Below are 57,671 nucleotides of genomic sequence, written 5' to 3' on the forward strand. Positions count from 1 at the left end.
CGTGACGTGCTGCTGATGGTCGCCGAGAGCGGCGGCGAGGCCGAGGCTGAACGCGACCTCGTCGCGCGCTTCCTCGCCCAGCGAGTCGACGGACTGCTGATCGCCCGTATGTACCATCAGCGCGTGGATCGGCCGGAGGTGCCTGACGACGTGCCCGTCGTGCTCGTGGATGCCGCGCCGGAACCCGGCTGGGAGGTCGATGCCGTCGTGCCCGACGAGGCGCAGATCGCCGCCCTCGCGTGCGACAGGCTCACAGATGAGGGCCACCGCGACATCGCATACGTCGGGACGACCGACGAGTCCCGCGCAGCCCGGGGCCGCCTGATCGGCGTGCGATCCGCCCTGGGCGACGCGGGTATCGCGCTGGCCGACGGTCGCCTCGACTTCTGCGCCTCCGATGCGGCGGGCGGTCGCGAAGCGGGCGGACGACTCCTCGATCAGCCCGTGCCGCCCACGGCGGTGATCTGCTTCAACGACCAGATCGCCATGGGTGTGATGCAGGCCGCCGCCCGTCGAGGCATCCCCGTTCCGCAGGGTCTCTCGGTCGTGGGGATCGACGACCTGCATCCCGTCGCCGACGCGCTCGACCCCGGACTCACCACGGTCGCCCTGCCCCACGACGAGATGGGGCGGTGGGGGATGACGCGCCTGCTGGACCGGATCGACGGCACCGCGCCCGCGCACGGGGAGGGGCTGCACCTGCTGCGCGGCTGGCTCGTCGAACGTGAGTCGGTGGCCGCGCCCGCGCTGCGCTGACCCGCCGCTATCCGCGCGACGCGTCCCGTTCGACGGGAGCGACGCGCAACGGCGTGAGGCTGGCACCCGTGACGGCAACCGCCTCTCGCGCACCCTCGAGCTGCAGGCCCCGCGCGCCGGCCGTCCCGAACGTCGCCATCGTGAGCGCGGCGCGCCCGTCGCCCGCGAAGACCTCGATCGAGGCGGCGTCCACCACGATGTCGAGCGTGATGCGCCCATCCACCGGTTCCACGGCCGCCGTGCGCACCTCGCGGTAGGCGTCCGGCATCGTGCCCGCGACGGCGTCGGCATCGCGTGCGACGAACACGGACCGCGCCTCGAAGTCGTAGCCGACCGTCGCGAAGCTGCCGTCGCCCGTGAGGACCTTCACCCGGAGTTCGCCGGCTGGGCTCGCAGCATCCAATCGCAGTCGATACGCGCCCGATGCCGGAACCGTGACGTCCACCGTCTCGCCGTCGGCGAGCCGCGCATCGTCGAGGCTCTCGGGGTCACCCGCAACCGCGTCGAGCTCGGGCGCGGGCGACGAATGCAGCGTCGCACGCCCGTCGTCGTCGCGCAGCGTGATCGTCCGCACGAGCGAATCCGATCCGCCGTGCCAGTCCTCGGTCGGGAACTTGCCCGCGTACGCCCAGTTGTTCATCCAGCCGATGCCGTAGCGCGAGGCGAGGCGCTCGGTCTCGTCGAGACGCGGGTCGTCCCACGTGACGGCCGCGTAGTAGTCGGGGCCGTGATCCATCCACTGGTGGCCGGTGCCGTCGGCGGTGAAGCGCTCGCCGTCCCACTCGCCCACCCAGTACGCGGTTCCGGTCGTCTTGCCCTCGGCGGCGCCGTTCGCGCCCGCGACGAGCACCCAGCGCACCTGGTCGGGGTCGCCGTCGACCGCCATGGGGAACAGGTCGGGGCACTCCAGCACGCCGAGGCCGGTGGTCGCGAAGTCCGAGGTGTAGGTCCAGTCGCGCAGGTTCGGCGACGTGTAGAACCCGATCCGGTCGTGCTCGGCCAGGGCCATCACCCAGTGCCCGGCCGCGTCGTCCCAGAAGACCCGGGGGTCGCGCCAGTCGGCGACGCCCGGGTTGTCCATGACGGGGTTGCCCTCGAACGACTCGAAGCGGTAGCCGCCGTCGCGCGAGACGAACAGGGACTGACGCTGCACGCCGTCCACCTGCTGCGTGACGAGCGCGATCACGGCGCCCTCGCCGAACCCGGCGGTGTTCTTCTCGTCGACCACCGCGGTGCCGGTCCAGATGTCGCCGAGCCCGTTCGTGTACTTGTCGATCGCGACGCCCTCGTCGCTCCAGTTCACGAGATCGGTCGAGGTCGCGTGGTACCACGCGGTGCCGTTCCCGTCGGGGTAGTCGGCGTTGTAGAGGTAGTAGTAGTGCCACACGCCGTCGAGGAGGAACGGCTTCTGCGGGTCGTTCATCCAGTTCTCGGCGGGCGTGAGATGCACGGCCGGCCGGTGCGGAGACCAGTCCGCCGGCCGCTCGTACCCGTGCGCCGTCGGGGACGGTGAGGGCGCAGCATCCGTCTCCGTCCGCTGCGACAGGGCGACCGCGAAAGCCACCACGAGCAGGACAGCGGCCGCCGCCGCGACCACCGCGACAAGCAGACGGCGCCGGGGCGCCGCGGATCGGGTGTTCTGCGTGTGCATTCGGTCTCCTTCTCGACTCGGAACACGGGGGAACGGATGCCTCGGCACGGGGCCGTGCCGAGGCATCCGCTCGACTGTCGATCAGGTCACGGCAGCGGCGTGACCTTGCCGCCCGGGTTGACGTTGATGTTCGCCGGGATGTCGGCGTAGCCGCCGAGCCCGCCGTCACCGTACGAGTAGTCGACCGCCGACGAGGCGCCCTCGATGTCGATCTTCACGGTCGGAGCGAGCGTGCCGCCGCGGCGGAAGTCACCCTCGGTGCCGATCGTGTCGATGAACGACTGCACCAGTCCGCCGGGCATCACGTAGTGCGAGTACGCCTGGAAGTGCCCGATCGGCTGGTTGTAGTCCGGGGCGAACGGCTGCCCACCCGCGAAGTTCAGGTTCGTCGGGTTGCCCAGTGCGAGGCCCGAGCCGGAGTTCATCGGCTGGTAGTCGCTGCGGATGCCGTCGCCGACGAACCCGTAGACGCCCTCGGGGCCATCGATGCCGTTCGCGAACGTGCCGCGGTGACTGATGGTGAAGAGGTAGTACTTGCCGTCCTTCATGTAGATCTGCGGACGCTCGGTCTGGTCGGTGACGCAGTTCGCCGACAGGATGGGCGGCAGGAACTCCCACTCGGTGAGCTCCTTGTTCTTCGCCTTCGCGAGACCGACGTTGCCGATCTGGTAGGTGGCGCCCGAGGCGTTCACCTGCTCGACCGTCTCTGCGAAGGGGTCGCCCTCGCGGTAGCCGAGGTCCTCTTCGTCGCACTTCGCCGACTCGCGGGGCATGGCGCTGTTGCCCTCGAAGACCATGAAGGTCTCACCGGGGTGGGCCGGGTCCTCGAACGTGAACGGGTCGCGGAAGTTGAAGAACTCGTTCTGCTCACCCGTCTGGTAGTAGGTGCCGTCGGCCTGCAGCAGGTCGATGACCTTGTCGAATCCGGTCAGCTTCACGCCGTTCTTGTTGGCGTGCACCTTGCCGACGCTCAGCGCGATGCGCGGGTCGTAGGGCTTGCGGTTGCTGCCGTCCTCGTTGCGGTAGAACGCGACATCCGTGAAGAACAGCTTGATCTCGCCGCCCTTCGAGATGCGCGCCGAACCCGACCACTGGGTCTGGTGGCTGTACGACTGGTCGGGGAAGATCTGGCCGGTCACGCCCTCGTCGAAGACGAGGCCGCCGTACGTCCAGCCGCCGTTCTCCGGACGCTCGTCGGCGGGGACGCCGGCGGGGCGATAGAAGTAGCCGATCTTCGCGAACACGTGGCGCTCGTCGAAGACGAGGTTGCGGTCGGCCACGAGCGAGAAGATGATCTCCTGGCCGTTGACGCTGTACTGGTTGGCGTCCTCATCGGTCAGGGGCCACGAGTCCCAGACCCACACCTGCTCGTTGCTCATGTCCGGGAAGTCCTGCGGGACCGCGGGCATGGTGAGCTCGGCGGGCATCGAGTTCTGCTTCGAGCCTGCGGTGGGGTCCGACAGGCGCTTGAGCTGCCGGGCGTCGGCGCGGGTCCACTTCGCGGTGAAGTCGTCTTCGGGCGCGAACGCCTCCTGGGTGTGGACGGTCGGCTGGGGGCCGTCCTGGAGATCGGGGGTTGCCGCGGGGGCGGCGACGGCGGCGGCGGGGAGGCCGACGAGAGCGGAGGCGGACACGGCGACCGCCGCAAGCCCCCCTGTCAGGAGACGCCTGACGCGCTTCGGGGGAGTGTTCATGAGTGTTGCTCCTTCGGTGGGGAATGCGATGCAAATCGATTTGCATTGCGTACCCATAGTCGCATGCGATACGAGATCGCGCATGTCGGCCTTTCGGGGGACACGGCGGGAGGAAACAGCACTTGACGTAGTGCAGCGAGGGGGTTCATAATCAGTTCGGCTCGATAAATCGATTTACCACAAGGGAGTGTCTCTGATGACGAGGGCGCGGATCTCAGACGTTGCGGCGGCAGCCGGCGTCTCGGTGACCACGGTCTCGCTCGTCATGAACGACGTCGAATCGCGCATCTCGGACGAGACGCGCCAGCGCGTCCGCGAGGCGGCCCGCGCGGTCGGCTACGCTCCGAGCTCCGTGGCCCGAGGGCTCCGCACCCAGCAGACGCGCACGGTCGGCCTCATCTCCGACCAGATCGCCACCACCCCGTTCGCCGGGCGCATGCTCGCCGGCGCGCAGGATGCGGCTCGCGACAACGGGCACCTCGTCTACCTCCTCGACACCGGCGGAGATGTCGAGATCGAGCGCGCGGCGATCGACGCCCTCACCGCGCAGCAGGTCGACGCCATGATCTACGCGTGCATGTGGCATCGGATCGTCGACGTCCCGCAGGGCGTCCTGGCGAAGACGGTGCTGCTGGACTGCCGCCCGGTGAGCGGGGGCTATCGGAGCGTCGTCCCCGACGACCGAGCCGGGGGGCTCGCCGCCGTGCGCGAGCTGGTCGCCGCCGGTCACCGTCGCATCGCCTACCTCGACACCGACGACCCGCTTCCGATCGCCTCGCGCCTGCGCCACGAGGGGTACCTCGAGGCGCTCGCCGAGGCAGGCATCACCGCCGACCCGGCACTGCACGTCACCGCCGAGACCTCCGCCCATGGTGGCCGGGCGGCGGCCGAGCTCCTGCTCGATCTCCCCGAAGAGCAGCGGCCCACCGGTGTCTTCTGCTTCAACGACCGCATGGCGGCCGGCGTGTACATCGCCGCGCACCGCCGCGGCCTCGACATCCCGCGTGATCTCTCGGTCGTCGGCTACGACGACCAGCAGCTGATCGCCGCGGAACAGGATCCCCCACTCACCACCGTCGCCCTGCCCCATTACGCCATGGGTCGCTGGGCGATGGAGGTCGCGCTCGGCGTCCGCGCGGAAGGGGATGAGGACGCCACGCACCTGATGGAGTGTCCCGTCATCCGACGAGACTCCGTTGGCCCGCCGCCGGCGCAAGTCGCCAAACCGAACCGGCGACGGGCTTCACACACCGAGCGGCCGCCGCAGGCGGCCCCCGATCGGTGACCACGCGGGCGTGAGTCACCAAGAAAAGGAAACCACAACAATGCGCACAAGGACCCCGATCCTCGTGTCCGCGGGCCTGGTCACGGCGATCGCCCTGACCGGCTGCGGGCAAGCCGGCCAAGGTGACACCACCACCGCGGACGGCCGCACCCAGTTGACGATGTGGACCCACTCGGCGGGCAACCCCGCCGAGCTCGAGGTCTACGAGCAGATCATCGCCGACTTCAACGAATCGCAGGACGACTACGAGGTCGTTCACGAGTCGTTCCCGCAGGGCGCCTACAACGACGCGATCGTCGCGGCCGCAGCATCCGGTGATCTGCCCTGCCTTCTCGACCTCGACGGCCCGATCATGCCCAACTGGGCCTGGGCCGGCTACCTGCAGCCGCTCGGCATCTCGACCGACATCACCGACTCCCTCCTTCCCACCGCGGTCGGCGTGTGGGACGACGAGATCTACTCGGCCGGATACTGGGATGCTGCGCTCAGCATCTTCGCGCGCAAATCGGTGCTCGAGGCGAACGGCGTCCGCATCCCGACCGTCGAGCAGCCGTGGACGCAGGAGGAGTTCGCCGAGGTTCTGGCCACGCTGAAGTCCGCCGGGTACGAGACGCCGATCGACATCGGCGCCGAGGACACGGGCGAGTGGTGGCCCTACGCCTACTCGCCGTTCCTGCAGAGCTTCGGCGGCGATCTGATCGACCGTTCCACGATGCTCACCGCCGACGGCTCGCTCAACGGCCCCGACGCGGTCGCGTGGGGTGAGTGGTTCCAGGGTCTGTTCGCCGACGGCTACGCGAACAACAGCGGCACGATCGGCAACCAGGAGTTCATCGACGACGAGGTGGCCCTCAGCTACACCGGCGTCTGGAACGCCGTGACCGCGCTCGACGAGGTGGGCGACGACCTGCTGATCCTGCCCCCGCCGGACCTGGGCAACGGCCCGAAGATCGGCGGCGGCTCGTGGCAGTGGGCGATCTCCTCGTCGTGCAACGACGCGGACGGTGCACGCGCGTACCTCGAGTTCAGCTTCCAGGACAAGTACCTCACCGAGTTCGCCGACAAGCAGGTCGTGATCCCCGCCACGGAGGCCGCGGCCGAGGCGTCGAAGTACTTCGGCGAGGATGGCGCGCTGCGTCCGTTCGTCGAGTTCTCGCAGGAGTTCGCGGTGCTGCGCCCCGAGACGCCCGCGTACGCGGTCATCTCGACGACGTTCGAGACGGCGGCGAAGGACATCATGAACGGCGCCGACGTGCAGCAGACGCTCGATCAGGCGGTGTCGGAGATCGACGCCAACATCGAGTCGAACGACGGCTACGGCTTCCAGTGATCCACCGCGCCGGCGGGGGCCACGGGTCCCCGCCGGCGCACTCTCCGAGAGACCTCTCATGACTGTCACTCCACCGACGGTCGCCGCCGAAGAACCTCGGCGCGCCTACCGTCGCTTCCGCTCCATCAAAGGCCGCGAGACCTGGGCAGGCCTGGGGATGATCGCCCCCGCGGGCATCCTCCTCGTGCTGTTCCTCATCATCCCGGTGATCCTGGCGTTCGCGCTGTCGTTCACGAACGCGCGGCTCATCTCGCCGAACCCGCCGCGCTACGTCGGCTTCGACAACTTCATCCGCGCCTTCACCGCCGACCCCGTCTTCCTGCAGTCGGTCGGCAACACCGCGGTCTTCGCTCTCGTGGTCGTGCCGGTGCAGGCGGGCATCGGACTGCTGCTGGCCGTGCTGGTCAACCGCCGCATGCGCGGCATCACCGCCTTCCGCGTGATCTTCTTCATCCCCGTCGTGACCTCGATCGTCGTCGTGTCGATCCTCTGGAAGTTCATGTACCAGAAGGACGGCCTGATCAACTCGATGATCGACGCGCTCACCTTCGGGGCATGGCAGGGCGTCGACTGGCTCAACGACCCGAACACGGCGCTCGGCGCGATCATCGTGCTGTCGATCTGGCAGGCCGTCGGCTTCCACATGATCATCTGGCTCGCGGGCCTGCAGACGATCCCCGAGGAGCTCTACGAGGCCGCGAAGATGGACGGCGCGAGCCCGTGGCGCCAGTTCACCAGCGTGACCTGGCCGGGCCTTCGGCCCACCATGGTCTTCGTCCTCGTCACCATCACCATCGCCGCGCTCGGCCTGTTCGTGCAGATCAGCGTCATGACCCAGGGCGGACCGGTGAACTCGACCTCGACCATCGTCTTCCACGCCGTGCGCAAGGGATATGCGCAGCAGGAGATCGGCTACGCCGCGGCGATCTCGCTGATCTTCTTCGTCGCGGTCCTCGCCATCGCGCTCATCCAGCGCCGGCTCACGCGAGAGAAGGACTGACGTGACCGCCACCAGAACCCTCACCACGGCACCCGCCGAATCGCGCCGCAACGCGCGGACGCTTCCCCCGGAGAGGAGCGCGAAGGCTCAGCGCCGCTGGGGCCGAGTCTTCCTCTACCTCGCCCTGTCGCTGTTCGGCATCATCTTCCTGTTCCCGCTGGTCTTCATGTTCGTGTCGAGCCTCAAGCCCGACAGCCAGATCCTGCAGGACATCGACTCCGTGGCGGCATTCCTCCCGGTCGGCGACATCAGCCTCGACAACTACTTCGGGGTGTTCGACCGGGTTCCGGTCGCGCAGTTCATGTTCAACTCCGTGCTCGTGACGGTGCTCACCGTCGGGCTCGGGCTGATCGTGAACTCGATGGCCGGATTCGCGCTCTCCCGCCTCGCCTGGAAGGGCCGCATCATCGCCCTCGCGATCATCATCGCGACCCTGATCGTGCCCTTCGAGACGATCGCGGTGCCGATGGTGTACTGGGTCGCGCAGCTGCCCACGCTGGTGATGGAGGGCGGCGTGCTGAAGTACGACTTCGGCTGGCTCAACACGTACCAGGTGCAGATCGTGCCGTTCATCGCGAACGCGTTCTCGATCTTCCTCTTCACGCAGTACTTCTCCACGATCCCCAAGTCGCTCGACGAGGCCGCCCGCATCGACGGCGCGAGCTGGTTCACGATCTACCGGCGCATCCTCGTGCCGCTCTCGGGCCCCGCCTTCGCGACGGTGGCGATCCTCACCTTCCTGCCGGCGTGGAACCAGTACCTCTGGCCGCTCATGGTCGTGCAGAAGGAGGAGCTGCGACCGGTCATGGTCGGTGTGCAGTACTTCTTCCAGCTGAACACCGCGTGGGGCGAGGTGATGGCCTACACCTCTCTCATCACGATCCCGGTGCTCATCGTCTTCCTGATCTTCCAGCGGGCGTTCGTCAGCAGCATCGCCGCGAGCGGGGTGAAGGGATGACGGAACGGATGCTGCGCCTCGTCGTCGTGGGAGAGTCCCTCGTCGACATCGTCCACCGTGCGGACGGCGTCGTCGAGGAAGCGCCCGGCGGCAGCCCCGCCAACACCGCGCTCACGCTCGGCAGGCTGGGGCGGCGCCCGACGCTGATCACCCGCCTGGCGCAGGACGACCGGGGTGCCCGTGTGCGGCGGTGGCTCGAGGAGTCCGATGTCGAGGTGGTGGCCGTCCCGGCCGCGCGCACGTCGACGGCCGCCGCCCACCTCGATGCGAGCGGTGCCGCCACGTACGACTTCGACCTCGAGTGGGACCTCGGGGCGGGCGCCACGCACCTCGAGGCACTCGCGGGGAAGGCCGACGTCGTGCACGTCGGCTCCGTCGCCGCGGTGCTCGAACCCGGCGCCGGGCAGGTGGCGGCACTGGTGCGGGCGGTGCGGGAACGGGCGATCGTGACCTACGACCCCAACATCCGGCCGTCGCTCGTCGACGACCCGGACCGCGTCCGGCAGCATGTCGCCGCGCTGGTGGAGCTCGCCGACGTCGTGAAGGCGAGCGACGAGGACCTCCGGTGGCTCCACCCCGGACGCGATCTCGTGGAGGTCGCCCGGGAATGGGTCGCTCGTGGCCCGCGACTCGTCGTGGTCACCCTCGGGGCGGACGGTGCGATCGGCGTGACCGCCGACGGCGTGGTCGCCGTGCCCGGCGTCCTGACCGAGGTGGTCGACACCGTCGGTGCCGGTGACACGTTCATGGGCGTGCTCATCGACAGCATCGTCGGCAGCGACGAACTGCGGGCCTCGCTCGCGACAGCGGGGCGCAGCATCCGTCCCTCCGTCGTGGAATCCCTCCTGCAGGCATCCGCCCGCGCGGCGGCGATCACGGTGTCGCGGCCAGGCGCCGATCCTCCCCGTCGTGCCGAACTCGCCGTCCGCGCCGGCAACGCCGCTTAGGCCGCCGCCCCCCACACTCGCACTCCCCGCCCGTCGGGCGGAAGGGCACACCATCGCGCGATCCACCGCGCACGACTCTCGAAGGAACTCTCGTGTTCGACCTCCCCGATTCCTGGGTATGGGACTACTGGTTCGCCGACGACGGCGAGCGCTATCACCTCTTCTTCCTCTACGCCTCGCGCGCCCTGCACGACCCCGAGGCCCGTCACTACCGCGCCTCCGTCGGCCACGCGGTCTCGACCGACCTCGTCGAGTGGACGCGGGTCGCCGATGCGCTGGTGCGCAGCGACGCCCCTGCCTTCGATGAGCTCGCGACGTGGACCGGATCGATCGTGAGGCACCCTGACGGCACGTGGTTCATGTTCTACACGGGCGCGACTCTCGCCCCCGGCGGGCAGAACGTGCAGCGGATCGGCTACGCCACGTCGCCCGACCTGTTCACCTGGACGAAGGCGGGCGCACCGGTGCTCGAAGCGACGGGGCCCTGGTACGAGAAGATCTCCAGCGGCGCGTGGCACGACGAGGCCTTCCGCGACCCGTGGGTGTTCGCCGACCCGGACGGGAACGGCTGGCACATGCTCATCACGGCCCGCGCGCCGGAAGGACCTGTCGATGGACGGGGCGTCATCGGGCACGCCTGGTCGGCGGACCTGCGCACATGGGAGCTGCGCGAGCCGCTCAGCGCGCCCAGCATCGACGGGTTCGGGCAGCTCGAGGTGCTGCAGGCCGAGGTCGTCGACGGGCGGCCGGTGGTGATCTTCTCGTGCCTGAAGGAGCACAGCACCGCGTCCCGTCGCGCCGCGGCCGGCGGCACGTGGGCGGTGCCGGCGGAGAGCCTCCTCGGACCGTTCGACATCGACGGCGCATACCCGCTGACCGATGAGCGCCTGTACGTCGGGCGCCTGCTGCAGCGCCGGTCGGACGGCGAGTGGCTGCTCTTCGCCTTCCGCAACCTCGGCGAGGGCGGGCGGTTCCTGGGCGGCATCACCGACCCGATGCCGGTGCAGTGGGATGGCGGACGCCTCGTCCGCCGCGAGGAGGTAGGCGCCTCCGTCTGACACGAGCGGCCGGGGTTTCGCGGACGAGCCCCGGCCCTCCCGCTTCGGGGTGCCACGTCCGCGCGAGAGAAGGATGACGATGATGTCAGTTTCGAAGGGGCGCTCCCTGCGTCTGACGGTGGGTGCGCTTGCCGTGATCGCCGTGGGGATCGGCGGAGGTGTGGTGGCAGGCGCCGGCGATGACGCCGCCGCGGCCGCCGAATCCGCCGACGACTACCGGGCTCAGTACCACTTCACCGTGCCCGACCACTGGAAGAACGACCCTCAGCGGCCGGTCTTCGTGGACGGCAAGTTCCACTACTACTACCTCTACAACGGCGACTACAACGCGGATCCGGCCGCGAACTTCGGCACGGAGTGGCGGCTCGCGACGTCGTACGACGGCGTCGTGTTCGCCGACCAGGGCGTCGCCGCGCCCAAGAAGACGAACGCGAACTACGACCTCTGGTCGGGATCGACCGTCGTCGACGCGGCGGACACGGCCGGGTTCGGCGCCGGCGCCGTGGTGATGCTCGTCACCCAGATGGACCACCCCACGCCCGCGCAGCAGGCGAACGCCTCCGGACCTCAGGCGCAGTTCCTCTGGTACTCGACGGACGGCGGTCGCAACTTCCGTCCGTACGGAGACGAGCCGGTGATCCCCAACGGCGGGCGCGCAGACTTCCGCGATCCGAAGGTCGTGTGGGATGCCGAGCGCGGCCGCTGGGTCGCGCTGATCGCCGAGCGCGACCGGGTGAGCTTCTACACGTCGCCGGACCTGAAGACCTGGTCCCGCACGTGGGAGTACGTGAACCCCGGCATCGGCACGATCGAGTGCCCGGACCTCTTCCGGATCCGTGCGGACGACGGCACCGAGAAGTGGGTGTTCGGCGTCAGCGCGAACGGGTACGCGACCGGCGAGCCCGCGACGTTCGCGTACTGGACGGGAGCATTCGACGGCACGTCGTTCACGTTCGATCAGAGCGCCCCGCAGTGGCTCGACCACGGGTTCGACTGGTACGGCGCGGTGACGTGGGAGGATCCTGCCGCGCCGCTGGACCGCCGGTACGCCGTGGGCTGGATGAACAACTGGGACTACGCGCACTCGACGCCGACATGGACGGCGGACGGCTTCAACGGCACCGACTCCATCACCCGCGAGATCCGTCTCAAGAAGTACGGCTCGACGTTCAGCCTGGTCTCGCAGCCGGTGGCGGCGCTCGCCGACATCACGACCGAGCGCATCGAGCTCGGCGATGTGAGCGTCGACGGGTTCCTGCCGCTCGCCTACCAGGGCGACGCGTACCAGGTCGAGGCGGACGTGACGTGGGAGACCGCGACCAACATCGGCCTGCAGCTGAGGCGCTCGGCCGACGGGTCGCGTCACGCCGACGTCGGCGTGACCAGCACCTACGCCTACCTGAATCGCGGCCAGACCGGCTACCCGGCCGGAACCTGGAAGACCGAGAGCCGCACGCCCTTCGACGGCGGCGCCGACACGGTGCATCTGCGCATCCTGGTCGACCGCACCACGATCGAGGTCTTCGTCGACGACGGCAGGTACGTCCACTCGAGCCAGGTCTTCGCGCCGCCCGCCGACGACGGCATCGCGCTCTACTCCTCGGGCGGCCCGGCGGTGTTCCACGATCTGACGATCACCGAGTTCGGCAGCGTCGTGCAGCGACCGGCCCGGGTGATCGCCGACTTCGAAGGCGACACGTGGGGGCCGGGATGGACCGCGACCGGCAGTTTCATCGGCCTGGGACCGAGCGCGGCCGACCTGCGCGGACAGGTCGGAGCGCGGGTCGCCGACACCTTCGCGGGCGGGGGCGACCCGGCCACGGGCACGATCACCTCGCCGGCGTTCACGATCGACAGGAACTTCCTGCACTTCCTCATCGGCGGCGGCGACCACCCGCTCGGCGTGGAGCCTGCCACCTCGGTGCAGCTGCTCGTCGACGGGCAGCCCGTCCGCACGGCGACCGGTGAGGACTCTGCGGATCTGCGCCACGTCGAATGGGATCTGCGCGATCTCGCCGGACGGACGGCGCAGTTCCAGATCCTGGACGACGCGACCGGACAGTGGGGACACCTCATGGTCGATCAGGTCGTTCTGTCGGACTGACGCGGGTGCAGAACCTGAGCCTGTGTGTTGCAGACCGGACTTGAGATATGAGACTTCCAGTCTCTAGTCTGGAATGCGTGCAGGAGTCGGGGGGCTCTTGCACAACGATCTTGCCGGCGGCCTCATGTCGTCGCGTTCGATCTAGTCGGTGCCGGGTTGTGGGGACCCGGCACCGCGACTTTCTGCGGAGGCGAAGAGGCCTACCGGACAGCGCTCCGAGGACGATAATCGAGGTGTGGAGCAACCCGAATCCCGATCGCGGCGCCCCGCGGGAGAAACGCGCGCACTGATGCTCGCTGTCGCCGTCGACCGCGTCAAAGAAGAGGGCCTGCTGCTCGACTACGCCAACATCGAGCTCGAGGATCTGATCCGCACTGCGGGAGTGCCGCGGTCGACCGTCTTCCGCATCTGGCCCGACCGCGTGGCCTTCGTCGCGGACCTCGTGCGGGCCCTGTTCGAGGCGGACCCGGGCTTCGACACCGGGTTCGACGGCGAAACGCTCCGCCGCCTCGAGGAGGCGGTCACCGGCGATCCGGAGGCGATGAGCACTCCCGAGGGTCGGCAGGTGGCACTCCGCGAAGCGCTGCGCGTCACCGTGTCGCACAACATGACCGCGGTGGAGCACACCGTGGCGTTCCGGGCATACCGGGCGATGTCGGCGGCGCTCTCCAGCGGCGACGCCGTCCCCGGCGGTGAGGAGGTCCGTGCGCTGCTGTCGGAGATCGAGGACCGGTACCTGACCCGCATGGCCGAGACGTACCGGGCGCTCAACGGCGCCTTCGGGCTCCGCATGCGCGAGGGCGTCGACGAGCGCGATCTGGCCGTGGCCATCATGGCGATGGTCGACGGCATGAGCGACCACCGCCGCATCAACCCGGCGATGGTCGACGCGCCTCGCGTCGCCGCCCTCGGTCCTGAGGGACCTCGCGAGTGGCATCTCGCCGGCATCGCGGTCTACGGCATCTACACCGCGTACACCGAGGCGATCGAGGCGTAGCGCTCGCCGTCCTGCAGCCGGTCGTCAGGCGCTCGGCGCGCTCCAGCTGAGCGACTCGATGTAGCGCAGCAGCACGCCTTCGCGCAGGGCCCACGGCGAGACCTCGAGCTCGTCCACGTCCATCGCGCGCATCGCCTCGTGCAGCACGACGGCGCCGGCGACGATCTGGAACGTGCGGTCCGGCGTGATGCCGGGAAGCTCCTGGCGCGCCGACGCGGGAATGCGCGCCAGGCGCGGGATCCACGAGCCGAGGGCGGCGCGGGGGAGCAGCATCCGTTCGATTCCCGACCAACCCGGAACCGGATAGCCGACCAGCTTCGCGAGCGACCGGATCGCCTTCGACGAGCCCACCACATGGTCGGGCCTGGCGAGCGAGCCGAACGACGCGGCGACCGGGGCGAGGGTGGCCCGCGCGTGGTCGCGCAGCTTCTCGACGGCCGCTTCACCCGGCGGGTCGTCGGGGAGGAACTGCACCGTCATGCGCCCGGCACCGAGGGGGACGGATGCTGCCTGCTCGGGCAGTTCGTCGGCTCCGGCCGCGATCTCGAGCGAGCCGCCGCCGATGTCGAACAGCAGGATCTGCCCGGCCGCCCAGCCGAACCACCGGCGCACCGCGAGGAACGTGTACCGCGCCTCGGTCTCGCCGCCCAGCACCTGCAGCGGCTGGCCGAGGGCCTCCTCGATGAGCGCGATCACCTCGGGGCCGTTCTTCGCCTCGCGCACCGCGCTCGTCGCCGTCGCCAGCAGTTCGTCGACCGACTCGGCCGCGGCGACGTTTCGCGCCTCGGTCACCGCGCCGACGAGCGCCGTGACGCCCTCCTCGGTGATCGAGCCGTCGGGCGCGAGGTAGCGCATGAGCCGCAGCACCGTGCGCTGACTCGTCGTGGCGAGAGGCCGGCCGCCGGGGCGGACGTCGGCGACCAGCAGGTGGACGGTGTTCGAGCCGATGTCGAGAACTCCGAGGCGCACGCAAGAAGCGTAGCGGCGCCGACGGGCTACGATGGGCGCGATGTCCGCCGACGAAGCGATCGCCTACGAAACGGGCGCTGCCACCCCCGCACTCTCGCTGTACCGCGAGATCGACCGCGCCGACTGGGCCCGCCTCGCGTCGGGCATGACACAGCCGCTCACCGAGACCGAGATCGTGCAGATCCGCGGGCTCGGCGACCGCCTCGACATGGCCGAGGTCGAGCAGGTGTACGTGCCGCTGTCGCGCCTGCTGTCGCTGTACGCGGAGTCGACGAAGCGCCTCGGCGGTGAGGAGTCCGCGTTCCTCGGCGAGGCGGACTCGACCACGCCGTTCATCGTCGGCGTGGCGGGCTCGGTGGCCGTGGGCAAGTCCACGATCGCGCGCCTCTTGCGCGAGCTCACCTCTCGCTGGCCGGGAACGCCCCGCGTCGAGCTCATCACGACCGACGGGTTCCTCTACCCGAACGCCGAGCTCGAGCGCCGCGGCCTCATGGACCGCAAGGGCTTCCCCGAGTCGTACGACCGCCGCGCGCTCGTGTCGTTCCTCACCGAGGTGAAGAGCGGGGCGCCCGAGGTGAAGGCGCCGTTCTACTCGCACATGCGGTACGACATCGTGCCTGACGCGGTCATCACCGTGCGCCGCCCCGACATCGTCATCGTCGAGGGTCTCAATGTGCTGCAGCCGCCGCCCACCCCGAACGACGTCGCGGTCAGCGACCTGTTCGACTTCTCGATCTACGTCGACGCGGATGCTGCGCACATCGCGCAGTGGTACGTGGACCGCTTCCTCGCCCTGCGCCGCGCTGCGTTCAGCAACCCGAACTCGTTCTTCAACGTGTTCGCGCAGCTGTCGGACGAGGAGGCCGTGGAGCGCGCCCTCGGCTTCTGGAACGCGATCAACCTTCCGAACCTCGAGGAGAACGTGCTCCCCACTCGCCACCGCGCGAACCTCGTGCTGCAGAAGGCGGCCGACCACACCGTGGAGACGGTGCTCCTCCGCAAGCTCTGACCACCGCGTCGCGCGCTCGCCGGTCCGTGCCGGCGCGCCCGCCCGCCGGGCTGGTTTTGGCGACTCGCCGAATTCCCGCGCGTTCCGCAACACTTCCTGGCGACTCGCCAGACCCTGGCCCTCGGCGGCTCCTGGCGAGTCGCCAAGAACGCGGCGCGGTGGTGCCTTTCTTGGCGAGTCGCCGAAACGCCCGGTCGATGGCCGGGGCGCAGCATCCGTTTCACTCGGGAACGGCGCGAGCGGATTCGTAAGGGTTCCTTGCGAAACCCGCCGCCTACCATTGTCGGCATGTGTGGAATCGTCGGATACGTGGGCCCGCGCCAGAGCCAGGCCGTCCTGATCTCGGGTCTCTCGCGCCTGGAGTACCGGGGGTACGACTCCGCCGGCATCGCCGTCATCGACGGCGACGGGGGCCTCGGGATGCGCAAGCGCGCCGGCAAGCTCAAGGTGCTGCGCGACGACCTCGCCGCGCACCCGCTCGCCGACGGCACCACCGGCATCGGCCACACCCGCTGGGCGACGCACGGCGGGCCGACCGACGGCAACGCCCACCCGCACCTCGCCGACGACGACAAGCTCGCCGTCATCCACAACGGCATCATCGAGAACTTCTCCGAGCTCAAGGACGAGCTCCTCGCGGACGGGTTCACCTTCCGCAGCGAGACCGACACCGAGGTCGCCGCCGTGCTCCTCGGCCGCGAGTACCGCCGCACCGGCGACCTCGAAGAGGCCTTCCGCGCCGTCGTCTCGCGCCTCGAGGGCGCCTTCACCCTGCTCGCGATGCACGAGGACCAGCCCGGACTCGTCGTCGGCGCCCGCCGCAACTCGCCGCTCGTGATCGGCCTGGGCGAGGGGGAGAACTTCCTCGGCTCGGATGTCGCCGCCTTCGTCGAGCACACCCGCAACGCCCTCGCGATCGGCCAGGACCAGATCGTCGCGATCACCCCCGAGGCCGTGACGGTCACCGACTTCGACGGCAACCCGGTCGAGGTCGAGCCGTTCGAGGTGACGTGGGACGCGTCCGCCGCCGAGAAGGGCGGCTGGTCGTCGTTCATGGCCAAGGAGATCTCGGAGGAGCCCGAGGCCGTCGCCAACACGCTGCGCGGCCGCGTGCGCGACGGCGAGGTCGTGATCCCCGAGCTCGACGGACTCGACGAGCTCTTCGCCGGTGTCTCGCGCATCATCGTCATCGCCTGCGGCACCGCGGCGTACGCGGGCCAGGTCGGCAAGTACGCGATCGAGCAGTGGACCCGCATCCCCGTCGACGTGGAGCTCGCGCATGAGTTCCGCTACCGCGACCCGGTGATCGGCCCCGACACCCTCGTCGTCTCGATCAGCCAGTCGGGCGAGACCATGGACACCCTCATGGCCGTCAAGTACGCGCGCGAGCACGGCGCGAAGACGCTGTCGGTGTGCAACACGCAGGGCGCCACGATCCCGCGCGAGTCCGACGCGATCGTCTACACGCACGCGGGTCCCGAGGTCGCGGTCGCCTCGACCAAGGCCTTCGTCGCGCAGATCACGGCGCTGTACCTGATGGCCCTGCACATCGGCCGCGTCCGCGGCGCGATCACCGCGGCGGACGCCGCCGACCACGTGCGCGAGCTCGAGGCCATCCCGGGGAAGATCGCGCAGATCCTCGAGCGCGAGCAGCCCCGCATCGAGCAGTTCGCCCACTGGATGGCCGACACCCGCTCGGTGCTGTTCCTCGGTCGCCACGTCGGCTTCCCGATCGCGCTCGAGGGCGCGCTCAAGCTCAAGGAGCTCGCATACATCCACGCCGAGGGCTTCGCCGCCGGTGAGCTCAAGCACGGCCCGATCGCGCTCATCGAGCCGGGCCAGCCGGTGTTCGTCATCGTCCCGTCGCCGCGCAAGTCGTCGGAGATGCACAAGAAGGTCATCTCCTCGATCGAGGAGATCCGCGCCCGCGGCGCCCGCGTCATCGCGATCGCCGAGGAGGGCGACGCCGCGGTGCTGCCCAAGGCCGACGAGGTGCTCCGCATCCCGCTGGCCGGCCCGTTCTTCGAACCGCTCCTGGCCGTCGTGCCGCTGCACATCTTCGCGATGGGCCTCGCCACGGCCAAGGGCCTCGACGTCGACCAGCCCCGCAACCTCGCGAAGTCGGTGACGGTCGAGTAGCAGCATCCGTTCCGCCTGCCGTGCGTCGTGAGGCAAGCGGGGGTTGCGCTGCCGCGCGATAGGGTGGCGGATGCTGCGGCTGCAGCACGCAGGAGGACCACATGATCGTCGGTATCGGCGTCGACATCGTCGACATCCCTCGGTTCGAGCGGACGATCGAGCGCACCCCGCAGCTGCTCCCGCGACTCTTCTCGGAGGCGGAGCAGCAGCTCAAGCCGCACTCGCAGGCCGCGCGGTACGCCGCGAAGGAGGCGCTCATCAAGGCGCTCGGCGGTTCGGACGGCGTGCACTGGACCGAGATCGAGATCGCGTCCGAGCCGTCGGGGCGCCCGGTGTTCTCGCTGCGCGGCTCGACGGCCGAGGTGGTCGCCGGGCGGGGCATCACGGCGCTGCACCTGTCGCTCTCGCACGACGCCGGCCTCGCGACGGCGTACGTGATCGCCGAGGCCGTGCCGGAGGCGCCGAACCAGGGGATTCCTCGCGAGACCGAGGGAGACGTCCCCGGTCTCGGCGCGGATCCCCGGCCTCGCGAGTCCGATGGCACCCGAGGAGCGGACGCGTGAGCCGCGTGCCTTCCGGAGCCCTGCGCGAGGCGACGGTCGACGTCGGCGCGATCGAGGACAACGTGCGGCACCTCCGCCGGCTCACCGGCTCGGAGATCATCGCGGTCGTCAAGGCCGACGGGTACGGGCATGGCGCGGTGCGCTCGGCGCTCGCCGCGCTCGCCGGCGGTGCGTCGCGGCTCGGCGTCTCCGACATCACCGAGGCGCTGGCCCTCCGCCGCGCGGGCATCGACGCCCCGATCGTCGCGTGGCTGCACGCCCCCGGCGCGGATTTCGCCGAGGCCGCCGCACTCGGCATCGAGCTCGGCATCTCGAGCCTCGAGCAGCTGCAGAAGGCCGCGACCGCAGCATCCGCCGATCGTCCCGTCGGTGTGCACCTGAAACTCGAGACCGGGCTCTCACGCAACGGCATCGCACCCGAGGAGTACCGCGTGGTGTTCGCCGAGGCCGCTCGCCTCGAGCGCATCGGCCGGGTGCGCGTGATCGCCCTCTTCAGCCACCTCTCGAACGCGTCGACCGAAGACGACCGCGCCGCCCTGCGCGCGTTCGAGGAGGGCGTGGCCGCCGCCGCCTCGCTCGGCCTCGCGCCGCCGCTCAGGCACATCGCCGCGACGCACGCCGCGATCGACCTGCCCGAGGCGCGCCTCGGCTGCGTGCGCATCGGCATCGGGATCTACGGGCTCTCGCCGTTCGACGACCGCACCTCGGCCGACCTGGGCCTGCGCCCCGCGATGACGCTGCGCGGCACCGTCGCCGCGGTGCGCCGTGTGCCGGCCGGCAAGGGTGTGTCGTACGGCTACGACTACCGCGCTCCCGCCGAGACCACGCTGGCCCTCGTGCCCCTCGGCTACGCGGACGGGGTGCCGCGGCAGGCATCGGGCGCGGGGCCGGTCGTCATCGGCGGGCGCCGCTTCACCGTCGCGGGCCGCATCGCGATGGACCAGTTCGTCGTCGACGTGGGCGATGCGCCCGTGGCCGTGGGCGACACGGCCGTGCTGTTCGGAGACCCGACCCTCGGCGTGCCGTCGGCGACGGAATGGGCGGATGCCGCGGGCACCATCAACTACGAGATCGTCACGCGCATCGGACCCCGCGTTCCCCGCCGGCAGGTATCGGAGTGAGCGGGAACGCCGACGACACCCCGGTTGTTGCATCGGGCGTGAACACGACAGCTCAGGGCTTGGACGGCTTGGTCGGCACGCGCGAGATCACCTCGCCCGAGTCGATGGAGGCACTCGGCGAAGAGATGGGACGGATGCTGCGCCCCGGCGACATGGTGGTGCTCACCGGTCCGCTCGGCGCGGGCAAGACGACCCTCACCCGCGGCATCGGCCGGGGGCTCGACGTGCGCGGCCCGATCCAGAGCCCGACGTTCGTGCTCGCCCGCACCCACCCGTCGCTGTCGGGTGGCGCGCCGCTCGTGCACGTGGACGCGTACCGCCTCGGCTCGGCGGCCGAGCTCGACGACCTCGACATCGACTTCGACGGCTCCGTCGTGATCGTGGAGTGGGGTCGGGGCCTCGTCGACGGGCTGCGCGAGCAGTGGTGGGAGGTCGAGCTCGAGCGCGAGTGGCACGGCCACGGCGTCGACGACGCGTGCGGCACCACCGCCCATGAGGCCGAGCTCGACGCCGACACCCCCCGCCTGGTGAAGATCACGCGTCACCCGTAGCCGCGCCCGTGGCCCCGCTCCCCGGGCGACCGAGGGACGCGGGGCGCCGACTACCCTGGAAGGGTGATCCTCGGCATCGACACGTCGCTCGGCTCCGCGGTGGCGGTGGTCGAGCCGGACGGCGTCATCCGCTCGCAGGTCGAGAGCGCAGACCCCCGCGGCCACGCCGAGGTGATCGGCACGCTGATCGAGCGGGCGCTGGCGGAAGCATCCGTCTCCCCGTCCGAGATCACGCATGTCGCCGCGGGAATGGGACCGGGCCCGTTCACCGGGCTGCGCGTCGGCATCGCCGCGGCGCGCACCTTCGCCCTCGGGCGCGGCGTACCCGTCGTGCCGGTGCCGAGCCACGACGCCGTCGCCCTCGAGCTGCTGCTGCACGACGCGCTCACCGGCGGATACGAGGACGCGACCGACGAGACGTTCGCCGTCGTGACCGACGCGCGCCGCCGCGAGTTCGCGTACACGCTCTACCGCGGGCTCGACGACGACGGGCTTCCCGTCCGCGTCGCGGAGCCCGCGCTCGCGCCCCGCGACGACCTCGACGGTGTGCTCGCGAGCGCCGCGGCCGTGCGTCGGGATGCCGACCGGATTCCCGCGGCCATGCTCGCGCTCGCCGCGGCCCGGGCGCTCGGAGCCGAGCGCTCGATCGGGCCCGCCGACGCGCTCTACCTGCGCTCGCCCGACGTGACCCTCCCGCACGCGCCGAAGCGGGTGGGCTCGTGACCCTTCGCGCCGCGACCGCCGACGACCTCGCCGCGATCATGACGCTCGAGCGGACGTCGTTCCCGACCGACGCGTGGTCCGAGGCGATGATGCGCGAGGAGCTCGCCTCACCCCACGGCTGGTACGTCGTCGATGACGAGGCCGGGCGCCTCGTCGGGTACGCGGGGCTCCGTGCGGTCGCCGGGGCGAAGGATGCCGACATCCAGACGATCACGATCGCCGAGGTGTCGCGCGGCCGCGGCCGTGGTCGCGCGATGCTGCGAGCGCTGCTCGAGGAGGCCGCGCGGCGCGGCGTCAGCGACGTGTTCCTCGAGGTGCGCGCCGACAACCCCGTCGCCCAGGCACTGTACGTGTCGGAGGGCTTCGCCGAGATCGGCCGCAAGCCCCGGTACTACCAGCCCGACGACGTCGACGCCGTCGTGATGAAGCTCGACCTGCGCGGGTGGGCCCGGCGCGACGCGGACGGAGGGGTGTGCACGTGAACCGCGCGGAACCGCTGGTGCTCGGCATCGAGACGAGCTGCGACGAGACCGGGATCGGGATCGTGCGCGGCCGCACGCTGCTGTCGAACACCATCGCGAGCTCGATGGACGAGCACGCCCGCTACGGCGGCGTCGTGCCCGAGGTCGCGGCCCGCGCGCACCTCGAGGCGCTGCAGCCGTCGATCGAGGCCGCGCTCGCCGAGTCGGGAGTCTCGCTCGCCGACCTCGACGCGGTCGCCGTGACGTCGGGGCCGGGTCTGGCCGGAGCGCTCATGGTCGGCGTCGGCGCCGCGAAGGCACTGTCGGTGTCGCTGGAGAAGCCGCTGTACGCGGTGAACCACCTCGTCGGGCACATCGCCGCCGACATCCTCGATGCCGATGCGCCTCCGCTCGAGTACCCGACGGTCGCGCTCCTCGTCTCCGGCGGGCACACGTCGCTGCTGTTGGTCCGCGACCTCACGACCGACGTCGAACTCCTGGGCGAGACCATGGACGATGCCGCCGGCGAGGCCTTCGACAAGGTCGCGCGCCTGCTCGGGCTGCCGTATCCGGGTGGACCCGAGATCGATCGGGCCGCAGCATCCGGAGACCCTGCGGCCATCCCGTTCCCGCGCGGGCTGTCGCGCGCGTCGGATATGGCGAAGCACCGCTACGACTTCTCGTTCTCGGGGCTCAAGACCGCGGTCGCCCGCTGGGTCGAGCAGCGCGAGGCGGCGGGCGAGCCGGTGCCGGTGGCCGATGTCGCCGCGAGCTTCCGTGAGGCTGTCGTCGACGTGCTCGTCACCAAGGCGCTCGCCGCGTGCCGCGACTACGGCGTCCCCCGCCTGCTGCTCGGCGGCGGCGTCATCGCGAACCGGCGGCTGCGCGACGTCGCGATCGAGCGCGCCGCGGCCGAGGGAGTCACGGTGCGCATCCCGCCGCTGTCGCTGTGCACCGACAACGGCGCGATGATCGCGGCGCTCACGTCGGAACTCATCATGTCGGGCCGCGCGCCCTCGACCCTCGAGTTCGGGGCGGATTCGACGCTGCCGGTCACCGAGATCCAGGTCGCGGAGTCGGCATGACGGATGAACGGATGCCGCCACCCGGCGAGGACGCGACGCCCGGGGCCGCCCCGGCCGATCTCGACCCGGCGCCTGCGGATGCAGAACGCGTTTCGACTGCGGGCGCTGGAGCGCCCTCCGCGGGGCGAGCGGAGACTTCGGGTGGAAGACCCGAGAACGAGCAGCAACCGGAGGACGCAGCATCCGTTCCCGCCGATGTCCCCGACCGCGCGAAGGCCCCCGCGGAGCCGATCGTGTCGTCGGTGTCGCCCGACGTCGACCTCGCGCAGGACGCGTCACCCCTGCCGGGGGCGCATCGCGGCGGGTTCCACCGCCTGCCCACCGCACCCGTCGCCGTCACCGTCGAGACCGCGCCGGCGGAGCCGCGCGGCGATTTCACGCCCGACGACACGACGTGGACGGCAACGGACTCGGCGTTCCACCGCGGGCTCGCGGGCTGGGCGCTCGCCTTCGCGATCGTCGGGCTCCTCGTGTCGATGTTCGTCGGCTGGGGTTTTCCGATCGGCCTGGTCGCGGTCGTGTCGGCGATCATCGCGCTGCGCCGCCCGCTCGAAAGCCGCGCCGTCGCCGTATGGGCGATCGTGCTCGGCACGCTGTCGATCCTCTACAGCGCCGGCTGGCTCCTCTACGCCGCGGCGCAGGCCCACATCATCGGCTGATACCGCGTCAGACGCGGTCGGCGAGGATCGCGGTGCGGCGCGTGCCGATGCGCGTGAGGAGGAGCGTCGCCGAGGCCGAGCCGCGGAGCTTCAGGCGCGTGCGCAGGGCGGCGGGGTCGACGTCCACGCCGCGCTTCTTGATCTCGAGGCGGCCGATGTCGCGCTCGCGCAGCGCCTTGGCGAGGGCCTTCTCATCGGCGGGCAGCACCTCGCGCACGCGGAACGTCGAGACGAACGGCGAGGTAAGGGCGGCGTCCGACGTGAGGTAGGCGATGTGCTCGTCCAGCATTCCGGCCTCGAGCGTGCGCGCCACGTCGCCGATGAGGCGCGCGCGGATGACGGCGCCGTCGGGCTCGTGCAGGAAGGCGCCGAGGTCACGGGTGGGCTGGTCCGCAGCATCCGTCTCCGCCGTCAACTCGTGCGCCTGTTCGCCCCGGATCACGAGAGCGGCGCGGCGCACACCCGGGCGGGCAAGGGCTCCTGACCACAGCACGAGCTCGACGGTCGACCCGTCGGCGCTCACCCACTGCGCCTCGACGTCGTCGGGGATGAGGCCGCGGTCGAGCCCGGGGCCGAGCTTCACGCCGACGGGCAGACGCTCGGCGAGGTCGAACACCCAGTCGAGCGACGGCGACCAGTCCTCGGGGCGGGTGCGCGCGGTCTCGGAGTGCCCGGCGGTGCGGCGGGCGGGGTCGAGCCACACGGCGTCGGAGCCGCTGAGGTCGGTCTCCTCCGCGGTGCCGAGGCGCACCTCGGCGTCGGATCCGAACGGCGCCAGGTTGTAGGCGGCGATTCCGGCGGTCACCGCGTCGGCGTCGACGGCCGTGACACGAAGGCCGAGGCCCGCGAGCCCGAGGGCGTCGCCGCCGATGCCGCAGCCCAGGTCGGCGACCCGCGTGAAGCCGGCGTCGCGGAACCGGGCGGCATGACGGGCCGCGATGCCGAGACGCGTCGCCTGTTCGAGACCCGCGCGGGTGAACAGCATCCGTTCCGCCAGTTCGCCGAACTTCGCCCGCGCGCGCGTGCGCAGCCGCGCCTGGCCGACGACCGCCGAGACGAGGTCGGGGGAGTGTCCGTCGCGGCGCAGCCGGGTCACGGTGCGCGCGACGTCGTCAGAGGACTCCACCGGCGGCATCGCGTCGAGCAGACGCAGGCCCTCGGGCGTCAGGAGCGCTTCGAGTTCGGAGAGTTCCACCCGCCGAGCCTACGGCCCCCCGGTTCGGGGCGCCCCCGGACCCGCTTCGGAAACCCCTACCCCGAACCCCCTATCCCCCCGGGGAGGTTGCGGGATCACCCCGGATGTGAGCGCGCGGCCTGGAGAACAAACTCTTACACGTACGCCACCAGGCTCCGCGAACAAAGGAATGATCATGGCTGACGAGAATGTCAATGTCCTCGGTGTTCAGACCAACATCGAAGACGTCCTTTCCAACAACGAGGTCGGGAACACCGACGTCGAGGTCGAGGACAACGTCGTCGGCAACGACGGCAACGTCGTCGGCAACGACACCGACGTCGAGGTCGAGGACAACAACGTCAACAGCGCCGTCGACAACGACGACAACAACGTGAACAGCGCCGTCGGCAACGACATCGCTTCCGACAACGAGATCGGCAACACGGACGTCGACGTCGAGGACTCGGGCAACGGCAACTTCTCCGACAACGTGGGCGGCGACGCCACCGACATCGACGACTCGGGCAACGGCAACTTCAGCGGCAACACCGACAACTCGGACAACTCCGACAACTCGGACAACTCCGACAACTCGACCAACAACGCCGCGGTCGGCGTGGGCAACCAGTCGGACAACTCCGACAACTCGGTCGAGAACGAGCTCGAGGTCGACATCGAGGACTCGTTCAACGACAACTCGGACAACTCGACGGACGACAACTCGGAGACCGAGGACTCGTACAACGACAACTCGGAGACCGAGGACTCGTACAACGACTACACCGACTCGTTCAACGAGACCACGCTCAACGACGACTCGGTCACGGTCGGCGTCCGCCAGTACAACACCGGTGTCGGCGGCGACCTCAACCTCGCCCTGGGTGGTGCCGGCGGCGCTGCTGCTGCGGCCGCGGCCGCGTCGGGCGCGCTGAACCTCGACATCGACAACCGCGCACAGGTCGTCGATCAGTCGGTCCAGCAGTCGTTCGGCTTCGTGAACGGCGACGTCGACCAGGAGTTCGAGCAGGAGGCTGTGGCCAACTCGGGTGACTGGGGTGCCGCCGCCGGTGACGACGCCGACGTCGACAACTCGCAGACGACGATCAGCGTCGGCGACGTGTCGATCGGCAACACGTGGATCGACACCCACATCCAGGACTCGTTCCAGGACAACTCGACGAACGAGTGGAACGAGTTCGAGGTCGAGATCGACGACTCGTTCAACGACCAGTCGACCGACGTCGACGTCGACATCGAGGACTCGTTCACGAGCGAGGTCGACACGTCGTTCGAGAACGAGATCGAGTGGGAGAACAGCGGCAACTTCTTCAGCCCTGGCGGCGACGTCGCGGGCGACGACATCGTCGACTTCTGATCCATTCGCACAGCACTTGCCCGGCCGCCCTCCGAAGGGTGGCCGGGCAAGACCACGTTGCGGACATGTATTTTCCAGTACCGCCCGCGCTTCCTGACCTTCGACTAGCGTGGTGTGGGGGAGTGCGTACAAGGGGGAGCATTCGTGGCTGAAAGCACGGCCGTCCAGAAGTCGGGCACGGGGGACGCCGATACGACGGCACCGCCGCCGGTCGCACCGGCAGCCAGCAAAGCGCTCGTCTCCATCGTCGACAATGTCGGCCAGCTCGCCACGACGACGGGGCGCGGTGATCTGGCAAAACGCCTCGAGAACACGCACGCGCGCCTGCAAGACCCGAACGTCCGGGTCATCGTGGTCGGCGAGTTCAAGCAGGGCAAGAGCAAGCTCATCAATGCTCTCGTCAACGCGCCGGTCTGCCCGGTCGACGACGATGTGGCCACGAGCGTGCCGACGTCGGTCGGCTACGCGCCGGAACCTGACGCCTGGGTGACTGTTCAGGGCGACGACGACACGCCTCCCGTGCGCCAGCGCATCGCGCTCGAGGACCTGGCCCAGTACGTATCGGAGAGCGGGAATCCGGGCAACGAGCGAAAGATCATCACTGCCGAGGTGGTTCTCCCGCGCGAGCTGCTCAAGGGCGGCCTGCGACTGGTGGACTCGCCGGGCGTCGGCGGTCTGGACTCGACGAACGCTCTTGCGACCCTTGCCGCGCTGTCATCGGCCCACGCGGTTCTTCTCGTGTCGGACGCGTCACAGGAGTACACCGAGCCAGAGGTGCAGTTCCTCAAGCACGCGATGCGCGTGTCTCCGAACGTCGCGGCTGTGCTCGCCAAGACAGACCTGTACCCGCAATGGCGCGACATCGAGCGCATCGACCGCTCGCACCTCGGCGACATCGGGGATGTGCCGATCTTCGCCGTCTCCAGCGACCTGCGCCTGATCGCCGCGGAGGAGCGCGACCGCGGGCTCAACGAGGAGTCGGGCTTCCCCGCGCTCGTGAGCCACCTGCGGCAGGAGGTCCTCGGTCGCGCGGAGATCATCCAAGCTCGCAGCGCCGTGCACGACCTCATCTCGGTCGTCGACCAGCTCAAGATGTCGCTGACCTCGGAGCTCGAGGCGATCCTCCACCCCGAGGACACCCCCAAGCTCATCGCACAGCTCGAGGACGCGAAGGCGCGCGCCGACGAGTTCCGGGGACGGTCGTCCAAGTGGCAGGTGCAGCTGAACGACGGCGTCGCCGACCTCATCTCGGACATGGAGCACGACCTGCGCGACCGCCTGCGCAAGGTGCAGCGCGAGGCGGAGAACGCGATCGACGAGGGCGACCCCGGGCCGATCTGGGACCAGCTCACCGAGTGGCTCGATCAGCGCGTCTCCGCGGCCGTCTCGGAGACGTTCGTGTGGACCGACGAGCGGTCGCGATGGCTTTCGGAAGAGGTCGCCGAACTCTTCATCCAGGGGGAGACCGACCTCCCCGTGATCTACGTCGGCGACACCGAAGGCATCCTCGACGACGTGGAGAACATGGCGACGCTCGAACATCGTCAGATGGGTGCCGGCGAGAAGATCTTCATCGGGGTCCGCGGCTCGTACGGCGGCGTGCTCATGGTCGGCCTCGCCACCGGCCTCATCGGTCTGTCGCTCATCAACCCGCTCTCGCTCCTGGCCGGTGTGCTGGTGGGGCGCAGGGCCTACCGGGAGGACATGAACTCGCGCCTGTCGCGCCGGCGCTTCGAGGCCAAGACCCTCGTGCGGCGGTATCTCGACGAAGTCCAGTTCCAGGTCGGCAAGCAGCTGAAGGATCGCCTGCGCATCGTGCAGCGCGCCGCCCGCGACCACTTCGGCAGCATCGCCGACGAGCTGCACCGCTCCCTCTCGGACGCGGTGCTCGCCGCCAAGCAGGCAGCCGGCACCTACGCGGGGGAGCAGGACCAGCGAGTGAAGGAGCTTCAGCTGCGGGTTCAGCAACTCGAGGCGCTGAAGGGCAAGATCCCTGCGCTGCCGCCGCTGCGAGCCGTGGAGGCAGCGAAGCGGTGAGGGCGTCGATCCGCGACGACGCGAGCGCCCTGATCCGCGCCGCGCGTGACCTGTACGCCGACGACCCGGAAGCCGGCGACCTGCTCACCGACCTGGATCGGCGCCTCAGCGAGCCCATCCGCCTCGCCCTCGCCGGCATGGTCAAGGCCGGGAAGTCGACGCTGTTGAACGCCATGCTCGGCGAACGGCTGGCGCCCACGGATGCGGGCGAGTGCACGCGTGTGGTCACCTGGTACCGCTACTCGGCAACCCCGATGATCACCATGCACCCCTTCGAGGGAGAGCCGCGCCGGATGCCCATCCGGCGCGACGCGGGCCGGCTCGTGCTCGATCTGGGCGGCGTCCCGCCGGAAGACGTCGCCTGGATCGACGTCGGCTGGCCGTCGACGGGGCTGCGCTCACTCATCCTGATCGACACCCCGGGAATCGCTTCGCTCTCGCGGGACGTGTCGGCGCGCTCCACGGACTTCCTCGTGCCCGACACCGAGCCCTCCTCGGCAGACGCGATCGTCTACCTGATGCGCCACCTGCACGCGTCGGATCTGAAGTTCCTCGAGTCTTTCCGCGACACCGCTGCCGGTGCGTCGCAGACCGTGAACGCGGTCGCGGTGCTGTCGCGCGCCGACGAGATCGGATCAGGTCGCATCGACTCGTTGCTGTCGGCAGGGAAAGTGGCGCGCCGCTACGAGAAGGACGGGGATCTCGCGTCGCTGTCGCTCGGCGTCGTGCCTGTCGCGGGCCTCCTCGCCGAGAGCGCGCGGACGCTGCGCGAAGACGAGTTCGCGGCCTTCCGCGACCTGGCGAGCCTGGAGCGGAAGTCTCGAGAGGCTCTCATGGTGTCGGCCGATCGATTCGTGCGCCCCACGGAGGCGACGACGCTGAGCGAGGATGTCCGCCGCGAGCTGCTGAACCGTTTCGGCATCTTCGGCGTACGCCTCGCGAGCGCACTGATCCGCGGCGGCGCCTCCGACTCGTCGCAGCTCTCGGAGCAGCTCGTGCAGCAGAGCGGCCTGAACGAGCTGCAGCAGTTCATCCAGCTGCAGTTCCGCACCCGCGCCGGGGCGCTGAAGGTGCGTGGTGTGCTCGACGCGCTGCAGAAGCTCATGCGCGAGAAGCCACGCGACGGCGCGGACGCGGTCCTGGGTGGGATCGAGCGCATCTACGCGTCGGCGCACACGCTGCGCGAGCTCTCGCTGCTGTCGCGAGCTCGCTCCTCGGGCTTGCCCCTGAGTCGACTCGATGCGGAGGAGGCGGAGCGCATCATCGGCGGGACCGGGCCCTCCGCAACCGCCCGTCTGGCACTGCCGGAGACGGCCACCACCGCCGAGAGTCGCGAGCGCGTCGAGGAGCTCCTCGCGCGCTGGCGAACGCTCAGCGAGTCGCCACTCGCCGAGCGGGCCACCGTGGAGGTCGCCCGCTCGGTGATCCGCAGCCTCGAGGAGGTCGCGTCAGAACTCGTCTCCGTCGCCGGCGCGCCGGACGTCGTACTTGCGGGCGGTCCACTGGAGAGCGCCGTGGAACGTGCTGAACAGGAGCGCGAGCAGGGCGAGGGCCCACTGCGCGAAGAGCACCTGCCGCAGGACGGGGGCGTGCTCGCCGGTGGTGAAGATCTCCGCTGACAGCAGGAAGAGCAGGATCTGCCCCACCACGGTGGCCAGCTGCCACCACCGGACGTGCGGCTTGCGGTTGGTGAACGACACGAGAAGCACGATCTGCACCAAGAGCAGCGCGAGCGCCGCGCCGAACACGATCCAGAAGATGATGTCGGCCGCCGCGGTGTAGGTCTCTTCGCTCCGGCCGTCTTCGACCGCACGGACGACGTCCGCGATGATGGGGAGCTGGTCCTCACGGATGACGAAGAGATAGACCACCGCGACACCGCCGGTGAGCAGACTCAACACCCAGAGGAACTGGCTCAGCCTGACGGAGAACGGTGGGGGGCGCTTCGTGAGCACCGGGGCCGCGTTCGCGCTGGCGGTCGGCGGGCGCTCCGGTGCCTCTCGCCGGGGTGGCGGCGGAGGCGGAGGGGTTGCTTGTCTCGGCGCGGCGTCCGGCGCCGGAGGGCGCTGCACACTCGAGGCCGGCACCTTGCGCACCGGCACACGTCCGATGGCGTTGGTCGCGGGCGGGGCCTCCTCGAAAGTGGGCGGGGGCGGCTTGGGACGCGCGTTCGCGCGCCCTGGGCCTGCCAGGGCGCGCGAACGGTCGTCGTCTTCCCGATCGGGCACGTCGAATCCTTAGTACTGGTCCTCGGATTCCAGCTCGAGCGGCGGTTCCTCGGCGACGAACGTCGCCGCGTCGACGGCGTAGTCGTACGCGTCGTCGGCCACCGTCTCGATCTCGACCGGCGGCGCGACCGCCTCGACGGGCGCGGCCTCGGCGGGCGGCGCCTCGACGGTCGCGGACACGACGGGGTCGGAGTCGGGCGAGTTGTTGAACGAGTCGTCGGCCTCGGCGTCCACGTCCGTGTCGGTGTTGGTCGAGTTGTCGTTGAACGAGCCGTCGATGTTCGTCGTCGTGTCCTCGTTGCCGATCGACACGTCGCCCACCGTGGTGGTGTCCTCGGAGTTGTCGACCTCGGCGTCGTCGCCGGCAGCCGCACCGTTGTCGCCGCTGTTGACGACGGCCTCCTGATCGAAGATCTGGTTGACGTCGCCGTCCGCCCAGATGTTCTGGTTCACCGACTGGTCCACGATCGTCGCGCGGTTGTCGATCGCGAAGCTGTTCGTGATGTTGTAGATCTCGTTCTCGACCGACGGGGGCTTCGGCGGTGCCGGAGGCATCGGCGGCTTGGGCGTGACGTGGGGGTGGTCCACGATGACCGGCGCGACGGCGCGGACGTCCTCGACGCACGCGTCGCTGAGGCCGTTGCGGGCCAGCGTTCCCTGGGGGTCCTCCTCGAACTCGGCTGCGGCGGCCGGGTCGCCCAGGAGACTGAGTATGAACTCGATCAATGCGTCGGCAATGGTTGCCAAGGGTGTTGTCATGACTCGGCTCCTGTCACTTCGAGAATCACTGTCGACATTAGGTGTTTCTCACAATCGGCGAATCGGGGGTTTTCCCGAATCGGTAGGGGGGCTCTTGGGGGTTCTGGACGCGGGTCCTCACACGTCGTCGGCGAAGGGCCGGGTCTGCGAGAGCGCGACGCGCAGCTTGGCGATCAGATCAGAGCGGGAGGTCGCGCCGAGCCGTCGCCGGATACTGGCGATGTGGTGCTCCGCGGTGCGCGGAGAGATGAAGATCGTCTCGCCGATCTCGGCGTACGTCTTTCCCTCGACCACCAGGCGCGCGACATCCGTCTCACGCTCGCTCAGCACCGATTCCACGGTGCCTGCGGGTGCTTCGGCGTTCTCGCCCGGTGTCTCCGTGACCGCCGGCTTCTCCTGCGGGAACAGCTCTCGTGCCCGTGCGAGCAGGCGTGCCGACACTTTGCGGTCGTCGGAGCGTCCGGCTCCCTGACCGGCCAGGCGCGCGGCATCCCATCTCAATCCGATCGCGGCGAGGGACTGCGCGGCCGCGTCGACCTCGTCGACGTCGACCGAGCCGGCGAGGACGGACGTCCACAGGCGCCCGGCCTTCGCCATCGTCTCGGCGACGCCACTGTGCGGTGCGGCGTCCACCAGAGCGTGCGCGTGAGGGCTCAGTGACTCGGGGCGGTTACGGAGGATGCCCCGCTGGATGCCGGCCCACCGAAGATGAGCCGACCAGAGCGCCGGCCGGCCGAGCGCTTCGACCAGGGCGAGCGCGCGGCTGAAGAGCGGCTCGGTGACGGCCTCGTCGCCCACCCGGGCACCGGCGCTGACGAACTCGACGAGAGGCAGCAGCGTGTAGAGGTCGACGTCGGCGTCGAGCAGGCCGTCGCGGCCGCGCTCCCACGCTGCCTCCAGGCCGGCGGCGTCCTCATACCGTCGCGCCAGGCCGACGCGGATCGCCTGAAGGAGCAGCTCATCGCGCGCCGCTGCCTTCGGCGTCAGCGCGACCGAGGCCTCGAGCGCCTCGCGGGACCGCGCACCTTTCGCCTGCTGCAGCGCGATCCACGACTTCCACAGCAGGAGTCGCGACATCACCCACGAGGTTCCCTGATGGCCGTCGATCGCGGCATCCACGACCGCCCGCGCTGTCGCGAGGTCTCCGGCGCTGATGGCGGCTACGGCGGCGATGATCGCGGGGTGCTCGGGCATCGGTGCGGCGGAGCGCGACGCCGTGAACAGGTGCGACGCGCGCACGAGATCGGCCACGGCCGCGTCGCCATGGTCGGCGCGCAATGACGTCAGGAGGCCGCGCTGCAGCAGGTTCATCGCGACACCCAGCGTCGAGGGAGCGGCGCGCTGCACGTCGGGCGATGCGTCGTCCGTCTCGGCCGCGCCCGCCTCGCCCACCCCGATGCGAGCGATCAGACGACGGACGGATGCCTCCGCCGTCGTCGGCGGGAAGGCCTCGTAGAATCCCGCCCCGGTGTGCAGCATGCCTCGCATCGACCAGGTCGCGGCCGCGACATCTGCGATGCGCGCCGAGACGTCGTCGGAACGATCGGCGAACGCCATCGCCTCATCGAGCAGCTGGGCCGCTGAGTCGACATCACCCCACGACAACGCCGCCTGTGCGCGTTTCGCGGCGAGGTCAGCCGAGTTCACTCCGGTCTCGGCCGCAGCGGCGTACAGTTCGCTCGCGCGCACCGGATCGGATTCGAGAAGCTGGTCTCCGTGTTCAAGGAGGGCCGGTGACAGGCGGGGGTCGCGGATGTCTGCGAGCCAGTCGCCGTTGCGGGAGGCGAGCGGATCCATGCCGCCGGGCATCGCCGCGAGCAGGTCGACCAGCCGGCGGGCCGAGAGGTTCGCGCGCACGGCGGAGCGGACGACCGGCACCGGCCGCCCGCTCCGCAGCAGCAGACCCTCCGCGTAGCCCTGGGCGATGACGCTCTCGACATCGTCGGGGTCGTCCGTCATCACCGGCGCGTCATCCGACCACACGCTCATCGCCTCGATGGTGCGCCGCACGTCGTCGTCGACCACGCCCATCCGGTGGGCGACGCTCTGCTCGAGCACGTTGCCGAGAGCAGTGTGAGTGCCGTCGTCCGCGCAGTCGCGATCATCGTGCGCCGCGAGCGCGGCGGACACGAGCCACGCCACCCCGCCGGTCACCTCGAGCAGATGATCGAGGCACGTCGGCTTGAGCGTGCGCTCGTTCGCCTCCAGGTAGTCGAGCACGTCCGCCCGCGTGAGGTGGCCCAGTACCACCGCGGGGCGGCTGCGCTCGAGGTGCCGCGCGATCGAGGACAGCGCGTGAGAGTGCGGCCACGGCCGGCTCGTCGCGACGAGGGCCGCGTCAGGATCGCTCGCGCGCACGCGCAATCCCTCCATCTGCGCGGCGGGAAGCAGATGCAGGTCATCCACGAGCAGGATGCTTGCCGCGGGGACGTCGAGCACGTCGGTGTCGGGGCCGAGGACGCTCACCGTGGCGCGCTTCTGCGTGAGGAATCGCTGCGCTCCTCGCAGCATCGTGGTCTTTCCGGAACCCGCGTTCCCCGAGATCAGCACGCGCGGCGGCAGGTCGTGCGTGGTGAGCGCTTCGATGAGAGGACGCGCGTGGCGTGTTCCGGTGAAGGTCGTCGCGTCGAAGAACGCCGCCACCGTCAGTGTGGTCGAAGACATGATGAACCCGTCGCTGGCCGACGTCAGGGCACGGGCTCGAAGGTCGGGCTCGGCTCGGGCGCCGGCTCGGTGGGCGCGGGATCGGCCGGGGGCGGCGGGTCAGCGGGCGGGGCCGGTTCCTGGGTGGGCTCCGGCTGGGGTTCCTGCGTGGGCTCCGGCTGGGGTTCCTGCGTGGGCTCCGGCTGGGGTTCCTGCGTGGGCTCCGGCTGCGGTTCCTGCGTGGGCTCCGGCTGCGGTTCCTGTGTGGGCTCCGGCTCCGGGTCGGCACCGGTGGTACCCGTGCCGCCGGTCCCGCCGGTGCCTCCGGTCCCGCCGGTGCCTCCGGTCCCGCCGGTGCCTCCGCTGTCGCCCGTGCTGCCTGTGCCGCCCGTGCTCCCCGAGCCGGGGCTGGGGGCGGGCGAAGCGCCCTTGGTGGGACGAGGCGCCGGTGCGGCTTCTGTGGTCGTGGTGGTCGTGGTCGTGGTCTTCTTCTGCGGCGTCGCACCCTTGCGCTGCGGATTGGCCGCACGCGGGGCCGGCTGCTCGGTGACGGGGGCGGCGGTGTCGGGAGCCGGCTGCTGCGCCTCCGGGGTGCCCGCCTCGGGGACGACCAGCTCGTCGGTGGGTTCGGGCGTCGGCTCGGTCGAGACGGTGAAGAAACCGTTCAGCGCCCCCGTGCCGGCCGTGAGTGTGCTTCCGAACACGATGGCGGCAGCGACGACGACCGCGCCGCCCGCGATCGCGACGATGTGCCGGGCGCTGGGCGCAGAGGAGGCTGCCACGACAGGACCGACCGGGGCGGGGATGCCGCGCTCGACGGGGGATCCCGCGAGCTCCAGCTCGGCGGCCGAGGCCGACGTGCCATCGAAGATGGCCAGTTCGCTGGACACGCCCAGCTGCGCGTCGGTCGAGCGGACGAGCGCAGTACGGGCAGCGCCGAGCGCGATCGACGACTTCGGGTCGGCGTCGATCGCGGTCGGGCGGCCGAACCGCTCGGAGAGGCCCTGGGTGACCAGCGGGATCCGCGACGAGCCGCCGATCAACAGGATGGACTCGACCTGATCAGGGTCGATGCTCGCGTCCTCGAGAGCATCCTCGAGAGCGTCGATCGTCTTGGCGAGCGATTCGTCGATCATGCTCTCGAACTCCGCGCGCGTCAGCCGCACGCTCGAGCGGCCACCCGCCAGAAGTACCGGGATCACGACGTCCGAGTCGAACGAGAGGGCCTCTTTGGCGTCGACGCACTCGCGACGCAGCTGGGAGAGCGCGATGCGGGAGTCGGCGGAGGCGTCTTGAAGTGTTTCGGCAGGGACTTCCGCCGTGCGCAGCACGTGACGCAGAACGGCGTCGTCGAAGTCCGCGCCGCCGAGATTGTCAATGCCGACGGGCTCGCCCACGAGGTCGAAGCTGGCTTCGTCCTTGCGCAGCACCACGCAGTCGAACGTGCCGCCACCGAGGTCGTACACGGCGAGGATCTGACCGTCTTCGACGTTGCGGGACGCATCGTAATGACGTGCGGCCGCCTCGGGCTCGGTGATGAAGGCGACGTCGCTCACGCCGATCGCCTCGAGCGCGGAGCGCACCAGGCCGATGCGGTGCGGGCCCCACATCGCAGGGTGTGTCAGGGTGACGCCCTCCGGGCGCGCGCCTTCGCGCTCCGCCACCGTGTCGATCACATCCGCGACGGTCCGCGCGTACAGCTGCTCCGCGGGGATCGAGTGTCCTCCGACGACGATCGGGATCTCATCCCCGATGCTCCGCTTGAACTCGCGAATCAATCGCTCAGGCTGCGTGACTCCGCGGCGCTCCGCGGCATCACCGAAGAGCAGCTCACCGTCCTCGGCGACGAAGACCACGGTTGCCACGCTGTCGCCGCGGCGACCGAGCGGGAAAGAGGAGGTGACGATACTGCCGTCGGGAGCGAGTCGTGCTGTTGCTGCTCCTACTCGGCTGGTCCCGACATCAACCGAGAGGAAATAGGTTTCCACGCTGAAACGCCCCCACATCGTTGCGTGCGAGCTCCCCCGACCTCGCATCGGCTGCCTTAGTTTCGTTCCCCACGGAAGAGCGGCCGACGCTTGCGATGATACATCCGCTTCGAAATCGCCCTCAAGGGGTTGGTCGCTTTGCGAAGCGTCGGTGTCACGGGGCGAAGCAGCAGGGTCGCAGCATCCGTGTGACGACTCATTGGCACTCACGTTGCATGAGTGCCAGCCGGTTGCCTAGACTGACGTAAGCACTCTCAACGTCAGAGTGCTAACGAGTCTTAGTCTCAAGAAAGAAGAGGTAGACCGTGTCGGTTTCCATCAAGCCGCTCGAGGACCGCATCGTCATCAAGCAGGTCGAGGCCGAGCAGACCACGTCCAGCGGTCTGGTCATCCCCGACACCGCCAAGGAGAAGCCCCAGGAGGGCGAGGTCGTGGCGGTGGGCCCGGGTCGTATCGACGACAACGGCAACCGCATCCCGCTCGACGTCGCCGTCGGCGACCGCGTGATCTACAGCAAGTACGGCGGGACCGAGGTCAAGTTCGGCGGCGACGAGTTCCTCGTCCTGTCGGCTCGCGACGTCCTCGCGGTCGTCGTCCGCTGAGTTCGGCGCACCGCGCGAAACGAGAGGGTCGGATGCTTCGGCATCCGGCCCTCTCGTCGTTCCCGGTGGCAGGAATCACGTCACGGACGACGGAGAACGGATGCTGCGAGCCCCGGGCAGCGGGCCGGGCGCGAGGTGGGCGGGCGTAGGCTGACTCAGTGAGCCACCCGCAGTCCTCCCCGTCGGAACCCACCGCTGTGGACGGGCTCGACGACTCGACGGCGCTCGACCTCGGCGTCACGACCGGCACGCGTCGGATCGTGAGCGACGCGGCCCAGGCCCGGGAGCGCAATCTCGGCGGGATCTTCACGTTCTCGGCGTACCTGCTGTGGGGCTTCCTGCCGCTGTACTTCCTGCTCCTCGCGCCGACCGGGCCGTGGGAGATCGTGGCCTGGCGCATCCTGCTGTCGCTCGTCTTCTGCGCCCTGCTGCTCACGGTGACCCGCACGTGGCCACGCCTCGCCGCGATCTTCCGGCAGCCGAAGGTGCTCGGGCTCACCGTCATCGCGGGCCTCTTGATCTACGTCAACTGGCAGGTCTTCATCTACGGCGCGCTCAGCGGCCACGTCATCGAGACCAGCCTGGGCTACTTCATCAACCCGATCGCCACCGTGCTCCTGGCGGTGCTGGTGCTCCGCGAGCGCCTGCGCACGACCCAGTGGGTCGCGATCGGCATCGCCGCGGCCGCGGTGCTCGTCATCGTGATCGGCTACGGCGCCTTCCCCTGGATCGCGCTCACGCTCGCCGCATCCTTCGGTCTGTACGGCCTCGTGAAGAAGAAGGTCGGCCCGTCGGTGGACGCGGTCAGCGGCCTCACGCTCGAGACGCTGTGGCTCTCGCCGATCGCCGTGGTCGTCCTCGTCATCGTCGGTGCGACTGAAGGTCTGACGATGGGTGCGTTCGGATGGCAGCACACCGTGCTCCTCAGCCTCACCGGCGTCATCACGGCCGTGCCGCTGCTGCTGTTCGCGGCGGGTGCGCGCCGGGTGTCGCTCACCACGATCGGGCTGATGCAGTTCGTTGCGCCGGTGCTGCAGTTCCTGGTGGGCTGGCTGGTGCTCGGCGAGCCGATGCCCCTCGAGCGCTGGATCGGCTTCGGCCTCGTGTGGGTGGCCCTCGTCGTCCTCACGGTCGACTCGCTCATCCACGCCCGCCGCACGCGCGTCGCGGCGTAGGGCTCAGCGCACGAGGCGGGCGATGGCCTGCGTGGCCTCGGTGATCTTGGCGTCGGCCTCCGCGCCGCCCAGGCGCGCAGCATCCACCACGCAATGGCGAAGGTGGTCGTCCAAGAGGCCTACCGCGACGGCCTCGAGGGCGGAGGTCAGCGCGCTGATCTGCGTGAGGATGTCGATGCAGTACTTCTCGTCCTCGACCATCTTGTGGATGCCGCGGGCCTGACCCTCGATGCGCTTGAGGCGGTTGAGGTACTTGTCCTTGTCGGTGATGTAGCCGTGGTGGGCGTGGTCGTCGGCGTGCGAGTGGGAGTGCTCGAGAGCGATGTCGGTCATGTCGGACTCCTTCAACGGTCAGTGGTCGAGAGGCTGCGGAACCGGCGCAGGCGCAGGCTGTTGCCCACCACGAAGACGCTCGAGAACGCCATCGCCGCTCCGGCGATCATAGGGTTCAGAAGGCCCAGGGCCGCCAACGGGATCGCGGCCACGTTGTAGGCGAAGGCCCAGAAGAGGTTGACCTTGATCGTGCCGAGGGTGGCGCGGGAGAGGCGGATCGCGTCGGCCGCGCTCCGCAGGTCGCCGCGGACCAGGGTGATGTCGGAGGCCTCGATCGCAGCATCCGTCCCGGTTCCCATCGCGAGGCCGAGGTCGGCCTGCGCGAGCGCGGCGGCGTCGTTCACGCCGTCGCCGACCATCGCGACGACGCGGCCCTCGCCCTGGAGCTCGGTGACGACGGCGACCTTGTCTTGCGGAAGCACCTCGGCGATCACGCGCTCGATGCCGACCTCGTCGCCGATCGCGCGCGCCGCGGCGGCGTTGTCGCCGGTGAGCAGCACCGGCGTGAGGCCGAGGGCCTTCAGCTGGGCGACGGCCTCCCGGCTTGTGGGCTTGACCCGGTCGGCGACGACGAGGAGTCCGTGCACCGCGCCGTCCCAGGCGGCGAGCACCGGGGTGCGGCCGAGCGCCTCGGCTGCAGTCTTCGCGGCGGCCAGGTCGTCGGGGATCGTCAGCGCCCAGTCCGCGAGCAGGGCCTCGCGGCCGACGAGCACGGCGTGGCCCTCCACGACCCCCGAGACGCCCTTCCCAGGAATGCTCTGGAACGACTCGACGTGGGGGAGGGCGCCGGCCTCGGCGGCGGCGGCACGGGCGATCGCCTGCGCGATCGAGTGCTCGGAGGCGTGTTCCAGGGCGCCCGCGAGGCGCAGCACCTCGGCGCGGGCGGCGGACGCCTCATTCGTGTGGGGGTCGAGCGAGCCCGCGACGACGACGTCGACGAGCGACATGCGGCCGCTCGTGACGGTGCCGGTCTTGTCGAGCACGACCGTGTCGACGGTGCGCGTGGACTCGAGCACCTCGGGGCCCTTGATGAGGATGCCGAGCTGCGCGCCGCGGCCGGTGCCGACGAGCAGCGCCGTCGGGGTCGCGAGACCGAGCGCGCACGGGCACGCGATGATGAGCACCGCGACGGCGGCGGTGAACGCCATCGCAGCGGGGGCGCCGGTGAGCAGCCAGGCCGCCAGCGTGCCGAGCGAGATCAGCAGCACGATCGGCACGAAGACGCCCGAGATGCGATCGGCCAGCCGCTGCACCTTCGCCTTTCCCGACTGGGCGTCCTCGACGAGCCGCGCCATCTGCGCGAGCTGCGTGTCGTCGCCGACGCGGGTCGCGCGCACGACCAGCCGGCCGCCCGCGTTGACCGTGGCGCCGACGACAGGGTCGCCGGGCGCGACTTCGACGGGCACCGATTCGCCCGTCACCATCGAGGCGTCGACGGCGGAGGTGCCGGAGGTCACGATGCCGTCTGTGGCGATCTTCTCGCCGGGGCGCACGACGAACTCCTCGCCGACGCGGAGGTCGGCGACGGGCACGCGCACCTCGACGAGGGCGGGGACTTCGGGGGAGCCGATCCCCGGCATGCCGAGTGAGACCTGACCGGCGGGGGCGCCCGCGGGGCGCAGCACCGCGACGTCCTTCGCGCCGATCTCGAGCAAGGCGCGCAGGGCCGCGCCCGCGCGGCGCTTCGACCGCTGCTCGAAGTACCGCCCCGCGAGCACGAACGTCGTGACGCCGGCGGCGACCTCGAGGTAGATGTCGCCCGCGCCGTCGCTGGGGGTGACGGACCACTCGAACGTGTGCGTCATGCCCGGGAGCCCTGCGTGCCCGAAGAACAGCGCGTACAGCGACCACAGGAATGCGGCCGAGACGCCGAGCGAGATCAGCGTGTCCATCGTGGCCGCGCCGTGGCGCAGGTTGATCCAGGCAGCACGGTGGAACGGCCACGCGCCCCACACCACCACCGGCGCCGCGAGCGCCAGCGACGCCCACTGCCAGTACGTGAACTGCACGGCTGGGATCATCGCCAGGAGGATCACCGGCACCGACAGCACGACCGACCCGATGAGCCGCTGCCGGAGGCTCGTGAGCTCCGCGTCGGCGGGCGCCTCGGTGGTGGGCTCGGTCGCCGGCGGCGCGGGGAGAGCGGCCGTGTAGCCGGTCTTCTCGACCTCCTCGATGAGCGCCTGCGGGTCGAGTCCGGCGGGAACGGTGACGAACGCCTTCTCCGTGGCGTAATTGACGGATGCCTCGACCCCGTCCATCCGGTTCAGCCGCTTCTCGATCCGCGCGGCGCACGACGCGCACGTCATCCCGCCGATCTCGAGTTCGAACCGGGCGGCGGGGATCGAGGCCTCGCTCATGCGCGGACCGCGCTGTAGCCGGCCTCGTCGACGGCCGCGATGACGGCGTCGTCGGCGAGCTCGGCAGCGGAGACGATCTTGAGCGTGCCGGCGGCGGCGCTCACCTGGACGTCCTGGACGCCCGCGAGCTTCGACACCTCGCCGCGCACGGACGCCTCGCAGTGCCCGCAGCTCATTCCTGTCACCGTGTACTCGGCCTCAGCCATGACTTCTCCTCTGTCGATCGGGGATGGATACCCCTGAGGGGTACCGCTCACCACAGTGTATACCCACGAGGGGTATGGCGGTCCGGCGCGAGGAGGGCGTTCCCGGTGTCGAGCCACGTGGTACGCAGTCCCGGGTTATCCACAGCGCGGCGGGTCGATCGGCGTCCGGAATTACGGTCCGATCACGGTTTTCAATCCGTTACAGATCGTTAACGAACGGCAACATTGCGGACCCCTGCCGACGATTAGGTTTAGTGCACTGGGTCGGCGCCCGAGCCGTTCCCGTTGTCAATACACAGCAAGGAGCAACATGAGCGTCTTCACCCGCTCGCGTACGACCACCGTCCTCGGTGGCATCGCGCTCGTCGGCGCCAGCGCCCTCGTCCTCGCCGGCTGCGCCGGTGGCGGCGGCGACGAGCCCACCGAGTCCGCAGCCCCCACCGAGGAGCTGTCCCTCAAGATCGGCACGGCGCTGCCGCAGACCGGCAACCTGGCGTTCCTCGGCCCGCCCGAGGAGGCCGGCGTCGCATACGCGCAGTCGCAGATCAACGACTACACCGAGACCAGCGGCCTCGACCTCGAGGTCGTCTTCGGTGACTCGGGCGACACCGACAACAAGGCGTACGAGACCGAGATCCCGCGCCTGCTCGGCGAGGACGTGTCGGCCATCATCGGCGCGGCGTCGTCGGGTACGTCGCTGCAGTTCATCGACCAGGTGGTCGGCGCCGGCGTCATCCAGTTCTCGCCCGCGAACACGTCGGACGCCTTCACGACCTACGAAGACAACGGGCTCTACTTCCGTACTGCTCCGTCGGACGTCCTTCAGGGCGAGGTCCTCGGAAACCTGATCGCCGAAGACGGCAACCAGACGCTCGGCATGATCGTGCTGAACGACTCGTACGGCACCGGCCTGGCCGGCTATGTGAAGGAGGCCTTCGAGGCCGCGGGCGGCGAGGTCGTCGCGGAGCCGACCTACAACACGGGTGACACGTCGTTCGACGCGCAGGTCTCGGAGGTCCTCGCGGCCGACCCCGACGCAATCGCACTGATCACGTTCGAAGAGGTCACGACCATCCTCCCGTCGCTGTTCGGCCAGATCCCGCCCGAGAAGCTCTACTTCGTCGACGGCAACCTGTCGAACTTCGACGACGAGGGGTTCCCGGCCGGATCGCTCACCGGCGCCAAGGGCACGCTCCCCGGTCTGTCGATCGACTCGATCTCTGCGTTCACCGACGAACTCGATGCCTTCGTCGAGGGCGAGGGCATGGAACCGCTGACCGAGTACAGCTACGCGGCCGAGTCGTTCGACGCGACGGTCCTTCTCGCGCTCGCCTCGCTCGCCGCTCAGTCGACCGAGGGCACCGCAATCGCGGAGAAGCTCGTCGAGGTCTCGGGCGGCAGCGGTGACGGCGAGAAGTGCGACACGTTCGCCGCGTGCGCCGACATCATCCTCGGTGGCGGCACGGCCGACTACGACGGCATCTCCGGCCCGATCACGTTCGACGAGGTCGGCGACCCGACCGAGGCGTCGATCGGGATCTACGAGTACCTCGACGACAACACCTACGTCGCGTACGAGGGCTGATCCTTCCTGATCAGGAGCCCCGGGTCTTCGGACCCGGGGCTCTTCGTGTTCCAACGGCAGTGCGGGCTTCCACGCCGGAGCGACGAAAGGGACGGATGCCGAGGCATCCGTCCCTTTCGTAGCACGTGTGTGCGGTGTCAGGTGCCGAGCGTGCCGAGGTAGAGCTCGGTCACCTTCGGGTCCTGCAGCAGCTCGCGACCCGTGCCGGTGTACGCGTCGCGGCCCTGGTCGAGCACATAGCCGCGGTCGCAGATCTGCAGGCAGCGGCGGGCGTTCTGCTCGACCATGATGCAGGTGACGCCCGCCTTGTTGATCTCGGAGACGCGGATGAAGGCCTCGTCCTGCCGGACGGGGGACAGGCCGGCCGAAGGCTCGTCGAGCAGCAGCACCTTGGGGTCCATCATGAGCGCACGGCTCATCGCGACCATCTGCCGCTCACCGCCCGAGAGCGACCCGGCACGCTGCTTGAGGCGCTTGCCCAGCTCGGCGAAGATGCCCGTCACGAACTCGAGGCGCTCTTTATAGACGCCGGGCCGCTGGTAGAGGCCCATCTGCAGGTTCTCTTCGATCGTGAGGCTGGGGAAGACGTTGTTCGTCTGCGGGATGAACCCGACACCGCGCCCTACCAGCTTGTTGGCCTTGAGGCCGGTGATGTCCTCGCCCTCGAGCGAGACGGTTCCGCTCCGCACGTTGACCTGACCGAAGATCGCCTTCAGCAGCGTCGACTTCCCGGCGCCGTTGGGTCCGATGATGCCGATGAGCTCGCCCTGGTGGGCGACAAGCGAGCAGCCGTTGAGGATGTTCACCCCCGGCAGGTAGCCGGCGTGCACGTCGTCGACGAAGACGACCGGGGTCTGGGTGCTGGTGACGCTCATGAGCGGTCCTTCTTGTCTTCGTCCGACCGATCGGTGGACTGACCTGCGTCGTCGACGGGCTTCTCCGCGGCGCTGTCGGGGGCGCCGTCGGCCGAAGCCGCAGCGACACCCTCCTCTTCGGCGATGCCGGCGTCGACGAGAGCCTGGGCATCGGCGCTTGCGCTGGCGGCAGCATCCGTCGTCGCGTCCGCGTCGATCACATCGATGCGGCCGGTCACGACACCGAGGTCGAGCTCCTGGTGCGCGCCGAGGTACGCGTCGATGACCGCGGGATCCCGCATCACCGTGTACGGATCGCCCTCGGCGACGATGCGGCCCTCGGCCATCACCACGACCCAGTCGGCGATGTGCCGGACCATGTGCATGTCGTGCTCGACGAAGAGGACGGTCATGCCCTCGTCCTTGAGGTCCAGGATGTGGTCGAGCAGCGACTGTGTGAGCGCAGGGTTGACGCCGGCCATCGGCTCGTCGAGCATGACCAGCGTGGGCTTCGTCATCAGCGAGCGGGCCATCTCGAGGAGTTTGCGCTGACCGCCCGACAGGCTCGCGGCGAAGTCGTCCGCCTTGGCATCGAGCTTGAACTTCTCGAGCAGGCGGATCGCCTGTTCTTCGATGTCGTCGTCCTGCTTGCGCCACAGCGCAGGGATGAGGCTCGCCCAGAAGCGCTCGCCGCGCTGTCCTGTCGCGCCGAGCTTCATGTTGTCCATGACGGTGAGCAGCCCCAGCGCCTTGGTCAGCTGGAACGTGCGGACAAGGCCCATGCGGGCGACCTTGTACGCCGCGACGCCCGAGAGGTTGTGCCCGTCGAAGCTCCAGGTGCCGCTGTCAGGCTTGTCGAAGCCGGTGAGGAGGTTGAACAGGGTCGTCTTGCCCGCCCCGTTGGGGCCGATGAGCGCAGTGATCGCCCCGCGGGGGATCTCGAGGTGGTCGACGTCGACGGCGGTGACACCGCCGAACGAGCGGCGGACGTCGTCGGCGACGATGATCGGATCGACCTTAGGCACGCCAGGGCCGGCGTCTCCGACGTGGAGGCCGGTCGTCTTCGGGCGCGCGACCGGGCCGGTGGCGGTCTCGGGTGCGCTGTTACTTGACAAAGGTCAGCTCCTTCTTGTTGCCGAGGATGCCCTGCGGCATGAAGATCACGAGCAGCATGAGCGCGACACCGACGAGGATGAAGCGCAGGATGCTCGCCTGGATCTGCGACATCCCGAAGAGGAGGCCGGCGGACGCCATGGCCGGCAGAACGTTCGAAAGGAACGTCTGCAGCGCCCAGAAGATGAGCGAGCCGAGGATGGGGCCGAAGACGGTCGCCGCGCCGCCGAGCAGCAGCGCCGTCCACACGAAGAATGTGAGCGACGTGACGTAGACGCCGGGGCTGACCGCCGAGGGGAGGGCGTAGACGATTCCACCTGCCGCGGCGATCATGCCGCCCAGCACCAGGGACTGCATCTTGTAGGAGAAGACGTTCTTCCCCAGCGAGCGCACGGCGTCCTCGTCTTCGCGGATGCCCTTGAGCGTGCGCCCCCACGGGCTGCGCATCAGCATCCACACGACCATCACGGCGATCACGACGGTGATGATGCCCATGATGCGCACCCACCACTGGGTCTCGTTGTAGGTCCAGGGGCCGAACCCGTAGGTTCCTGGTGGGATCGGGTTCGAGGCACGGAAGCTGGCGTGGTACCCGCTGAGTCCGTCGGCCGAGCCCGTGACGTCGTCGAACGCCGTCGTGAGGAACATCAGTCGCAGCACCTCGGCCGCCGCGATCGTCACGATAGCGAGGTAATCGCCGCGCAGTCGAAGCGTCGGGATGCCGAGGATCAGGGCGAACACCGCCGAGGCGGCGAGACCGACGAGCGCGGCCAGCCACCACTCGAGCCCGAACGTGAGGATGGAGATCGCGTAGCCGTAGGCGCCGATGGCCATGAAGCCGGCGATGCCCATGTTGATGAGGCCCGCATACCCGAAGTGCACTGCGAGGCCGAGGGCCGCGAGCGCATAGCCGAGGGTCGCCGGGCTGATGATCGACGATGCCGTGTTGGAGAGAATCTGAAGCCAGTCCATGGTCGTTCCTTATCCGATCCGCTCGCGTCGTCCGAGGATGCCCTGCGGTCGCAGCAGCAGGATGAGGATGAGAATGAACAGTGCGCTCGCGTACTTCAGATCGGCGGGGATCCACAGGCTCGACACCTCGACGAGGACGCCCACGATGAGAGCGCCGACGAGTGCGCCGTACGCGGTCCCCAGACCGCCGAGCACGACGGCGGCGAACATCAGGAGCAGGATCTGCGCGCCCATGTCCCACCGGATGCCCGGTCGGTAGAAGGCGTACAGGATTCCGGAGAGGCCGGCGAGTGCGCCGGCGACGACCCACACGACGCGGACGACGAAGTCCACGTCGATGCCCGACGCCGACGCCAGCGAGGGGTTGTCGGAGATGGCTCGCGTCGCCTTACCCAGCCGGGAGCGTGTGAGCCAGAGGGCGAACGCGACGATCATCGTGACCGAGATCGCGATCGACACCATGTCGAGGATGCTCATCTGCACGGCCCCGAACAGCGGGATCTTCTCCGCAGCCGCGCCGGGCAGCTGCAGCGTTCCGCCGCCGATGAAGAACTGGTAGGTATACCGAAGGGCGAGGGAGAGGCCGATGCTCACGATCATGAGCTGCACGACGCCGACTCGTCGCCGCCGCAGCGGCCGCCACAGGCCCATGTCCAGGACGAGTCCCAGCAGCGCACTGAGGATCACCGCGATCGGGTAGCCCAGCCACCAGGGGAAGGCGAGGCTCGCCGGAGCCACCAGCACGAAGCCCATGATCGCGCCGAACGTCACCATCTCACCGTGGGCGAAGTTGGAGATGCCGGTCGTGCCGTACACCAGCGAGAGACCGATCGCGGCCAGCGCCAGCATCAGGCCGAAGCTGATGCCCTGGATGAGGCGTTGCACGAGCTGATCCCAGAAGCCGGTGACGTTGCGCTCGCCCTCGCCGATGAAGAAGTTCACCGTGACGCGGCCGCCCGCGCCCATCGTCACCTCTTTCTCGTTCGGGGTGTCGTCCTCGTCGTCGACGACGGCGATGCCCTCGGGGAGGGTCTCCTCGTTCAGCGTCACCGTGTACTCGGCGTTGCGCTCGGGGACGCCGACGCGCCACTGGCCGTTTTCGTCGGTCTCGACGGTCTGCTCGCCGCCCGGCCCATCGATGGTGAGCTCGACGCCCTCCAGAGGCTCGCCGTCGAGCTGGACATTGCCGCTGATCCGATAAGGATCGTCCTCGGCCGCCAGCGCGGGAGTCGTGGCGGCGAAGACGCCCAGCACGACGAGCATCAGTGCGAAGAAGACGGCGGCGACACGTGCTCTAGCGACGCGTCTCGTGGTCGCAGTCGTAGGACCCACAGAACCTCCAGTTCGGCACACCACGCGGACACCGAAGCTCGGGTCGCATCGGCCGTGATGACGACGCTACGACTGTAATGTGTCGTCACTGTTTCGCCCAAGGTCCCATGTGGATAAGTGATCCGATCGCAACCGGACAGCGCTCGCCGCCTCGCGCGCGCCCGTGTGCCGTTATCCCGGGAACAAACGGGGCCTGCCGACGCTTAGAATCGAGTACGGAGCGTCACGAGCGCACCGGCCGCCGCCGTCCACCCCCGAGAGCACGCGCGCGCCCGCGCGAGGAGACCCCATGGAGCACAACGACCCCTTCGGCTTCGTCGGACTGACCTACGACGATGTGCTGCTGCTGCCCGGCCACACCGACGTGATCCCCAGCGAAGCCGACACCTCGTCCCGCGTGACGCGACGCATCACCGTCGCGACCCCGCTCATCTCGAGCGCGATGGACACGGTGACGGAGTCGCGCATGGCGATCGCGATCGCCCGCGAAGGCGGTCTGGGGATCATCCACCGCAACCTCGCCATCGAGGATCAGGCGTCGATGGTCGACCGCGTGAAGCGGAGCGAGTCGGGCATGATCACCGACCCGATCACGACCACCCCCGACGCCACGATCGAAGAGGTTGACTCGCTCTGCGCGCAGTACCGCATCTCGGGTCTTCCGGTCGTCGACGACGAGAACCACCTCGTGGGCATCGTCACGAACCGCGACATGCGCTTCGTCTCGGGCTTCGAGCGCCAGACCACCAAGGTGCGCGACGTCATGACGACCGACGGCCTGGTCACCGGCCGCGTCGGCATCAGCGCCGGCGAGGTCATCGCCCTCTTCGCGCAGCACCGCGTCGAGAAGCTGCCGCTCATCGACGAGCACGGCACGCTCGCGGGCCTCATCACCATCAAGGACTTCGACAAGAGCGAGAAGTACCCCCTCGCCACCAAGGACGAGCAGGGTCGCCTCCGCGTCGGCGCCGCCATCGGCTTCTTCGGCGACGCGTGGCAGCGCGCTGAGGCGCTGCGCGACGCCGGTGTCGACGTCATCGTCGTCGACACCGCCAACGGCCAGTCGCAGGGTGTCATCGACATCGTCCGCCGGCTCAAGGCCGACGCGAGCTTCGACCACATCGACGTCATCGGCGGCAACGTCGCGACGCGCGAGGGCGCGCAGGCGCTCATCGAAGCGGGAGTCGACGCCGTCAAGGTCGGTGTCGGCCCGGGGTCGATCTGCACCACCCGCGTCGTGGCCGGCGTCGGCGTGCCGCAGGTGACCGCTGTGTACGAGGCCTATCTCGCCGCGCGCGAAGCCGACATCCCGGTCATCGCGGACGGCGGCCTGCAGTACTCGGGCGACATCGCCAAGGCGCTCGTCGCCGGTGCCGACACGGTCATGCTCGGCTCGCTTCTCGCCGGCACCGACGAGTCGCCGGGCGAGATCGTCTTCCAGGGCGGCAAGCAGTTCAAGCAGTACCGCGGCATGGGCTCGCTGGGTGCGATGCAGACCCGCGGCAAGAAGACGTCGTACTCGAAGGACCGCTACTTCCAGGCCGACGTCCCCACCGACGACAAGCTCATCCCCGAGGGCATCGAGGGTCAGGTCGCCTATCGCGGCCCCGTCTCGGCCGTCGCCTACCAGCTCGTCGGCGGCCTCCGCCAGTCGATGTTCTACGTCGGCGCCCGCACGATCGAAGAGCTCAAGGCCAAGGGCAAGTTCGTCCGCATCACCGCGGCCGGCCTCAAGGAGTCCCACCCCCACGACGTGCAGATCGTCGTCGAGGCTCCCAACTACAAGAAGTAATCCTCTTCGGAACACGGATGCTGCGACCCGGCGCACTGCGCGGGTCGCAGCATCCGTCTGCCGCAGGCCTACGCGCATCCACTCGACACGTTGCGCACGACTCGACACGTTCAGCGCGCGCGAAACACGACGACTCGTGCGAGACACCGCGAGTCGCGCAATGGCCGCTGCTCACAACGCCGGCAGGTCGGAGGATGGATGCCGCGGGGCCGGGCTCACGCGAGGCGGAAGGGTGGCGCCGCCCGCGCGGAGTCGTCGGTCGCGAGGTCGGCGAGGACCGAACCGATGGCGGGGGTGAACTTGAAGCCGTGGCCGGAGAAGCCGGCGCCGACGACGATGCGGCCGCGGCGGTCGAGGATGAAGTCCTGCGAATCCGTCGAGGTGTAGGTGCAGCTGATCGGCTCGGCCGAGTCGGGGTCGAGGCCGGGGAACCACTCGGCCACGTAGTCGCGCAGCTGCGCGGCCCGGGCGGGCACCGGGCGGAACGTGCGCGCGTCGGGGTCGACGACCGGCCCGACGAGATGGAAGCCCACCTTCACCCCCTCGCCGGGCGTCGGCATGCCGTACACGTTCGCGGGGTACCGCTCGGGCGGCAGGAGGTGGTTGAACGACGGCCACACCGGGTCGGCGGCGATCGGCGCGAAGTGCGCGGGGCTCTCTTCGGTCACGGTCAGCCGGGGGAGGGGAAAGGACGGGGGAAGGATGCCGCGGCTCCAGGCTCCCGAGGTCACGACGACGGTGGCGGCCACGATGTCGCGGCGCTCGCCGCCGGCGTCGACCGTGAGTGCGACGCCGTCGTCCCGCTCGTCGAGCGAGACCACGCGGTGCCCGAAGCGGACGTCGGCTCCGTGGCCGCGCGCCCCGCGCTCGAGCGCCTTGAGCGCCGCGGAGGCGCGCACCACTCCCGCGTCGGGCGTGAAGAGCACGTCGCCGGCGAACCGCATACCGCCCCAGCGCCGTGCCGCCTCGTGAGCGGTGAGCACCTCGGCGCGCTCGCCGCCGGCCAGGAGGGCATCGTGCACGTCGGCGACGACCGCGTCGTCGCCGTGCGTCAGCAGGCCGTGCAGCCGTAGCAGTGGTTCGCCGGTCGAGCGCGAGAGCTCGTCCCATCCGATGCGGGCGAGGGCGAGCAGGTCGAGGTAGTGCGCCGCCGCGTAGGCGTTGTTGAAGTTGCGGGTCGCACCGTGCGAGGCGCCGCGCGTGTGACCCCGTTCGAACCGCTCGAGCGCGACCACGCGGTGGCCGCGGCGCGCGAGCTGCCACGTCGTCGCGAGGCCCATCGCACCCGCGCCCACCACGACGTACGGAACATGCTCGGTCACGCGGGCCTCCCCGGTCTCGGATGCCCAGGGGCGCAGCATCCGTCTCCATCCAATCGCACCGCGCGCCGGTGCCGAGGGGGCGGTGACGGAGTGTGACGGGCGCCGGCGCGGATGGTGTCGCTACCCTGGCGCCATGATCAGACAGCGGCGGCACCCTCTGGCGACGCAGCGCACCACGCGTCTCGAGGCGTTCACCGATGGCGTCTTCGCGATCGCGGCGACGCTGCTCGTGCTCGATCTGACGCAGCACTCGCTCGGGAAGGTCGACTCCGATGCCGAGATGTGGGCGGCGCTCGGCGGCATGTACGAGCTGTTCCTGAACTTCGGACTGAGCTTCGTGCTGCTGTGCCTCATGTGGATGGTGCACGTCCAGCAGTTCGAGCACCTCGCCCGGGTCGACGCGACCACGGTGTGGCTGAACAACGCGCGCCTGCTGTTCATCGTGCTCGTGCCGTTCGCGACGAACCTGACGACCGAGTACTCCGAGTGGCTCGCCGGCCGGCTCGCCATGCCCGTGACCTTCTTCCTCGCCATCCTGTTCAGCTGGCTGCAATGGGGGTGGGCGGTGCGGCAGCGCGAAGCGCTCATGCCCGACATGAGCAGAGCGGATGCCGTCGCCTACGGCCGCAGCTCGCTGAGCGCGCTCATCATCTCGGCCGCCGTCGTGGCGGTCGCGCCGTGGGTGGGGTCGCTGGCGTTCCTCCTCTTCTTCCTCGACGGCCTGCTGACCCGCGCCCTGCGCGGCAAGGGCGACTGACGCGCCGCGCCGGACGCGGTGATGTCGACGGATGCCTCGGCCCGAGGCATCCGTCGACATCCGCGCCTGCGGTGCCTTACGGAGCGGTGACGAGTTCGGACGCCTCGGCCGCGGCCGCGGCCGCGACCTCGGCCTCGGACGAGCCCGGGGCGGCAGCATCCGTCCCCTTCCCGGAGGGGAGCCACAGCGCCACGATCGTCGCGGCGAACAGCACCGCCGCACCGGTGAACACCGCGGGGCGTGCGGCATCGACGTACAGGTCGGGGAGGAGCTCGCCGCCGGCGCTGACGAAGATCGCGGTCATCACGGCGGTGCCGAGGGCGACGCCCAGCTCACGCACGGTGGAGTTCACGCCCGACGCCTTGGCGTGGTCGATGAGTCCGAGGGTCGCCAGCAGCGCCGTCGCGGACGGGGCGAACACGAGCGCCATGCCGACACCGGCCATGATGAACGGCGCGATCAGGGTGGGGTAGTCGAGGTCGGTCGACATGACCGCGGCGATCCACGTGAGCGCGATGCCCTGCAGGGCGAGGCCGAGCACGAGCAGGATGCGGGTGCCGACACGCGGAGCGAGGATGCCGGCGATCGGTGCGACGATCATGGGCGCGAGCGTCCACGGGGTGGTCTGCACGGCGGCCTCGAGAGGCGTGGATCCCTGCACGACCTGCAGGTACTGGATGAGGATGAACACCGCGCCGAAGGTGCCGAAGCTGAACGCGAACCCGACGATGTTGGTGATCGAGAACGAGCGGTCGCGGAAGAGGCGCAGCGGCATGAGCGGCGCGGTCGCGCGGGTCTGCCACCACAGGAACGCCCCGATGAGCAGGGTGCCGAGCACGATCTCGGCGATGACCCCGACGGAGTCCCAGCCGTCGTCGTTGCCGCGGACGATCGCGTGGACGAGCGCGAGCACGCCGGCGGCTGCGAGCAGCGCGCCGGGAACATCGATGCGCGCGCGGGCGCCGAAGTCGTTGTTCAGCACGACGAGCGCGAGGGGGATGGCGATGATCGCGACGGGGACGTTGATCCAGAAGATCGCCTGCCAGGTCCAGCCCTCCATGATCGCCCCGCCGACGAGCGGGCCGACGGCGACGCCGAGACCCGAGACGCCGCCCCAGATGCCGATCGCGAGCGCGCGTCTGGCCGGGGCGACCGCGCCGCTGAGAAGCGCCAGCGACAGCGGCATGACGCCTGCGGCGCCGAGGCCCTGCACCGCGCGGGCGGCGATGAGCTGACCCGGATCCGTGCTGAGCGCGGCGAGCACCGAGCCCACGCCGAACACGGCGATGCCGATCGCGAAGAGGGTGCGGCGGCCGAACCGGTCGCCGAGCGCCGAGGCGATGAGGATCGCGCCGGCGAACGCGAGCGTGTACGCGTTCACGAACCACTGCAGTTCTTCGACGCTCGCGCCCATCTCCTGGTGCAGCACCGGGAGCGCGTTCGTCATGACGAGGTTGTCGAGCGTGGCCATGAACATCGGAAGGGATGCTGCGGCCACCACGAGCGCGAACGGCCGGGCGCGGCGCGGGGCCGCGGTGAGGGGTGATTCGGTCATGGGAGGCTCCGGTTGTTATCGAATGATTACCTATTGGAGGACAATGTAGTAATCGACTGATTACAAAGTCAAGTCATTCGCTGATAACCTTTCGGCATGACACCTGCAGGAGCGCATGGCGCCGTCGTCGTGGACGAGCCGGCCGAGACGGGCAAGCGCCTGTCGTCCGAGGAGCGGCGTCGCCAGATCCTGGTGGCCGCGCTCGCCGTGTTCGGCGCCCGGGGCTACGAAGGTGCGACGACCGACGAGGTGGCCCGGGCGGCCGGCGTCAGTCAGCCGTACGTCGTGCGGCTGTTCGGCTCGAAGGAGAACCTCTTCCTCGCGGCGCTCGACGACGCCCTGGCACGCATGCTCGCGAGCTTCCGCGCAGCGCTCGCCGACGAGACCCCGCACGACCCCGACATCACGCCCGAGAAGGCCGCCGCCAAGCGCATCGGGCAGGCCTACGTCGACCTCATCGAGGTGCGGGGTCTCCACCAGACGCTCGCGCACGCCTACCTGCTGGGCAGCCACCCCGCCATCGGCGCCGCGGCGCGCCAGGGGTTCGCGAAGGTGTGGCGGTTCTTCCGCGACGAGATGGGGCTCGACACCGACGAGTCGCGCGCGTTCATGGCCGAGGGCATGCTCATCTCGACGATGATCGGCCTGCGCATCGTGGACGACTACGGCTCCGACCCGCAGATCACCGAGCTCTTCCGCTCCTGCTTCCCGACCGAGCTGCCCCACGTGCTCGAGGTCCTCCCGCGCGGCACCGACCGCTGGTAGGCCGCTCCGTTCGGATGTGACGGATGCTGCGGGCCGCAGCATCCGTTCACATCACGTGTTCTCACCGAGTGCATGCGTCGCTCGCGCGCACAACGGGTCGCCTCGGTGACAGCACGCTATGTGAACGAGGGACGAATGCTGCGCCCTGGCCCGCGTCGGGGGCGCGGCGTAGGGTCAGGGGCATGTGCCGGAACATCCACACACTCCACAACTTCGAGCCCGCCGCCTCGTCCGAAGAGGTCCACGCCGCCGCGCTCCAGTACGTGCGCAAGATCGCGGGCACGACCAAGCCGTCGAAGGCGAACCAGGAGGCCTTCGACCACGCCGTGCACGAGATCGCGCACATCACGCAGCACCTGCTCGACGATCTCGTCGCCGTGGCACCGCCGAAGAACCGCGAGGTCGAGGCGGCCAAGGCGCGCGAGCGCGCGATCAAGTCCGGCCGCTACGCCGCCCCCGCCGCCTGACCTCACCCGCCGCGTTCCCCCGCTCGTTGAGCGAGCGAGGAACGAGCGAGTCGAAACGCGCTGGGTATCCGCGATACTCCTGACGGGACGCGACCGGTGGGATAGTCTGGTCGGCTCCCTGGACGGCGACGAGTGCCGCACCGGAGCAGACAGGGAACACCGTGGGGTACATCGACATCGCCGCCGTCTCGTATGCGCTGCCGGACGGCCGGCCGCTCCTCGACGAGGTCTCGTTCCGCGTGGGCGAGGGGTCGACGACGGCGCTCATCGGCCAGAACGGCGCCGGCAAGACCACGCTGCTGCGCATCATCCGCGGTGACGCGCCCGCGCTCTCGGGCGTCGTCTCGATCGACGGCGGACTCGGTGTGATGGACCAGTTCGTCGGCCACGGCGAGGCCGGGCAGACCGTCCACGACCTCCTCATCTCCGTCTCGCCCGACCGCGTGCGCCGTGCCGCGCGCGAGCTCGAGGACTCGGAGGCGGCGATCATCGAGCACGACGACCTCGACACGCAGATGCGGTACGCCGGCGCGCTCGCCGACTACGCCGAGGCCGGCGGCTACGAGTACGAGACCGTCTGGGACACGTGCACGACGACGGCTCTCGGCATCCCCTTCACGCGTGCCCGGTTCCGCGAACTCGCCACGCTGTCCGGCGGCGAGCAGAAGCGGCTCGCGCTCGAGGCACTGCTCCGCGGCCCCGACCAGGTGCTGCTGCTCGACGAGCCCGACAACTACCTCGACGTGCCCGGCAAGCGCTGGCTCGAGGAGCGCCTCCGTGAGACGAGCAAGACGGTGCTGCTCGTGTCGCACGACCGCGAGCTGCTGGCCCGGGCGGCCGACCGCATCGTCACGCTCGAGGCGGGCGGCGCGGGCAGCACCGCCTGGGTGCACGGCGGCGGCTTCGGGACGTATCACCGGGCACGGGAGGATCGGATGCTGCGCCTCGACGAGCTGCGCCGCCGCTGGGACGAGCAGCACGTCAAGCTCAAGGAGCTCGTCGCGACCCTCAAGGTGAAGGCCACCGCGAACGACACGTTCACCTCGCGGTACCGCGCCGCGCAGACGCGCCTGCGCAAGTTCGAGGAGGCGGGTCCGCCGCAGGAACGCCCCAAGGAGCAGGACCTCGACGTGCGCCTCCGCGGTGCGCGCACCGGGCGGCGCGCGGTCGTGGCGGAGCAGCTCGAGCTCACCGGGCTCATGAAGCCGTTCGACCTCGAGGTGTGGTTCGGCGACCGCGTCGCGGTGCTCGGCTCGAACGGCTCGGGCAAGTCGCACTTCCTGCGACTGCTCGCCCGCGGCGGCACCGATCCCGACGGCCGGCTCGGGCACGTGACCACCACAGGCGCGGGACTCGACCCGGTGGCGCACACGGGCCGCGGGATCCTCGGCGCCCGCGTTGTGCCGGGGTGGTTCGCGCAGACCCACCGCCACCCCGAGTTCGACGGCAAGACGCTGCTCGACATCCTCCATCGCGGTGAGGACGCCCGCGCCGGCCTGCCCCGCGAGGCGGCGTCGAGCGCCCTCGACCGCTACGGGCTCGTCGCGCAGGCCGAGCAGACCTTCGACAGCCTGTCGGGCGGGCAGCAGGCGCGTTTCCAGATCCTGCTGCTCGAGCTCTCCGGCGCGACGCTGCTGCTCTTGGACGAGCCCACCGACAACCTCGACCTCGTCTCGGCCGAGGCACTGCAGGACGCCCTCGCTCGCTTCGAGGGCACAGTGCTCGCGGTGACGCACGACCGCTGGCTCGCGAAGTCCTTCGACCGCTTCCTCGTCTTCGGCTCCGACGGTCGTGTCTTCGAATCGAACGAGCCGGTCTGGGACGAGTCCCGCGTCGCCCGCGCACGCTGACGAAGTCTCGAACGGATGCCGCATGCCCGAGGCATCCGTCTCGCCTCTCCTCTCCTCTCCTCTCTCTGGGTTTGGGGCGCATTCTCTCCGTTGGGGCGCATCTTCTGCGCCCCAACGGAGAGAATCCGCCCCAAACCCGGAGAAGGACAGGTGAGGAGCCGGATCGAGTCGTGAGAACCCCGGAAGGTAGGGTGGACGCGTGAGCATGGACATCGAACTCGGCCGGGCCAAGCGCGCGCGCCGCGCCTACTCGTTCGACGACATCGCCGTGGTGCCGTCGCGGCGCACGCGCAACCCCGAGGACGTCTCGACCACGTGGACGATCGACGCCTTCAGCTTCGACATCCCGGTGCTGGGCGCCCCGATGGACTCGGTCGTGAGCCCGCGCACCGCGATCATGCTGGGCCAGCTCGGCGGCCTCGGCGTCCTCGATCTCGAGGGCCTCTGGACCCGCTACGACGACCCCGAGCCGCTGCTCGCCGAGATCGCCGGCCTCGAGAAGGCCGCCGCGACCCGCCGCATGCAGGAGCTGTACGCCGAGCCCATCAAGCCCGAGCTCGTGCGTGATCGTCTCGCCGAGATCCGGGCGGGGGGAGTCACGGTCGCCGGATCCCTCACCCCGCAGCGCACGCAGGAGCTGTACGAGACCGTCGTCGCCGCGGGTGTCGACCTCTTCGTGATCCGCGGCACCACGGTCTCGGCCGAGCACGTCTCGTCGGTCGACCAGCCGCTGAACCTCAAGAAGTTCATCTACGACCTCGACGTTCCCGTCATCGTCGGCGGTGCCTCGACCTACACCGCTGCCCTGCACCTCATGCGCACGGGCGCGGCCGGCGTGCTCGTCGGCTTCGGCGGGGGAGCCGCGTCCACCACGCGTGCGACCCTGGGCCTTCATGCCCCGATGGCGACCGCGGTCGCCGACGTCGCCGGCGCGCGCCGCGACTACCTCGACGAGTCGGGCGGCCGCTATGTGCACGTCATCGCCGACGGCGGGGTGGGCACATCGGGCGACATCGTCAAGGCGATCGCGATGGGCGCCGACGCCGTCATGCTCGGCGTGGCGCTCGCGCGGGCGACGGATGCTCCGGGCCAGGGCTTCCACTGGGGCCCCGAGGCGCACCACGCCAAGCTTCCGCGCGGTCGCCGCGTGAAGGTCGACCAGGTCGCGTCGCTCGAGGAGGTCCTCTACGGCCCGGCGCCGGTCGCCGACGGCACCGCGAACCTCATCGGGGCCCTCCGCAAGTCGATGGCCACGACCGGGTACTCCGACCTCAAGGAGTTCCAGCGGGTCGAGGTCGTCGTCGCGCCGTACGCCGCGGGATGACGGATGCCATGACCGACCCCGACCCGACGGGAGCGGCCGACCTCGCTCCCGAGGTGTTCCCGCCGACCCTTCGCGAGGTGATGCTGCGCCCGCGATGGATCGGGATGCTGCTGCTCTGCCTCGTCGTCGCGGGGGTGTTCGCGTGGCTCGGGCAGTGGCAGCTGGGTCGTGCGGTGCAGACGAATCCGGTGCCGCCGGGGGCGACCGAAGAAGTGCAGCCCCTCACGGACGTGGCGCTGCCGGGCGAGTACCTCCCCGAGCCGCTCGTGGGACAGCGCGTCGAGACGCGCGGTACCTGGGTCCCCGAAGACTTCATCGTCGTTCAGTCGCGCTACAACGACGGTGTCGAGGGCTACTGGGTGACCGGGCAGCTGCGGATCGACCCCGAGGTGAGCGCCACGGTCGGACCCACGTCGGTCGCGGTGGCGCTCGGGTGGGCCGCCTCGGAGGAGGACGCGCGCGCGGCCATCGCACAGCTCGAGGACGCAGCATCCGTCTCCGAAACCGTCGAGGTGACCGGCCGCCTGATCTCGGACGAAGGGCCGTTGCTCCCACCCCGTGGCGAGGACCCGCAGACGCTGACCCGCATGTCGCCGGCCGCGCTGCTCGGCCAGTGGCACGACGTCGACGCCCTCTTCGTGTATCGCCCGTACATCGCTTCGATCGACGCCTTCGCCGGCCTCGACGCGATCTCATCGCCGGCGCCGCAGGACGGGTCGGGCCTCAACTGGCTCAACATCTTCTACGCGGTCGAGTGGGCCGTGTTCGCCGGCTTCGCCTTCTACCTCTGGTACCGCCTCGCGAAGGACGCGTGGGAGAAGGAGGTCGAGGACTTCGAGGACGACCGCCGCGAGTCCGGCGGCGACCCCGAGCCCGCGACATCCTGAACCCGGACCAACAATTCCGCGGCTGCGACAGGAATCCTCACGGCTTCAGGTGAACGGAATCCGACGGGACGGAGAAGCGCCGAGGGCCGCGCGAGATTCATCCGCGTGAATGTTTCGGGCGCGGGTGAACACTCGGGGAAGAGCCGGGGAACCGTCCGGATTTGGTGTCGCCGCTTCGCAAGACTCGCCTCGGGCCCGCCATGTGGCGGGCCTGCGCCTTGCGCGCCGACCGAGCCGCCCCTGAGCCGGCTCCTTCGAGAGGTGATCACGCGTGCCCCGAAACGCTCGCCCCGCACTGATCACGGCAGGTGCCCTTGCCGTGGCCGTGGGTCTCAGCACGATGGGTGGAGGTGTGGCCGTCGCAGCAGGTGGCGGCCTCGCGCCGCCCGCCGTCAACCCCGCGACCGTCCACAAGCCCACCGCCGTACCGGACCGGGTCATCCTGACTCCGACGACCACGCCCACGACCAGCCAGTCGGTCACCTGGCGCACGTCGGACGCTGTCACCTCGCCGCAGGTGCAGTGGGCGCTGAGCGGCCCGAGCCTCGTCTCGGGTGCGCAGACGCTCGCCGCCACCACGAACACCGAGTTCGACGCGAACCTCGGCTACAAGGTCGCACACCACTCCGCGACCATCGAGGGGCTCGCGGCCGACACGACCTACGTCTATCGCGTGGGCGACGGCGAGACGTGGAGCGAATGGCTCGAGTTCACGACCGCCGCTGACGAGGTTGGCGGTTTCAGCTTCCTCGTGCAGGGCGACGCCCAGAACGACAACAAGGCGTACACGTCGCGCTCGTTCCGCGCTGCGTTCGAGGCGCGGCCGTACGCGCGTGCTGTCGTGCACGCCGGCGACCTGATCGACACCGAGACGAGCGACGCCGAGTGGGGCGAGTGGCATGAGGCCGCCGCGTTCTCGAATCAGTACCTCAACGTGATCGCATCGACGGGCAACCACGAGTACTACCCCGGCCCCGACCTCTCGCGGTACTGGGGCGCGCAGTTCGAGTACCCGAAGAACGGGCCCGAAGGTCAGCCGACGCTCGCCGAGACGGTGTACTACACCGACTACCAGGGCGTGCGGTTCATCAGCCTCGACAGCACCCAGGCGATGGGCACGCAGTCACGCGCCGCGCAGACGGCCTGGCTCGAG

The 57,671-nt window shown here is 69.9% G+C and carries 47 protein-coding genes and 1 pseudogene (2 of these 48 only partly in view); 32 read left to right on the plus strand and 16 right to left on the minus strand.

Going from position 1 to position 57,671, the window contains the following annotated elements; genetic code table 11:
- Positions 1 to 756 carry the 3' portion of a LacI family DNA-binding transcriptional regulator gene (locus ACEYYH_RS04620; protein WP_374977092.1) on the plus strand. The gene continues 285 nt to the left of window position 1, outside the view, so the window shows 756 of its 1,041 coding nt (coding positions 286-1,041); the start codon falls outside the window, past its left edge; it ends in the stop codon at positions 754 to 756.
- Between the two features lie 7 nt (positions 757 to 763).
- Here the strand turns inward: ACEYYH_RS04620 and ACEYYH_RS04625 are convergent, their stop codons facing one another.
- Entirely contained in the window at positions 764 to 2,407 is a 1,644-nt protein-coding gene (locus tag ACEYYH_RS04625; protein ID WP_374977093.1) for a glycoside hydrolase family 32 protein, read from the minus strand.
- Positions 2,408 to 2,493: 86 nt separating this feature from the next.
- Positions 2,494 to 4,101: a glycoside hydrolase family 68 protein gene (locus ACEYYH_RS04630; RefSeq protein WP_374977094.1), complete on the minus strand. Its 1,608-nt coding sequence runs from the start codon at positions 4,099 to 4,101 to the stop codon at positions 2,494 to 2,496.
- Between the two features lie 196 nt (positions 4,102 to 4,297).
- Here ACEYYH_RS04630 and ACEYYH_RS04635 point away from each other — a divergent pair, with 196 nt between their 5' ends.
- The 8 genes from ACEYYH_RS04635 (at position 4,298) to ACEYYH_RS04670 (ending at position 13,780) form a co-directional block, all read left to right on the plus strand.
- Positions 4,298 to 5,386: a LacI family DNA-binding transcriptional regulator gene (locus ACEYYH_RS04635; RefSeq protein ID WP_374977095.1), complete on the plus strand. Its 1,089-nt coding sequence runs from the start codon at positions 4,298 to 4,300 to the stop codon at positions 5,384 to 5,386.
- A 40-nt stretch (positions 5,387 to 5,426) separates the two neighbouring features.
- The gene (locus ACEYYH_RS04640; protein WP_374977096.1) at positions 5,427 to 6,716 is read left to right on the plus strand and encodes an extracellular solute-binding protein; all 1,290 of its coding nucleotides are present in this window, start codon (positions 5,427 to 5,429) and stop codon (positions 6,714 to 6,716) included.
- Between the two features lie 58 nt (positions 6,717 to 6,774).
- Positions 6,775 to 7,716 (plus strand): carbohydrate ABC transporter permease, encoded by a 942-nt coding sequence (locus ACEYYH_RS04645; RefSeq protein ID WP_374977097.1) that lies wholly within the window; start codon positions 6,775 to 6,777, stop codon positions 7,714 to 7,716.
- 1 nt (position 7,717) lies between these two features.
- Complete coding sequence (locus ACEYYH_RS04650; protein ID WP_374977098.1) at positions 7,718 to 8,674, plus strand: carbohydrate ABC transporter permease; 957 nt, start codon at positions 7,718 to 7,720, stop codon at positions 8,672 to 8,674.
- Complete coding sequence (locus ACEYYH_RS04655) at positions 8,671 to 9,621, plus strand: carbohydrate kinase (protein WP_374977099.1); 951 nt, start codon at positions 8,671 to 8,673, stop codon at positions 9,619 to 9,621. The genes ACEYYH_RS04650 and ACEYYH_RS04655 overlap by 4 nt, the downstream gene beginning before the upstream one ends.
- A 92-nt stretch (positions 9,622 to 9,713) precedes the next feature.
- Positions 9,714 to 10,679 carry a family 43 glycosylhydrolase gene (locus ACEYYH_RS04660; protein ID WP_374977100.1) on the plus strand — a complete coding sequence of 322 codons (966 nt, stop codon included), beginning with the start codon at positions 9,714 to 9,716 and terminating at the stop codon, positions 10,677 to 10,679.
- Positions 10,680 to 10,761: 82 nt separating this feature from the next.
- Positions 10,762 to 12,783, plus strand: coding sequence for a glycoside hydrolase family 32 protein (locus ACEYYH_RS04665; protein WP_374977101.1), 2,022 nt, complete (start codon positions 10,762 to 10,764; stop codon positions 12,781 to 12,783).
- 289 nt (positions 12,784 to 13,072) lie between these two features.
- Complete coding sequence (locus ACEYYH_RS04670) at positions 13,073 to 13,780, plus strand: hypothetical protein (protein ID WP_374977102.1); 708 nt, start codon at positions 13,073 to 13,075, stop codon at positions 13,778 to 13,780.
- 24 nt (positions 13,781 to 13,804) lie between these two features.
- Here ACEYYH_RS04670 and ACEYYH_RS04675 read toward each other — a convergent pair whose 3' ends face one another.
- Positions 13,805 to 14,749, minus strand: a complete 945-nt coding sequence (locus ACEYYH_RS04675) for a Ppx/GppA phosphatase family protein (RefSeq protein ID WP_374977103.1) — start codon at positions 14,747 to 14,749, stop codon at positions 13,805 to 13,807.
- 40 nt (positions 14,750 to 14,789) lie between these two features.
- On the opposite strand from ACEYYH_RS04675, the gene coaA reads away from it, so the two are divergent.
- The 9 genes and pseudogenes from coaA to ACEYYH_RS04720 all read left to right on the plus strand — a co-directional run bounded on the left by coaA (position 14,790) and on the right by ACEYYH_RS04720 (position 23,060).
- The gene (gene coaA / locus ACEYYH_RS04680) at positions 14,790 to 15,758 is read left to right on the plus strand and encodes a type I pantothenate kinase (protein ID WP_374977104.1); all 969 of its coding nucleotides are present in this window, start codon (positions 14,790 to 14,792) and stop codon (positions 15,756 to 15,758) included.
- A 288-nt stretch (positions 15,759 to 16,046) separates the two neighbouring features.
- Positions 16,047 to 17,897: a glutamine--fructose-6-phosphate transaminase (isomerizing) gene (gene glmS, locus ACEYYH_RS04685; protein WP_374977105.1), complete on the plus strand. Its 1,851-nt coding sequence runs from the start codon at positions 16,047 to 16,049 to the stop codon at positions 17,895 to 17,897.
- Between the two features lie 101 nt (positions 17,898 to 17,998).
- Positions 17,999 to 18,352: pseudogene (locus ACEYYH_RS04690) on the plus strand (holo-ACP synthase); the annotation flags it as partial.
- Between the two features lie 104 nt (positions 18,353 to 18,456).
- Positions 18,457 to 19,581: an alanine racemase gene (gene alr / locus ACEYYH_RS04695; RefSeq protein ID WP_374977106.1), complete on the plus strand. Its 1,125-nt coding sequence runs from the start codon at positions 18,457 to 18,459 to the stop codon at positions 19,579 to 19,581.
- 104 nt (positions 19,582 to 19,685) lie between these two features.
- On the plus strand, positions 19,686 to 20,132 hold the full coding sequence (gene tsaE / locus ACEYYH_RS04700) for a tRNA (adenosine(37)-N6)-threonylcarbamoyltransferase complex ATPase subunit type 1 TsaE (protein ID WP_374978158.1): 447 nt from the start codon (positions 19,686 to 19,688) through the stop codon (positions 20,130 to 20,132).
- 63 nt (positions 20,133 to 20,195) lie between these two features.
- Complete coding sequence (gene tsaB / locus ACEYYH_RS04705) at positions 20,196 to 20,855, plus strand: tRNA (adenosine(37)-N6)-threonylcarbamoyltransferase complex dimerization subunit type 1 TsaB (RefSeq protein ID WP_374977107.1); 660 nt, start codon at positions 20,196 to 20,198, stop codon at positions 20,853 to 20,855.
- Complete coding sequence (gene rimI / locus ACEYYH_RS04710; protein ID WP_374977108.1) at positions 20,852 to 21,337, plus strand: ribosomal protein S18-alanine N-acetyltransferase; 486 nt, start codon at positions 20,852 to 20,854, stop codon at positions 21,335 to 21,337. The genes tsaB and rimI overlap by 4 nt, the downstream gene beginning before the upstream one ends.
- The gene (gene tsaD / locus ACEYYH_RS04715) at positions 21,334 to 22,401 is read left to right on the plus strand and encodes a tRNA (adenosine(37)-N6)-threonylcarbamoyltransferase complex transferase subunit TsaD (RefSeq protein ID WP_374977109.1); all 1,068 of its coding nucleotides are present in this window, start codon (positions 21,334 to 21,336) and stop codon (positions 22,399 to 22,401) included. The genes rimI and tsaD overlap by 4 nt, the downstream gene beginning before the upstream one ends.
- The gene (locus ACEYYH_RS04720; protein ID WP_374977110.1) at positions 22,398 to 23,060 is read left to right on the plus strand and encodes a hypothetical protein; all 663 of its coding nucleotides are present in this window, start codon (positions 22,398 to 22,400) and stop codon (positions 23,058 to 23,060) included. Before tsaD ends, ACEYYH_RS04720 begins: the two co-directional genes overlap by 4 nt.
- 7 nt (positions 23,061 to 23,067) lie before the next feature.
- On the opposite strand, the gene ACEYYH_RS04725 is transcribed toward ACEYYH_RS04720, so the two are convergent.
- Complete coding sequence (locus tag ACEYYH_RS04725) at positions 23,068 to 24,255, minus strand: SAM-dependent methyltransferase (RefSeq protein ID WP_374977111.1); 1,188 nt, start codon at positions 24,253 to 24,255, stop codon at positions 23,068 to 23,070.
- A 175-nt stretch (positions 24,256 to 24,430) separates the two neighbouring features.
- On the opposite strand from ACEYYH_RS04725, the gene ACEYYH_RS04730 reads away from it, so the two are divergent.
- The 3 genes from ACEYYH_RS04730 (at position 24,431) to ACEYYH_RS04740 (ending at position 29,268) form a co-directional block, all read left to right on the plus strand.
- Positions 24,431 to 25,612: a hypothetical protein gene (locus ACEYYH_RS04730; protein WP_374977112.1), complete on the plus strand. Its 1,182-nt coding sequence runs from the start codon at positions 24,431 to 24,433 to the stop codon at positions 25,610 to 25,612.
- A gap of 144 nt (positions 25,613 to 25,756) precedes the next feature.
- Positions 25,757 to 27,649: a dynamin family protein gene (locus ACEYYH_RS04735; RefSeq protein WP_374977113.1), complete on the plus strand. Its 1,893-nt coding sequence runs from the start codon at positions 25,757 to 25,759 to the stop codon at positions 27,647 to 27,649.
- Entirely contained in the window at positions 27,646 to 29,268 is a 1,623-nt protein-coding gene (locus ACEYYH_RS04740) for a dynamin family protein (protein WP_374977114.1), read from the plus strand. Before ACEYYH_RS04735 ends, ACEYYH_RS04740 begins: the two co-directional genes overlap by 4 nt.
- A gap of 618 nt (positions 29,269 to 29,886) precedes the next feature.
- Here ACEYYH_RS04740 and ACEYYH_RS04745 read toward each other — a convergent pair.
- The 3 genes from ACEYYH_RS04745 to ACEYYH_RS04755 form a co-directional block, all read right to left on the minus strand.
- On the minus strand, positions 29,887 to 30,636 hold the full coding sequence (locus tag ACEYYH_RS04745) for an IniB N-terminal domain-containing protein (protein ID WP_374977115.1): 750 nt from the start codon (positions 30,634 to 30,636) through the stop codon (positions 29,887 to 29,889).
- 117 nt (positions 30,637 to 30,753) lie between these two features.
- Positions 30,754 to 33,300, minus strand: a complete 2,547-nt coding sequence (locus ACEYYH_RS04750; RefSeq protein ID WP_374977116.1) for a LuxR C-terminal-related transcriptional regulator — start codon at positions 33,298 to 33,300, stop codon at positions 30,754 to 30,756.
- A gap of 23 nt (positions 33,301 to 33,323) precedes the next feature.
- Positions 33,324 to 35,144, minus strand: a complete 1,821-nt coding sequence (locus ACEYYH_RS04755; RefSeq protein WP_374977117.1) for an Hsp70 family protein — start codon at positions 35,142 to 35,144, stop codon at positions 33,324 to 33,326.
- A gap of 428 nt (positions 35,145 to 35,572) precedes the next feature.
- On the opposite strand from ACEYYH_RS04755, the gene groES reads away from it, so the two are divergent.
- Both groES and rarD read left to right on the plus strand, forming a co-directional pair.
- Positions 35,573 to 35,869: a co-chaperone GroES gene (gene groES, locus ACEYYH_RS04760; protein ID WP_045275440.1), complete on the plus strand. Its 297-nt coding sequence runs from the start codon at positions 35,573 to 35,575 to the stop codon at positions 35,867 to 35,869.
- Positions 35,870 to 36,129: 260 nt separating this feature from the next.
- On the plus strand, positions 36,130 to 37,044 hold the full coding sequence (gene rarD / locus ACEYYH_RS04765) for an EamA family transporter RarD (RefSeq protein ID WP_374978159.1): 915 nt from the start codon (positions 36,130 to 36,132) through the stop codon (positions 37,042 to 37,044).
- Between the two features lie 3 nt (positions 37,045 to 37,047).
- Here rarD and ACEYYH_RS04770 read toward each other — a convergent pair whose 3' ends face one another.
- Genes ACEYYH_RS04770 through ACEYYH_RS04780 form a run of 3 tightly spaced genes read right to left on the minus strand, consistent with a single transcriptional unit; the run spans position 37,048 to position 39,943 of the window.
- A complete protein-coding gene (locus tag ACEYYH_RS04770) occupies positions 37,048 to 37,377 on the minus strand; it encodes a metal-sensitive transcriptional regulator (protein ID WP_374977118.1) in 330 nt (109 codons plus the stop codon).
- A gap of 11 nt (positions 37,378 to 37,388) precedes the next feature.
- Positions 37,389 to 39,737, minus strand: a complete 2,349-nt coding sequence (locus ACEYYH_RS04775; protein ID WP_374977119.1) for a heavy metal translocating P-type ATPase — start codon at positions 39,735 to 39,737, stop codon at positions 37,389 to 37,391.
- The gene (locus ACEYYH_RS04780; RefSeq protein ID WP_116194369.1) at positions 39,734 to 39,943 is read right to left on the minus strand and encodes a heavy-metal-associated domain-containing protein; all 210 of its coding nucleotides are present in this window, start codon (positions 39,941 to 39,943) and stop codon (positions 39,734 to 39,736) included. Before ACEYYH_RS04780 ends, ACEYYH_RS04775 begins: the two co-directional genes overlap by 4 nt.
- Before the next feature lie 310 nt (positions 39,944 to 40,253).
- Between ACEYYH_RS04780 and ACEYYH_RS04785 the strand changes: the two genes are divergently transcribed.
- Positions 40,254 to 41,528 carry an ABC transporter substrate-binding protein gene (locus ACEYYH_RS04785; RefSeq protein ID WP_374977120.1) on the plus strand — a complete coding sequence of 425 codons (1,275 nt, stop codon included), beginning with the start codon at positions 40,254 to 40,256 and terminating at the stop codon, positions 41,526 to 41,528.
- Between the two features lie 137 nt (positions 41,529 to 41,665).
- Here the strand turns inward: ACEYYH_RS04785 and ACEYYH_RS04790 are convergent, their stop codons facing one another.
- Genes ACEYYH_RS04790 through ACEYYH_RS04805 form a run of 4 tightly spaced genes read right to left on the minus strand, consistent with a single transcriptional unit; the run spans position 41,666 to position 45,730 of the window.
- Positions 41,666 to 42,403, minus strand: a complete 738-nt coding sequence (locus ACEYYH_RS04790; protein WP_374977121.1) for an ABC transporter ATP-binding protein — start codon at positions 42,401 to 42,403, stop codon at positions 41,666 to 41,668.
- Positions 42,400 to 43,497 carry an ABC transporter ATP-binding protein gene (locus tag ACEYYH_RS04795; protein ID WP_374977122.1) on the minus strand — a complete coding sequence of 366 codons (1,098 nt, stop codon included), beginning with the start codon at positions 43,495 to 43,497 and terminating at the stop codon, positions 42,400 to 42,402. The genes ACEYYH_RS04790 and ACEYYH_RS04795 overlap by 4 nt, the downstream gene beginning before the upstream one ends.
- Positions 43,487 to 44,467 carry a branched-chain amino acid ABC transporter permease gene (locus tag ACEYYH_RS04800; RefSeq protein ID WP_374977123.1) on the minus strand — a complete coding sequence of 327 codons (981 nt, stop codon included), beginning with the start codon at positions 44,465 to 44,467 and terminating at the stop codon, positions 43,487 to 43,489. The genes ACEYYH_RS04795 and ACEYYH_RS04800 overlap by 11 nt, the downstream gene beginning before the upstream one ends.
- Positions 44,468 to 44,476: 9 nt before the next feature.
- Positions 44,477 to 45,730 carry a branched-chain amino acid ABC transporter permease gene (locus ACEYYH_RS04805; protein ID WP_374977124.1) on the minus strand — a complete coding sequence of 418 codons (1,254 nt, stop codon included), beginning with the start codon at positions 45,728 to 45,730 and terminating at the stop codon, positions 44,477 to 44,479.
- A gap of 358 nt (positions 45,731 to 46,088) precedes the next feature.
- Between ACEYYH_RS04805 and guaB the strand changes: the two genes are divergently transcribed.
- A complete protein-coding gene (gene guaB, locus ACEYYH_RS04810) occupies positions 46,089 to 47,591 on the plus strand; it encodes an IMP dehydrogenase (protein ID WP_374977125.1) in 1,503 nt (500 codons plus the stop codon).
- A 215-nt stretch (positions 47,592 to 47,806) separates the two neighbouring features.
- Here guaB and ACEYYH_RS04815 read toward each other — a convergent pair whose 3' ends face one another.
- Positions 47,807 to 48,913, minus strand: a complete 1,107-nt coding sequence (locus ACEYYH_RS04815) for an FAD-dependent oxidoreductase (RefSeq protein WP_374977126.1) — start codon at positions 48,911 to 48,913, stop codon at positions 47,807 to 47,809.
- A 133-nt stretch (positions 48,914 to 49,046) separates the two neighbouring features.
- Between ACEYYH_RS04815 and ACEYYH_RS04820 the strand changes: the two genes are divergently transcribed.
- Positions 49,047 to 49,670 carry a TMEM175 family protein gene (locus ACEYYH_RS04820; RefSeq protein ID WP_374977127.1) on the plus strand — a complete coding sequence of 208 codons (624 nt, stop codon included), beginning with the start codon at positions 49,047 to 49,049 and terminating at the stop codon, positions 49,668 to 49,670.
- A gap of 76 nt (positions 49,671 to 49,746) precedes the next feature.
- Here the strand turns inward: ACEYYH_RS04820 and ACEYYH_RS04825 are convergent, their stop codons facing one another.
- On the minus strand, positions 49,747 to 51,225 hold the full coding sequence (locus ACEYYH_RS04825) for an MFS transporter (RefSeq protein WP_374977128.1): 1,479 nt from the start codon (positions 51,223 to 51,225) through the stop codon (positions 49,747 to 49,749).
- Positions 51,226 to 51,321: 96 nt separating this feature from the next.
- Between ACEYYH_RS04825 and ACEYYH_RS04830 the strand changes: the two genes are divergently transcribed.
- The 6 genes from ACEYYH_RS04830 to ACEYYH_RS04855 all read left to right on the plus strand — a co-directional run.
- Positions 51,322 to 51,990 (plus strand): TetR/AcrR family transcriptional regulator, encoded by a 669-nt coding sequence (locus ACEYYH_RS04830; protein ID WP_374977129.1) that lies wholly within the window; start codon positions 51,322 to 51,324, stop codon positions 51,988 to 51,990.
- A 182-nt stretch (positions 51,991 to 52,172) separates the two neighbouring features.
- Positions 52,173 to 52,457, plus strand: a complete 285-nt coding sequence (locus tag ACEYYH_RS04835; protein ID WP_116194361.1) for a DUF2277 domain-containing protein — start codon at positions 52,173 to 52,175, stop codon at positions 52,455 to 52,457.
- Positions 52,458 to 52,618: 161 nt separating this feature from the next.
- Positions 52,619 to 54,307, plus strand: coding sequence for an ABC-F family ATP-binding cassette domain-containing protein (locus tag ACEYYH_RS04840; RefSeq protein ID WP_374977130.1), 1,689 nt, complete (start codon positions 52,619 to 52,621; stop codon positions 54,305 to 54,307).
- A 205-nt stretch (positions 54,308 to 54,512) separates the two neighbouring features.
- Positions 54,513 to 55,631: a GuaB3 family IMP dehydrogenase-related protein gene (locus ACEYYH_RS04845; protein WP_363435362.1), complete on the plus strand. Its 1,119-nt coding sequence runs from the start codon at positions 54,513 to 54,515 to the stop codon at positions 55,629 to 55,631.
- An 80-nt stretch (positions 55,632 to 55,711) separates the two neighbouring features.
- Positions 55,712 to 56,518: an SURF1 family protein gene (locus tag ACEYYH_RS04850; protein ID WP_374978160.1), complete on the plus strand. Its 807-nt coding sequence runs from the start codon at positions 55,712 to 55,714 to the stop codon at positions 56,516 to 56,518.
- A gap of 271 nt (positions 56,519 to 56,789) precedes the next feature.
- Positions 56,790 to 57,671, plus strand: partial view of a fibronectin type III domain-containing protein gene (locus tag ACEYYH_RS04855; RefSeq protein ID WP_374977131.1) — the 5' end (the start) only. It continues 1,074 nt past the right edge of the window; 882 of the gene's 1,956 nt are visible here — the first part of the coding sequence; its start codon is at positions 56,790 to 56,792; its stop codon lies beyond the right edge, outside the window.

The organism is Microbacterium trichothecenolyticum (assembly GCF_041938625.1).
GTDB classification, from domain to species: domain Bacteria; phylum Actinomycetota; class Actinomycetes; order Actinomycetales; family Microbacteriaceae; genus Microbacterium; species Microbacterium trichothecenolyticum_D.

Excerpts from the sequence above, each read along its gene's own strand:
- ACEYYH_RS04625 (WP_374977093.1), bottom strand. The coding sequence starts at position 2,407 with ATGCACACGCAGAACACCCGATCCGCGGCGCCCCGGCGCCGTCTGCTT.
- ACEYYH_RS04630 (WP_374977094.1), bottom strand. The coding sequence starts at position 4,101 with ATGAACACTCCCCCGAAGCGCGTCAGGCGTCTCCTGACAGGGGGGCTT.
- ACEYYH_RS04635 (WP_374977095.1), top strand. The coding sequence starts at position 4,298 with ATGACGAGGGCGCGGATCTCAGACGTTGCGGCGGCAGCCGGCGTCTCG.
- ACEYYH_RS04640 (WP_374977096.1), top strand. The coding sequence starts at position 5,427 with ATGCGCACAAGGACCCCGATCCTCGTGTCCGCGGGCCTGGTCACGGCG.
- ACEYYH_RS04645 (WP_374977097.1), top strand. The coding sequence starts at position 6,775 with ATGACTGTCACTCCACCGACGGTCGCCGCCGAAGAACCTCGGCGCGCC.
- ACEYYH_RS04655 (WP_374977099.1), top strand. The coding sequence starts at position 8,671 with ATGACGGAACGGATGCTGCGCCTCGTCGTCGTGGGAGAGTCCCTCGTC.
- ACEYYH_RS04665 (WP_374977101.1), top strand. The coding sequence starts at position 10,762 with ATGTCAGTTTCGAAGGGGCGCTCCCTGCGTCTGACGGTGGGTGCGCTT.
- ACEYYH_RS04670 (WP_374977102.1), top strand. The coding sequence starts at position 13,073 with ATGCTCGCTGTCGCCGTCGACCGCGTCAAAGAAGAGGGCCTGCTGCTC.
- coaA (WP_374977104.1), top strand. The coding sequence starts at position 14,790 with ATGTCCGCCGACGAAGCGATCGCCTACGAAACGGGCGCTGCCACCCCC.
- glmS (WP_374977105.1), top strand. The coding sequence starts at position 16,047 with ATGTGTGGAATCGTCGGATACGTGGGCCCGCGCCAGAGCCAGGCCGTC.
- tsaE (WP_374978158.1), top strand. The coding sequence starts at position 19,686 with ATGGAGGCACTCGGCGAAGAGATGGGACGGATGCTGCGCCCCGGCGAC.
- ACEYYH_RS04720 (WP_374977110.1), top strand. The coding sequence starts at position 22,398 with ATGACGGATGAACGGATGCCGCCACCCGGCGAGGACGCGACGCCCGGG.
- ACEYYH_RS04730 (WP_374977112.1), top strand. The coding sequence starts at position 24,431 with ATGGCTGACGAGAATGTCAATGTCCTCGGTGTTCAGACCAACATCGAA.
- ACEYYH_RS04745 (WP_374977115.1), bottom strand. The coding sequence starts at position 30,636 with ATGACAACACCCTTGGCAACCATTGCCGACGCATTGATCGAGTTCATA.
- ACEYYH_RS04750 (WP_374977116.1), bottom strand. The coding sequence starts at position 33,300 with ATGTCTTCGACCACACTGACGGTGGCGGCGTTCTTCGACGCGACGACC.
- ACEYYH_RS04770 (WP_374977118.1), bottom strand. The coding sequence starts at position 37,377 with ATGACCGACATCGCTCTCGAGCACTCCCACTCGCACGCCGACGACCAC.
- ACEYYH_RS04775 (WP_374977119.1), bottom strand. The coding sequence starts at position 39,737 with ATGAGCGAGGCCTCGATCCCCGCCGCCCGGTTCGAACTCGAGATCGGC.
- ACEYYH_RS04780 (WP_116194369.1), bottom strand. The coding sequence starts at position 39,943 with ATGGCTGAGGCCGAGTACACGGTGACAGGAATGAGCTGCGGGCACTGC.
- ACEYYH_RS04785 (WP_374977120.1), top strand. The coding sequence starts at position 40,254 with ATGAGCGTCTTCACCCGCTCGCGTACGACCACCGTCCTCGGTGGCATC.
- ACEYYH_RS04790 (WP_374977121.1), bottom strand. The coding sequence starts at position 42,403 with ATGAGCGTCACCAGCACCCAGACCCCGGTCGTCTTCGTCGACGACGTG.
- ACEYYH_RS04800 (WP_374977123.1), bottom strand. The coding sequence starts at position 44,467 with ATGGACTGGCTTCAGATTCTCTCCAACACGGCATCGTCGATCATCAGC.
- ACEYYH_RS04805 (WP_374977124.1), bottom strand. The coding sequence starts at position 45,730 with ATGCTCGTCGTGCTGGGCGTCTTCGCCGCCACGACTCCCGCGCTGGCG.
- guaB (WP_374977125.1), top strand. The coding sequence starts at position 46,089 with ATGGAGCACAACGACCCCTTCGGCTTCGTCGGACTGACCTACGACGAT.
- ACEYYH_RS04820 (WP_374977127.1), top strand. The coding sequence starts at position 49,047 with ATGATCAGACAGCGGCGGCACCCTCTGGCGACGCAGCGCACCACGCGT.
- ACEYYH_RS04825 (WP_374977128.1), bottom strand. The coding sequence starts at position 51,225 with ATGACCGAATCACCCCTCACCGCGGCCCCGCGCCGCGCCCGGCCGTTC.
- ACEYYH_RS04830 (WP_374977129.1), top strand. The coding sequence starts at position 51,322 with ATGACACCTGCAGGAGCGCATGGCGCCGTCGTCGTGGACGAGCCGGCC.
- ACEYYH_RS04835 (WP_116194361.1), top strand. The coding sequence starts at position 52,173 with ATGTGCCGGAACATCCACACACTCCACAACTTCGAGCCCGCCGCCTCG.
- ACEYYH_RS04845 (WP_363435362.1), top strand. The coding sequence starts at position 54,513 with ATGGACATCGAACTCGGCCGGGCCAAGCGCGCGCGCCGCGCCTACTCG.
- ACEYYH_RS04850 (WP_374978160.1), top strand. The coding sequence starts at position 55,712 with ATGCTGCGCCCGCGATGGATCGGGATGCTGCTGCTCTGCCTCGTCGTC.